Source organism: Marinoscillum luteum, assembly GCF_044005705.1.
GTDB lineage: Bacteria > Bacteroidota > Bacteroidia > Cytophagales > Cyclobacteriaceae > Marinoscillum > Marinoscillum luteum.
Map to the genome: position 1 here is coordinate 1 of NZ_JBIPKE010000008.1, position 57,671 is coordinate 57,671.

Consider the following 57,671-nt stretch of genomic DNA (forward strand, 5'->3'; position numbering starts at 1 on the left):
GATCGAGTATTTGATAATAGAAAATGCATTGAAAATGTCTGATGCTTCGACGTAGCTCAGCATGACATTTTCAATTGACGTGGCTCTGGAATTATCACACTGAGTCTGGCTTGTTATCCTGATCTCGGCATGACATTTTCACAGCAAATTGTCTTTGGGCATTGTCACTCTGAGCTCTGTCGAAGAGTAGGACAATGCCTGATATCAGACCTGAGAAATTCTGACTGGATGAGATTCCCGCCAGCGCGGAATGACGGTGCTCAATAGGTCTGAACTGCGCGAAGAGTAACGCTTGCTATGAAATCCTTAAAGCTATTTGATTAAGACTTCAAGTAGGCAGGTGTAAAAAAAAGGTCGCTCCGGACCACTCAAAGAGCCAGTCCAAAACGACCTTCTAATCTTTAGGAGGTTAACCCTGGTCAGATCGCTGCATTTCCTTTTTCGCCGGTGCGAATACGAATGCATTCCTCCAACGGAACCACAAATATTTTACCACTGCCTACCATTTCCCCGTCATTGGATTCGGTGGCTCTGGTGATGGCATCAATGGTTCTTTCTTTGAACTCGTCATTTACAGCAATCTCCAACCGGATATTTGAAACCATGGTAGGGATGACCTTCTGCCCACGGTAAATCTCTTCGGTGATTCTCCTGCCATGACCTGATACGTTGCTTACCGTGATTCTGGCAATTCCGGCCTCAATAAGTGACTCCCGGACCTGATCGAGCTGATTTTCTCTGATGATAGCAATTATTAGTTTCATAGGTTCGTTTAGCTAGGGTTAATCATTCCATATCCTTTTTCGCCATGGTAGGAGCTGTCCAGCCCTTTCATTTCGGCTTCTTCTGTTGCCCTTAGGGGAACTATCTTATTCAATACGAAGAGGATCAGTAAAGTGCCCACTCCGGCATATACCAGGGCAATAAGAATGGCCAAAGCCTGTACACCCAACTGGTCTATGACACCCCAGGTACCCCCGGACAGTCCGGCAGCATCTTCCATCCAGCTTTCGCGAATGAAGAAAACAAGCAACAATGCACCTACGATACCACCTACTCCGTGGATACCAAAGGCATCCAGGGTGTCGTCATAGCCGAGTTTATTTTTGACCATAATGGCCAGGTAGCAGATACCACTGGAGAAAATACCCAAAGCAATAGCTCCCATGGGCTGCACCACACCTGCGGCCGGTGTAATGGCCACCAACCCTGCCAGGATACCCGATGCAAATCCAAGTGCCGTGGCCTTTCCCTGATGAAATCCTTCAATTAATATCCATGCGAGGGCACCTGCCGCCGCTGCTATTTGGGTGACCGTGAGGGCCTGAGCAGTACTCAATCCACTTTCTATACTGCTGCCGGCATTGAAGCCAAACCAGCCAACCCAAAGTAAACCTACACCTATCATGGTCATCACCAGATTGTTTGGCTGCATGGGCAGGTGTGGATGTTGCTTTCGGGCGCCCAAATAGATCGCAGCCACCAGTCCGCTAATCCCTGCACTGATGTGTACCACGGTGCCTCCTGCAAAATCGATGGCTCCGTCTGCTCCCAGGTTGAACAGGTACCCGTCTGAGGCCCACACCCAGTGACAAAGGGGATTGTAGATGAGTATGCCCCACACGGCAATGAAAATGCAGTAGCCTTTGAAGGAAATACGTTCAGCAAATGCACCCGCAATGATGGCAGGAGTAATGATGGCAAATTTTCCCTGGAACATGGCAAAAACATACTCAGGAATACCGTCGGTGATGACGTCATCAATGCCTTGTAGCAGGAAATAATCTGAGCTCCAGCCAAACCAGCCCCCCAGTATGTTTGGGCCAAAAGCCATGCTGTATCCACAAATGACCCAAAGGAGGGTCATGATGCCCATGGCTGTGAAGCTGTGCATCATGGTGCCGAGTACGTTTTTGGTTCGGACCAGGCCGCCATAAAACATGGCAAGTCCGGGGATCATCAGCAATACAAGGGTGGTGGACGTCAGCATCCAGGCGGTGGCTCCAGTATCGATGGCCGCTTCATCTCCTGCAAAAGACTGATAGCCAAAAAGAAGGAACATCAAGGAATAAATCTTCTTCACAATTAAGAGTAAGGTTGATTGATAAATATTTATGCGAATTTGATAAAACTGGAATAATATTTCGTGAATTCTTTGAACAGATTTTCAATATTTTGATAAATCTCTGTGTGTAGAGCGAAAAATTGGGAAGCGATTATGTGGGCACTATTATCTGAGTTGGTATGTTCCCGAACTTTCGATGGCTTATCTCAGGAAGTGAAAATGTCTGATGCTTCGACGGAGCTCAGCATGACATTTTCAATTGACGTGGCTCTGGCATTATCACACAGAGTCTGGCATTGTTATTCTGATCTTGGCATGACATTTTCGCAGCAAAGTGTCTTTGGGCATTGTCACTCGGAGGTGGCTGTGTAACGCTGAGCCAGGCATTGTCACTCTGAACTCCGTTGAAGAGTAAGACAATGCCGCCAGCGAATCGAGAGCCCTGACTAAATGAGATTCCTGCCTGCGCAGGAATGACGGTTCTCAAGAGAGAAACCAAGTCTTTTCAAGATTGATTGAGTATTTGATAATAGCATTGAAAATGTCTGATGCTTCGACGGAGCTCAGCATGACATTTTCAATCGACGTAGCTCTGGCATTGTTATTCTGGTCTTGGCAGACATTTTCTCAGCAAAGTGTCTTTGGGCATTGTCACTCTGAGCTCCGTCGAAGAGTAAGACAATGCCGCTAACGCATCATCCCTCTATCTGTGGTTCGAGAGGCTCCATGACAGAAGGGAAGGCAATGCCATCATCGGATCGAGAGCCCCTGACTAGATAAGATTCCCACCTGCGCGGGAATGACGGTGCTCAATCGTTATACCATGACTTTTCGAGATTAACAGAGAATTAGGCGTATAAAAGACCCTATAATCCTATTGTTTTCCAGTTTATTCCTGCGTGTAGAGATAGAAAGACTGAGCGATAGACTCTGCTTCTTCCTGTCTGGACATATGAAATAGAATGGAGAAAAAGAGCACAAAATCACCTTCGTTGATCATTTCTCTGGCATACAAATGAATACTTTCATTGCCTAAAGGATTGGGCCTCTTAACAACGTAAACCAGCGTGTCTGAATCATTAATCACAGGAATAAATTCAGCTGTAAGTTTTTCAACGCCGAAACAGTTCTCTGGTCGTATGTCATTCATACATGGATTTTCACCAATAAGCTGTCGATCAAAGTCATCGATCATAAAATAAGGTGAACCAGAAAAAGGAGTACCACAGCTTCTCTGGATTGTATACTCTTCTGGAATCAATAAAGCAGCCATGAGAGCATCGATAGAGTCACTGTTGGAAAATGGAGAATAACATTCAACCCCATTAAATTTCACCCATCCCAGATTAGTCAAGCTATCTCTTAAAGACTTCTGAGCGACCTTGATACTGTCCACCTGCAGCTGATAGGCATAAGCAGCACTATCGGCGGGGCTCTTCCATGGCCCTTCTTTTCCTATGTCATCAGCAGTGAAGTTGCAGGATAACAAAAGTAAAAGTCCAATAGGGGTTAGTTTCAATGAATTCAGGATTACGTTATAACTAAGTTAAGAATAACTTAGCATCAATATCAACAAATGAATAGCAGGTATTCTCTAAATCTCTTAGATCCCGTCCATGCTTCGGGTTTACAATCCCAATTAACCCCTTTCAAGAAGAAGAACCTGCTTTCCTCACTCCCCATTTGGGATGACCAGCAAGGGGACTTTGGTCTTCAGGCTCACACGCCGTGTATTGCTACCCTTGAAAAGAGACGCTAGAAAGCCGGTTTTGTGCGGTACCATCACCAAAAGATCAGCATTGTAATGATCCACTTCCAGCGCTATGCCTTCGGCGATGGTCTCGTTGCTCACAGTGCTGTAGGTGTGCGGGATGTCTTTCAGAATGGTGTTGGCCGCATGGATCAGGTTTTCCTCATTTTCCGGGTGATCTTTTTTAGGATGAGTATCCACATGAAAGACCTCTAGCTGAGCCCGAAACTTACGGGCAATCTCCTTCATCAGGTCCAGCTGATTGTGTTGATCGAGGTAAGATGGTTCATAGGCATACAGTATTTTTTCGATGCTACTGAATGTTGCCATTCGGGGCACTACCAGTATGGGAGTTTTGAGGTGTTTAATGGCCGCTGTGGTAGTGTTTCCCAGAAGCTCATAGGAGAATACATTGCTTTCCATACCGATGACTACCAGGTCCGGGTGATGGTCTTTTACATAGTGATTGAGCCCCTCTATAGTGTCGTCCGTTTTGCTGACCCAGCTGACGGAGAGGTTATATTTCTGAGCGGTCTCGTCGCTCAGGTCCTGAAGCTGTTTTTCATTGTTTCTGACCAGCCTGTCCAGAACCTCAGGCCCCACCATACCATTGATAGCATGGGTACTCGTGTGGTAGGCATTGAACAGCACCAGGTCAGCATCTACGGCGCTGGCGAGGTTTGCTGCATACCCTAGTGCATTATTGGCTGCTGCTGAAAAATCCGTGGCAACAATTATCGTTTTCATGATTCTTTGATCTTTGGTTTTGTAAAGCAATCGCTTTTGCCCCGTTCAGCGAGTGATGAGGATCAGTCCAACAGATGATTTTTATTTAAAAAAGTATCACCACATCGCATCCTGATATCCCATGCTTACAACGATCGTCATGGTGTGATTTTTTGCTACACCCATCAGCATCAGAGGTGCCGGACTGACACCTCTCTACCACTTTCTCCCACCACATACACTAAATTTTCTAATCACTCCACTTTGCCCCACTGTACGGGCTATTGGCTGCTATTTTGTACAATTCCAGCTTAAAGTAGACCAATTCTACGTCCTGTCATCCAGTGAGTTAACCTGCTTATTCACCATATTGGTCGAAAAATCGACGATTATGGCCTAATTTCAAAGTTTTTGTAAAAAGTGGAGTAAAGTGGGGGGATGTGGTTGACTTTGTCATACTTTTTGATACATTTGTATTGGTGGTTTATATTTTTCTAGCTCTGTGAGAGCAGAGCAAACTCAGACATGGCTTTTTTTACAAGCGAGTATGAGTGCAAATTGGATACTAAGGGTAGGCTAGTCTTACCTGCGAAGATTAAGTCTAGTCTACCCGAGGTTTCCACGCACGAACTCATTATCCGAAAAGGATTTGAGCAAAATCTGATCCTGTATCCAATGTTAGAATACAAAAAGATACATGCCAAGATAGCTGCGCTCAGTGAGTTCAACGCAGAGCAGAGAAAGCTAAAACGCAACTTCTTCAGGAGTATCCAGCAGGTGGATTTGGATAGTGCAGGACGATTATTGATCCCCAAGCAGATGCTCGCTCATGCCGGACTAGACAAGGAATTGATCCTGATAGGGATGGGCAATTACATTGAAATGTGGAACCCTCAGCATTTTGAGGAGCATCAGATAGATGATTCGGAAGAGTACTCGGCGCTGGCCCAGAAATATCTGGACGAGTAAATGAGCACCTATCACACACCGGTCTTATTGGCACAGTGCATAGATGCACTCGATATCAAACCCGATGGAATCTATGTAGATGTCACCTTCGGTGGCGGGGGACATTCCAGAGAAATACTCAGCAGACTCGATACGGGGATGCTATATGCTTTTGATCAGGACGCTGACGCAAAGGCCAACGCCGAAGAATTTCGGCAAAATCGTTCTTTCACATTTGTAGAATCCAACTTCAGACACCTGAAAAGGCAGCTTCGCTTTTATGGGGTAAAGCAGGTAGATGGCATTCTGGCTGATTTGGGAGTATCCTCCCATCAGTTGGACGAAGGCCAGCGGGGATTTTCCACCCGCTTTGATGGGGCACTGGACATGCGCATGGATCAGGGAGCGGCAGTCACTGCCCGCGACATAGTCAATGACTATGAGCAGGATGACCTCATTCATATCCTCAGTGCCTATGGTGAGATCAAAAATGCCCGAACACTCGCGGCAGCCATCATCAGGGCCAGGGGCGGAAAGCCCATCACCAGAAATGAGGAGCTCAGGGAGGTAGCCCTGAAGGTAGCTCCCAGAGGAAAGGAAATGAAGTACCTGGCGCAGCTGTTTCAGGCCATCCGCATAGAGGTAAACGATGAGATGGGCGCCCTTCGGGAGTTTCTGGAACAGACCGCAGAGGTGATCAGGCCTGGAGGTAAGCTGGTGGTGATGAGCTACCACTCTTTGGAGGATCGCCCGGTCAAAAACTTTGTGAACACAGGGAATCTCAAAGGTCACGTGGAGCAGGATTTTTATGGCAATGTGATCAGACCCTTCACACCGGTGACGCGCAAGCCGATCATACCGGACGAGGAGGAGATCGAAAGAAACAAAAGAGCACGCAGTGCAAAACTGCGCATAGCAGTGCGCAGTGAAGATAAAAAATAGAAAATACCAGATGGTCTGCGCGAGCGGGCCCAAAGAATAAAAAACATGGCAACCAATACGTACAAAATACCAGGCAAATCTTCGGGCAAACAGGGGAGCTTCTTCACCCTGCTGGAGCGGTATTTACCAATGGACGAATCATTGGCGGAAGTGATCCACGTACGTTTTCTCCCACAAATTCTTTTCATCTGCGCACTCTGCATCATCTACATAGGCAGCAGACACTATGCAGAGAAAAAGATAAGAACCATCAGCAGGCTGGAAACCCAGGTAGAGGACCTGCGTGCAGATTTCACCACACTAAAGGCCGATTACAAATACGCCAGCAAACAGTCAGAAGTGGCCAAACAAGCCCGGTCGCTGGGTTTGGTAGAAAGTGATGTTTCACCTTACAAAATCATTGTCGCCGAAGAATGAGTATCAAAAAAGCCATATTGCTCCGAGTCAGGATCGCATTTATGCTGGTATTCTTGTTTTCTGCAGGGATACTTTTTCGCATTATCACCGTGCAGTATGCAGAGGGTGATAAGTGGAGAGGGTATGCCGAGACCATGGGCTTGCAGGTGATGAAAGTGAACGCTACGCGTGGCAACATTTATGCAGACGATGGCAGCCTGTTGGCAACCTCCTTGCCTTTCTATCAGGTGGCGTTCGATCCTTACCTTCCGGGAAAAGAGCTTTACAACGCACACATAGATTCTCTGTGTTACCTGCTTTCGGATTTTTATGGAGATCAGTCGCCGGCTCAGTATCGCCGCAAAATAGATGCGGCACGCAAGGAGCGGAAAAGATATATGGTGCTCAACCGGCAAGAGGTCGGGTACCAGGAGAAAAAAATGATAGAACGCTGGCCTATCTTCAGAGAAGGGCGGTTGACAGGTGGAATTATCTTCGAGAAGGTGGAAAAAAGATTTCTGCCTTTTTCGCATTTGGGATACCGCACAATTGGAACGGTCAATTCAGACAACCGTGGCGTAGTGGGATTGGAGTACAGCTTCAATAGAGAGCTGGGTGGCCAAAACGGAGAAGCACTGTTTCAAAAGATGGCCGGAGGTGGCTGGAAGCCGGTATATGATGGCTCGGAGATTCGTCCCAAAGACGGCTATGATATCCAGACTACCCTTAATGTGAACCTGCAGGATGTCACTGAGTCGGCACTCTACAAGGCACTACAGCGCCATCAGGCAGACTACGGTGCGGTGATCCTCATGGAGGTAAAAACCGGCGAGATCAAGGCGATTTCTAACCTGAGCAGAAACAGCAAAGGAGAATACTACGAGCGCTACAACTACGCCGTGGGTAGCCAGGGCGCCCGCGAGCCAGGGTCTACGTTCAAGCTGGCGAGTATGATTGCCCTTCTGGAAGACAGCGACATCAAGTTGACAGACACCATCGATACAGGCAATGGGGTGATGAAGTTCTTCAATGAGACCATGAAGGACCATAAGCCCGGAGGCTACGGCATCCTCACCGTGAAGGAAGTATTTGAGAAAAGCTCCAACATCGGTACAGCCAAGCTGATCACCAGACATTTCGGAGACAATCCCTCCAGATATACCGATTACATCAAAAATATCGGGCTGGATCAGCCGTTGGGCTTTCAGATGGTGGGTGAGGGCATTCCATACATCAAGGATCCTTCAGACAGTACCTGGAGTGGGATTTCGTTGCCCTGGATCTCTCATGGCTATGAGCTCAAGATGACTCCTCTCCAGACGTTGACTTTGTACAACGCCGTGGCCAACAATGGAAAGATGATTCAGCCCATTATCGTGAAGGCGGTGAAAAAGGCGAACAGAAACATAGAGAAGTATGAGCCCAAGGTGCTCAATGCAAAGATTTGTTCCAAAAGCACGCTGCGGGATGTGAGACTGATGCTGGAAGGGGTGGTAGAGCGAGGCACTGCTTCCAATATTTACAATGAAAAGTATAAGATCGCTGGTAAAACAGGGACTGCCAAGAAGGTGGTAAATGGTCGCTATACCAATGCCTATTATACCTCGTTTGCCGGGTACTTTCCAGCAGATGATCCAAAGTACAGCTGCATTGTGGTGATCGATGACCCCAAGGGCTATCAGATCTATGGGAGCGATGTGGCGGCTCCGGTTTTTAAGGAGATCGCAGACAATATCTACGCTCTGGAGACCGAGCTGCATCAGGAGCTGCCGGATCAGCGCACGCAGTTTGCCGGGATTTTCCCCGTGATCAGGTCTGGTAAGCAGGACGAGCTGAAAATGATCGCCAACGAATTTGGCATATCCAATCATTCCCAAACGGATGCCAGCTGGGTGACTACCGATGTGGTCAATCATTCGGTGTTTTGGGAGGACAATACACCCAAGGCCGAGCGCATCCCGGATGTGCGGGGTATGACTTTGAGGGATGCTATCTACCTGCTGGAAAATGCAGGACTGAAGGTGAGTGTGCAGGGCAGAGGCCGGGTGGCCAGGCAGTCCATTGTGCCGGGAACGAAATTTTCGAAAGGAACGAACATAAAGCTGGAGTTGAGTTAATGAAGACGCTGAAAGACATATTATACGGAGTATCCCTCACCGAGCTGCACGGCGATCGTGAGCGGGAGATCTCGTCTTTGGCGTTTGATTCCAGACGGGTAAAAATGGGTGGTCTGTTCATCGCCATTAAAGGGCTGAATGTAGACGGACACGATTACATAGAAACAGCAATAGATCTGGGTGCGGTGGCCATTCTTTGTGAAAGCTTACCCGAGAAGAGAAAGAAGTCAATAACGTACGTACAGGTGGATAATAGTGCTGCTGCGATGGGAATCGTGGCAGCCAATTTTCACGATAACCCTTCCCGGAAACTTAACCTGGTAGGGGTGACGGGTACCAACGGCAAAACCACGACTGCTACTTTGCTATTTCAGCTCTTTCAGCAGCTGGGCTACAAAGTAGGCTTGTTGTCTACCGTGGAAAATAAGATTGACCACAAAGTATTGGATGCGCAATTTACCACACCTGATAGCCTGCAGCTCAATGAGCTACTGGCTCAGATGGTGAGTCAGGGGTGCACGCATTGTTTCATGGAGGTGAGTTCTCATGCGCTGGTTCAGCATCGCACCAGTGGGCTACAGTTTGCCGGAGGCATTTTCACCAATATCTCCCATGATCACCTGGACTATCACGAAACCTTTGAGGCTTATATCAAAGCCAAGAAGATGCTTTTCGATAAGCTCCCAAAAGAGGCTTTTGCATTGGTGAATGCCGATGACAAGCGGGGGATGGTAATGCTGCAAAATACCAAAGCAGAAAAGAATACTTATTCACTGAAATCAATGGCAGACTTCCGCGCGAAGATCCTGCACAATACCCTGCAGGGGTTGGAGTTGGATGTGGATGGAATCAGTGCCTGGTTTAAACTCATCGGGGACTTCAATGCTTATAACCTGCTGGCGGTTTATGCAGCAGGAGTACTGCTGGAAGAGGAGAAGGAAGAGGTGCTGACAGCCTTGTCGCAGATAGATGGTGCTCGTGGGCGATTTGAGCAGGTTTATAATGGCAACAACATACTCGCCATTGTGGATTATGCGCATACCCCGGATGCATTGGATAATGTGCTACGGACCATTGACAAACTCCGCACAAGACAAGAGAAGGTGATCACCGTGATCGGTTGTGGTGGAAACCGCGATAAGACCAAGCGCCCGGAGATGGCACGCATTGCGGCAGAGTTTAGCAATAAGGTCATCCTCACTTCGGATAATCCACGGGACGAAGATCCGGCGGTGATCCTGGAGGAAATGATGAAAGGAGTGCCTAAGGTGGCACAGAAAAATACGATGATTATTCAGGACCGGAAAGAGGCCATACGTACGGCTTGCAATCTGGCAGAGAAAATGGACATTATACTGGTGGCTGGTAAAGGTCACGAAACCTATCAGGAGATAAAAGGAGTGAGAAATCACTTTGATGATAAAGAAATATTAAACGAAATGTTAAATGGCCAATAGACCATGTACTATTCAGCCATTGACCATTTTAAAAAAACTATTGACTAAATAAATGCTGTACTACCTGTTTGACTTTTTAGATAAACAATTTGACCTGATGGGGGCTAGCGTATTTCGCTACATCTCCTTCCGGGCGGGTATGGCTGCAGTGATTTCTTTGCTCATCACCATCGTTTTTGGCAAGCGGTTTATCAATGCGCTCAGAAACTTTCAGATGGGTGAGTCCATTCGTGACCTAGGCCTGAAAGGACAAATGGAAAAGCAGGGCACACCGACCATGGGCGGGATCATGATCATCTCCGCAATCATCATTCCTACGCTGCTTTTTGCACAGATTGGCAATGTCTATGTGCAGCTCTTGCTGATCACGGCACTCTGGATGGGGCTCATTGGTTTTACAGACGATTACCTCAAGATCAAGAAAAAGAATAAGGACGGACTAAAAGGCAATTTCAAAGTAATAGGTCAGGTAGGGCTGGGCTTGCTGGTAGGCCTGGTAATGGTGATGCATCCCGATGTGGTTATCCCCGAGCTGGGTGGTATGGGTATCGAGGATAGCAGCTCCATCGTCACCACCATTCCGTTTTTCAAGGATAATGAATTCCAGTACGACTGGTTACTGCCCTATTTTCTGGAGGATTATACCTGGCTGATTTATGTGCTGGCGGTGATTTTTATCATCACCGCAGTGTCTAATGGCGCCAATATCACCGACGGACTCGATGGGTTAGCGGCGGGTACTTCTGCCATCATCGGTCTTACGCTGGCCATTCTGGCCTACCTGTCAGGTAATGCGGTCTTTGCTGAGTACCTGAACATCGCCTTTATTCCCAACTCCGGTGAGTTGGTGATTTTCAGTGCGGCTTTTGTGGGGGGCTGTATTGGTTTTCTATGGTACAATTCATACCCCGCACAGGTATTTATGGGAGATACAGGCAGCCTGTCACTGGGGGCCATCATAGCCGTATTGGCTTTGGTCATCAGAAAGGAGCTCCTCATCCCGATATTATGCGGCATTTTCCTGATCGAAAACCTGTCGGTGATCATTCAGGTGTCTTATTTCAAATACACGCGGAAGAAATACGGAGAGGGGCGAAGGGTTTTTCTGATGTCTCCGCTACATCATCATTATCAGAAAAAAGGATGGCATGAAGCCAGAATCGTGACCCGGTTTTGGACAGTCGGCATCCTGCTGGCTATACTCACTTTGGCAACGCTTAAACTTAGATAAACCGATATGACTCTGGAACAACTCTCTCGTCTCAATGAAAAATTTCAGCAGAAAGCCTCTGGTCTGGCAGAACTGCTGCCGGGCAGCAATTTGCTGACCTTCTCTACGACCATCATCAGGACCACCAAAAAGCTGGATGTGGTGCTAAAAAAGGTGTTGAATGCCAAATCTGAAGGGAGCTTCTACACCCAGATAGAGGCCATGGAAGAGGAGATGGATGAGTTGATTTTCATGATGGACAGGTTGGATGAAGCGAACCGCAAAAGAAACATTGGCACCATCACGGATGTGGTCAAGGCAGGGTATGAGTTGGTGTCTCTTTATTCATTGTGTTGCGATCAGATATTGGAAAGAAAAACTAAAAAACAAGACGAAATTGAATGAGTAAATCTATCGCCATATTGGGAGCAGGTGAAAGCGGAATCGGTGCAGCCATACTAGGGCTGAAGCACGGATACCGCGTCTTTCTGTCCGATGCAGGAGCCATTTCTGCGGATAGAAAGCTCGTGCTGCAATCTTATGGGATAGCGTTTGAAGAAGGAGGACACAGCGAAGACATCATATTAGCTTCAGATGAGGTGATCAAAAGCCCGGGCATTCCGGATAGGGTACCCATGATTCAGGCGTTGGTGGCAAAGGGAATTCCAGTCATATCGGAGATCGAGTTTGCTTACAGATACATTCCTCAGACTGCCAAAGTCATAGCCATTACCGGTACCAATGGAAAGACCACCACTACACTACTCACTTACCACATCCTGAAGTCTGCAGGGTTGAAAGTGGCTCTGGGTGGAAATGTGGGTGTAAGCCTGGCCAAGTTGGTGGCAGAAGGCGATTACGACTATTTCGTGGTAGAGGTGAGCAGTTTCCAGCTGGATGGCATTGTGAAATTCAAACCCAATGTGGCGGTGTTGCTCAATATCACTCCCGATCACCTGGATAGATATGATTATGATTTTCAAAAGTATGTAGCCTCAAAGTTCAGGATTACAGAGAACCTCAGTCATGAGGAGTCATTCATCTACTGTGCAGACAGCGAGCCGGTGACAGAGGAAGTAGCTAAACGCAAAATAGAGGCTTGCCTTTTTGCCGTTTCAGCTACTAAAAGCCCGAAATGGGAGGCCTACATGGATGATGAGCACCTCATTTTCAATTACAGGTTTAAAGAGAAAGATAAGAAACATACCATCCCCGTATCGGAAATTTCCCTGATCGGTAAACACAACATGATCAACTCTATGTCGGCGGTACTTAGCGCCCTTACCATGGAGGTGTCCATTGAGCAGATCCTGAAAGGCCTCAAAACCTTTGTGAACGCCCCGCACCGGCTGGAGTTCTGCGGAGAGATTGACGGTGTGCGCTTTATCAATGATTCTAAAGCCACGAATGTGGATGCGGTCTATTATGCGTTGGAAGGCATTCGTCAGCCGATTGTTTGGATTGCCGGGGGGATAGACAAAGGAAATGAATATGATCAGATCGCTGGGCTGGTAGCAGACAAAGTAAAGGGATTGATTTGCCTGGGGGTCGACAACAGCAAGCTCACCGGTCGCTTTGGCAGTACGGTAGAGACCCGGGAGACGCGTAGTGTAGAGGAGGCGGTGAATTTAGGATATGAAATGGCCGCCAGTGGGGATGTGGTGTTGCTGTCGCCTGCCTGTGCCAGTTTTGATTTATTCAAAAACTATGAGGACAGAGGTGACCAGTTTCGGGTAGCGGTGAAAAATTTGAAAGAGACTAAAAGAGCAAAAGTATGAACGTGATCAAAGATTGGGCATACAAGAACTTAAAAGGCGATCCGGTGATTTGGTTCATCGTTTTTCTGCTGTCTATGCTGAGTATTTTGGTGGTGTACAGCTCCACAGGTAGCCTGGCTTACAAAATGATGGAGGGCGATACTGAGTATTACCTGTTCAAGCATTCTGCCCTGGTCATGCTGAGTTTGCTGGCCATGTGGGTGGCTCATAAAATTGACTATCGCTACTATGCGAAATTGTCCCGATTGGCCCTTTGGTTGTCATTACCCCTGCTGCTATTTACCTGGCAGTTTGGTACCAATATCAACGAAGCCTCCAGGTGGATCACCATTCCATTGATCAATCAGGCTTTTCAGCCTTCAGATTTGGCCAAACTGGCGCTGGTCATCACCCTGGCCAGTATGCTTTCCAAACGTCAGAAGAGTATTGATGATTTTCAGAAAGCCATCATCCCGATTTTGGTTTGGATAGGTCTGATATGTGCACTGATTGCCATGACCAACGTGTCTACGGCCATATTGCTTTTTGGCACCTGTATGCTGATGCTTTTCATCGGACGGGTGCCTATGAAGTACCTGGCCATACTCATGATTATCGGGGTGATCGCCGGAGGACTGGCACTTACCTTCGGACAACGAACGGGCACTGCAGTGAGCAGGGTGCAGAGCTTCTTCGATGAGGACGAAACACCCTTTCAGGCTAAGCAGGCGTACATAGCCATCGCTACCGGAGGACTCACCGGCAAAGGCCCGGGGCAGAGTGATCAAAGAAATTATCTACCTCATCCCTATTCAGATTTCGTGTTTGCCATCGTACTGGAAGAGTATGGGCTCATCGGAGGCATTACCGTGTTGTTCCTTTATCTGGCACTACTCTATCGGGGTATGAAGGCAGCGGCTGAAAGTCATCGGGCTTATGGCGGATTACTGTCGGCCGGGTTGTCATTTGCTCTGGTCATGCAGGCCATGGTCAATATGGGTGTGGCGGTAGGTTTAGGGCCTATTACAGGATTGCCCTTGCCACTGATCAGTATGGGAGGTACTTCACAGCTCTTTACAGGTCTGGCACTTGGGATCATTTTGAGTGTGAGCCGTGGTGAAATAGATGACATTGGTTCGCCACTGGCGAATAATTTTAAGGCAAAGGAAAGAATTAAAGAAGCAGCATAATCGAAAAGCAAGAGACATATCGTCAATTACCATTGCGGATCATGATAAGTGGAGGCGGCACAGGCGGACACATCTATCCTGCTATCTCCATTGCGCAGGCCTTGCAGGACATGGTGCAGGGTGTGGAGATTCTGTTTGTAGGCGCGCAGGGCAAAATGGAGATGAAGAAGGTGCCCGAAGCGGGATTTCAGATTGTGGGACTTTGGATCAGTGGCATTCAACGGAGTTTGTCTGCACAGAACCTGATGTTTCCTTTCAAAGTGATTTCCAGCTTGTTCAAAGCTTTTGGTTTGATCCGTTCATTCAAACCTCATGCGGTGATCGGCGTGGGTGGGTATGCCAGTGGGCCTTTGCTCTATGCGGCTTCCGCCAAAAAGGTACCCACACTCATTCAGGAACAAAACTCCTACGCCGGACTGACCAACAAATGGCTGGCTGGCAGGGTGAATAAGATTTGTGTGGCTCACGATGGCATGGAAAAATACTTCCCGGCGGACAAGCTGGTAGTGACAGGAAACCCCGTCAGAAAAACCATTTTGCTCAAGCCGGACTTGAAACCTTCTGCCTATGAGTTTTTTGGATTTGATGCATCCAAAAAGACCATATTGATAGTGGGTGGCAGCCTCGGTGCCCGATCCATTAACGAATTTATTTTGGCCGGATATGATCGCCTGGCGGCCTCTGGTTATCAGGTGATCTGGCAGACTGGTGGATATTATTTTGAAGAGATGAAACGGAGGGTCATCAACCCCTCTGCCAACATCCTCTTGAAGGATTTTGTACGGGAAATGCAGTATGCCTATGCAGTGGCTGACGTGGTGATTTCACGGGCCGGTGCCTTGTCCATTGCTGAGCTGATGCTCACGGGCAAGCCGAGCATCCTCGTACCCAGCCCCAATGTGGCAGAAGATCATCAAACCATCAATGCCATGGCACTGGTGGAGCGGGATGCTGCAGTGCTGGTAAAAGATAATGAAGCAGCTGAGAAGCTGATTGACACGGCATTTGCACTCATCGAGGATGAGGATAGAAAGCGTGTTTTGAGTGAAAATATTAAAGGAATGTCTCATCCGAATTCGGCTAAGGACATTGCCAACGAAATATTGAAAATGATCGCATGAAGCTGAAAGACATACAAAGCGTATATTTTATTGGGATCGGCGGCATAGGCATGAGCGCCATCGCCCGTTGGTTCAATCAGCGAGGTGTGAAAGTAGGTGGCTACGATCGGGTAGATACCAACCTTACCACGCGCCTGTCTTTGGAGGGCATGTGGGTGCATTATGAGGACAATCCCCGCAATATCCCTGCGGAGTTCATGGACAAGGAGAAAACCCTGATTATTTATACTCCTGCCGTTCCGAAAAAACACGAGGAGCTGCGATACTTCCAGAAGAAGAAGTTTATCGTGATGAAGCGCTCCGAGGCACTGGGGATCATTTCCAAAAGGCACTATACCGTAGCAGTGGGTGGCACGCACGGGAAGACTACTACCTCGTCTATGGTAGCGCACCTGCTCAATCAGTCAGAGAAGGGCTGTTCTGCTTTCATAGGTGGGATTATGACTAACTATGACTCTAACCTGATTGTGGGTGGGGAGGATGCTCCGGTGGTCGTGGAGGCCGATGAATTTGACCGGTCATTTCTATGGTTGTCTCCCAACTACACCGTGGTTACGTCGGTAGATCCTGATCATCTGGATATTTACGGAGATGAGGAACAGATGAAAGATGCTTTCGGTGAGTTTGTGAAACTCTCTGGTGAGGATGGTAGCACATTGATTCATCATGCTGCCGCAGAGAAGATCAACATGCACCTTGAAAACCTCTATTATACTTATGGAATCGATAAGGGTGATATTCAGGCAAAGGCACTCAGAGCCGTCAACGGCATGTTTGTGTTCAATTATCATGGCAATGAGGTCATCAAAGACCTGACCCTGTCAGTGCCAGGCTTTCACAATGTGGAGAATGCCGTGGCAGCGGTGCGGGTGGCGCTGGATTTGGGCATGGACCCTGAGACCATCAAGGCAGGTATTGCCAGCTATAGAGGTGTGAAGCGACGTTTTGAGTACATTATTAAGGACGAGAAACTCACTTTCATAGATGACTATGCGCATCACCCTACGGAGATCACTGCATTTCTTAAGTCTGTAAAGGCGCTGTTTCCCAGAAAGAAACTGACAGTCATCTTTCAGCCTCATTTGTTCAGCAGAACGAGAGATTTTCAGACTGGTTTTGCGGAAAGTTTGTCTCTGGCAGATGAAATAATCCTATTGGATATCTATCCGGCTAGGGAAGAACCGATCCCCGGTATAACTTCGCAGATCATATTCGATAACATCACCAAAGAGCAGAAAATTCTGTGTGAAAAATCCGAGTTGATGGAGGTGATTGCCAGCAGAAACGTGGAATTACTTTGCACCGTTGGTGCCGGAAATATTGATCAGGAAGTGCCAAAATTAAAGAGTTACTATTTAAATAAATACCAGATTGAGTCGTGAGCTAAAGACCATATTGTTCCTTTCTGTTTCGGCATTCATCATGCTGGTGATCATTGGATTTACCGGGGTGAAAAATGGCGCCAAACCGGTGAATAATGTGCTGGTGAATATCCAGGATCAGAATGGAGATTTCTTTACAGATCAGCTCGAAATTATGAGTTTGCTCAATGCCGGCAATACCGATTATGTGCTGGGTCAGTCCATTAGTATGCTGGATCTGAAGGCTTTAGAGTTGCGCGTAGAGGCGAACCCTTTTGTGAAGGAAGCACAGATCTACAGAGATGTAAAAGGGAACCTCGTCGTGAACGTGGAGCAGGCTCAACCGATCGCGAGAATTTTCAATCGGAATGGCCCGGACCAATACATTGATGCGGACGGCACCCTGCTGCCCACTAATGCACGACATACTGCGCGCGTGCCCATTCTGGAGCTCGAGCGCTCCTTTAGCTGGGTTGAAAATATTACCGAGACGGATTATGGAAAGGATATACTGAAGATGCTGAAGTATGTGGAGAAGGATGAGTTTTGGAGAGCACAGATTGCTCAGATAGTGATCGCCAGAGATGGAGAGCTTACGTTGCTCCCACAGGTGACCAAGCAGGAAATTAAATTCGGAATGCCAGATGACCTGGAAGGGAAGTTTAAAAAACTTAAGATTTTTTACAAAGAGATCTTGCCAAACAAAGGGTGGAATACCTACAGTTTGGTAAACCTCAAGTTTAAGGATCAAATCGTCTGTGAATAAAAATATGAGTCTTCGGACTGAAACTGAAAATTGCTAAAGAAATGGAAGATAAAATCATCGTCGGACTGGACATAGGTACCACCAAGATATGCGTCATCGTAGGGCGTAAAAATGAATTTGGTAAGCTGGAAGTGTTGGGCATGGGCAAGGCAGTATCTGACGGAGTGATCCGCGGTATTGTCACCAACATTGACAAGACAGTGAATGCCATTGAAAAGGCTGTGGCAGAGGCCAGTGAGCAGTCGGGTATTGATATCCGGGTGGTCAACGTTGGCATTGCCGGTCAGCACATCAAGAGCGCTGTGCATCACGGATCTATCACCCGCGATAGCGACGATGAGATCACCGTGGAGGATGTGAACAGACTTACCAATGATATGTACCGTATCGTGATTCCTCCGGGGAGCGAGATCATTCACGTGATGCCTCAGGATTACATCATCGACTATGAGGATGGTATCAAAGATCCTGTGGGAATGTCCGGGGTGAAGATGGAAGCAGACTTCCACATCATCACGGCGCAGACCAACGCCATCAATAATATCAATAAGTGCGTACGCAGAGCAGGCCTTGATATCGAAAATCTTATTCTGGAACCTTTAGCATCCAGTTTGGCAGTGTTGAGTGATGAAGAAAAAGAAGCCGGCGTTTGTCTGGTGGACATAGGTGGTGGTACTACCGATATTGCAGTATTCTATGATAACATCATACGTCACACTGCAGTCATTCCATTTGGAGGCAATATCATCACTTCAGACATCAAGCAAGGTTGTATGGTGATGGAGCATCAGGCTGAGCAGTTGAAGACCAAATTTGGACGGGCCATTTCTGAAGAGGCCAACCCGAATGAGATTGTATCTATCCCTGGATTGAGAAACAGGGCACCAAAGGAGATTTCATTGAAAAATCTGGCCCATGTGATCGAAGCTCGTATGGAAGAGATCATAGAGATGGTGCACACTGAGATTATCACTTCTGGGTTTCATAAAAAACTGGCGGCTGGTATCGTGGTGACTGGCGGTGGCTCGCAGCTCACCAATTTGCAGCAGTTGTTTGAGTATATGACTGGCTTGGATACACGCATTGGTTACCCCAATGAACACCTTGGCAAGAGCAAGGTGGACGCTGTGAAGAGCCCGATGTATGCTACCTCCGTAGGTTTGGTGCTATCAGGCTTTAGGGCTATAGACATCCGGGAGGACCGATATAATGAGAAAATCGCTAAAGGCAAGGCCTTGAAACCTCGCAATAAGCAGGGAGCTAAGTTTTTTCAGAATATTCTGGAGAAAACCAAGGGACTTTTGATCGATGATATCGATGATGAAAGGGATTATTAATAAGATAGAGTATTTGAAAATTGATAGAAGTGCTGTTCGTCATTCAGCCTTCGAATATTAAACGATAACGTCATGGCAGAAAATATGTATCAATTTGATTTACCCTCGCACCACAAATCCATCATTAAAGTGATCGGAGTAGGTGGAGGAGGAAGTAACGCCGTAAATCACATGTATAACCTTGGAATCAAGGATGTAGAGTTTGTGGTTTGTAACACTGATATTCAGGCGCTGGAGAGCAGTCCGGTACCTAATAAGCTTCAGCTGGGAGTGAACCTCACGGCTGGTCTGGGAGCAGGAGCAAATCCTGAAAAAGGTAAACATGCAGCGCTCGAGTCTACAGAAGACATTCGTGAGATGCTGTCTGAAGATACTAAAATGGTGTTCATCACTGCCGGAATGGGCGGTGGTACCGGTACAGGGGCCGCTCCGGTGATCGCACAGATCGCCAAGGAGATGGACATCCTGACCGTGGGTATTGTCACAGCGCCCTTTATGTTTGAAGGGCGTAAGAAAATTCAGGCCGCTAATGATGGTATTGCTGAGCTAAAGGCCAACTGTGATACCGTTCTGGTCATCCTCAATGACAAACTGAGGGAGATTTTTGGCAACCTGCCGATCAGAGAAGCCTTCGGTCAGGCGGATAATGTATTGACCACTGCAGCCAAAGGGATTGCTGAGATCATCACGGTGCCTGGTTATGTGAATGTGGATTTTGAGGATGTGAAAACCGTGATGAAAAATGCGGGTGCCGCAGTGATGGGCTCTGCACAGACACATGGTGAAAACAGAGGCCGACGTGCCGCTGAGGAAGCTCTCAATTCGCCACTGCTCAACAATCAGAATGTGAATGGTGCTGACAAGATCCTTCTTTCCATCATGTCTGGTGAGGACGCTGAGTTACAGATGGATGAGCTGGCAGATATCACAGATTACATGCAGGAGTTTGCGGGTGAGGATGCTGAGGTGATCTTCGGTCACGGCGTGGATGCTGACCTGGGCATGAACATACGGGTGACGGTCATTGCGACCGGATTCGGTGGTGTACAGGAGATCCAGCCTATAGCCAGAAAGCAAAACACTACACCAGCACCTGATTCCAAGCGCGTTTACGATCTGGAATCATCGCGTCAGATCAAGCTGTTTGACAGTGCCAAGGACGATGAGGAGGATGAAGACGATTTTGAAGAGAAGAAAGAAACACCCAAAAGGGATAGCTTCACATATGATTTTCTCAAAGACGAAATCAAAAAGGCCGTAGAGGAAGAAGATGAGTTGGATGATAACGATTTTGAGTTTGACCTGGGAGGCGGCTATGAAGTGTTTGATGAAAGCGACGAGGAGGAGGAAGATGAGAAGGAAGCAGACGACGATTTTTTCTCAATAGAAAGCCTGGAGCGCAATCACAGCCCTTCTAAAAAGCTGGAGTTGATGGAGCAGCGCAGAAAGCGTGAACAAATGTTGGAGGGAACCAGTAAAGAAGACCTTTCGACCCAGAACTTTAAAGAGAAGTTTGATGTACCCGCTTACGAACGTAAGAAGGTGACTTTTGCGAAAGTTCCGCATAGTTCTGAGCGCAATATTTCAAAGTTCAATCTTACTGATGATAATCAGATACTTGGAAACAATAAGTATCTCCATGACAATGTAGATTAAGGCAGTTTTCTGCACATGACGAGGGTTGCCCAATTTATTGGGCGACCTTATTTTGTATAAAACACAGGAATGCTTGATTAAAATATTTCAATTGAGCCTTCGTTTTATTAAACTTGGACTTGAGTACCTTAATATCTTAGAAAATGAAAAAAGCGTGGGCCAACTTTGTTAAGACTTTTCAGCCAAAATACAGCGTAGTGGTGAATATGTATCATGTGGTGCCAGGCACCCCGGTGAAGAAACATGCTCATAAGCATGAGTTTGGAAAGGGCGAGCTGGATGAAGCTTCTATTTTCTTCCACAAAGTAGTTAAAAGGCACTCTCAGTTGGGTTTCCCAAATACGGAGGTGCAATTGATCAAGGGTAAGAAAACGGTCGTACAGGCTAAAAACTATGGCCCTGTAGAACTCGTGAAGGGTCTCAATGTCCAGAGCGCTTGACACATAGGATAGCATAAAAGCATTTTGAAAGCTCCCGTTGGGAGCTTTTTTTGTTATCGCCCTCTTTTTAATTGGCTCCCTTTAAGTGTTCAGTTACCACACGATTGATATTCAGCCCGAGGGTCACCCCAATGAGTACAATGCAGCCGAGATAAAAATAAGTAGGAGAGCCGAGCGGTTTAGGGCTGGATAGGCGACCCACATAGGTCTGGAGAAAGATGATTTCGAGACCTATCAGGAAGATCAATATCCCCCAGTAGAGTGGTGAAGTGAGTGTTTTTTTGCTGAAAAGCAACCACGGGCTGATCATGAGTGCTACGTACAGCAGTGCTGGTAAGTGATTCTCTAAGAGGAATTTTCCGAAATTTTCCGGTTGGAGATTGGCGTAGAGAAACCCAAAGTGAATGAGATGGTTGACTGCCAGCAAGAGGATCAGAGTGATCAGATGTAGTCTTTTGAAAGCTGAACGATAGATTTTACGCAGACCAGTGGCACCGATCCAAAGGAGAATAATGGTGATGAGTACAAAGGACGTTCTTGCCGAATACCTGGCAGATAGCTGATAGAGTGCTTCTGGTGTATTATTCAGCACCCAAAAGTAGACACCTGTTTCCCAAAGAATAATCAGCATAACAAGAACGGCTATTTTCCTGAACATGCCCTTATTCCAAAATATCCCGAAACTCTGTAAGTGCAGTACTGTTTCCAATGACAGTGAGGGTGTCACCCAGTAGTAGATGTGTGTCTCCGTGTGGGATAAAGACTTCATCATCCCTGCGCAGGACCACCAGGGACCCTGAAGGGGGGAATGCCACCTCCATCACCTGTTTTCGGTGCAGTTCTTTTCGTGTGAGGAGTATTTCCTCTATCCGGTACATACCAAAACTTTCCGACAAGGAGGTAAGTGTTTCAGGTCTCACGATCATGTCTTCTACATAGCCCGCTAGCAATTCATCAATGTCTATCAGTTTTAGATCCGATTCGGTATCAACAAGTTCATGTGAAGCCGACTGTTTCCTCAGAATGATCTTACTGTGATTCAATTTGTTTTTGACATATAGTGCCAGTTGCTGGTTGAGTTTTTTGGACTCCGTAAGCATGATCACCAGGTCAGGAGTGCGGATATCCAGTTCACCGAAAATAGAAATATCCAACTCATCCACGGCCCATATATTGAGGTTTTTTTGTTCGAAATCCGGAATGATGGCTTGATTCTGAATGATCGTCAGGCATGGGATATCGTGCATTTTCATGCGTTCGGCAAGTAGTAAACTGGCCTTACTGCCACCGAAAATATAGATGCTATAGTAGAGGTCTTCTTCCTGGCTGAAGAACTTATAGGCCAGAGGTGAGAGTAGACTGGTGAAAATGGCCGCTGCCACGATGGCGGCATTGTCTGCGGCAGTGATCACCTGCAATGACAGACCTATTTGCGCGGCAGCTATGGTCAATCCCATGCGGGCGGTCAGTAATACTCCTCCGGCCAGTGCTTTCTTTAATCCAAAAACTTTAATGAGGATAAGGGCGGGTAACACCTGGGTAGCAAAAAAGCCCAGCACCAGTGTAAGTACAAAAGGAATGGATTCGCCAAATTGGCTCAGTGCCGACACATCCAGTTGCACCCCTACCATGATGAAAAATATGGGAATGAAGAAGCCATAACTCATGCCGTCCAGCTTAAATACCAATGCGGAGCGTTCTTTATTGATAAACAAGCTGAGTAGTACGCCGGCAAAAAAGGCGCCCATAGCCAGCTCTGTATCTATGAGATAGGCAATGAGCACAAAAAACAAAAGCAAAGCCACCGTGCCCCTTACTCTGATCTGGCTGGCGGCATGCTCCAGGGTGTAAAGTACCTTTTGGAAGGTGCGTACTTTGATAAGTCGGCGACCGATGACATAGGTGAGTATGAATACGATGAAGATGACGGTAAAAAGCAAGAGCTCCACCTGAAAGCCATTTTTCAGCACCCCGGAATACACCGAAATAAGGATGATACTCATGATGGTGGCAATAGCCCCTTCCATGAGCATGATCTGCCCAAATTTGCGAGTGAGCTCGCCTTCAGATTTCAGAATGGGCACCGTAATGCTCAAGGCAACAGTGGGGAAGAGCAGAATGTAAAATATCAGATCGATTTCGATAAACTGACTGATGAGCCATGCCATTGGGATGGACAAAAACAATGAGCCGAAATAGATAAATAAAGCCACGAGCAGGGAATTGCTCAGGATATCAATGATCCTGATCCGTCCCTTGGGTAAAGAGGAGATCATCTTTGGGACGTCAATCTCCAGGCCCGATAGGAAAATTAAGAATAGAAAACCTGTACCTGCCAGGAAATCCATCAAAGGCGTGGGTTCGATCAGATCCAGTACATAGGGGCCAACAATGACCCCCATCACGATTTCCACAATTACGGAAGGTACCTTGCTCACTTCCAGCCAGGAAAGTATGAGCGGAACGATCCACGCAATTATGAAAATGATAAATAAAGGCCAGTAGTTGAAGAATTCCATGTAGTATGATTGCTATTTTTTTGAAAAATAGGCAAAAAATATCATGGACATATCAAATTGGACCTACAAGTTGATGGGCCGTCGATGATATCCCCGATAGCTCAATCGATTAGCGCCCAGATTAAGCGGTGGCTAACTTTTTGTCATAGGATCCGGTACCTAGCTGGTGTAGCAAAGAGAAATGGCTCCTCAGGGCATCCAGAAAAGTTCTGTGTTGGTGATAAGGCACATCATACTCCTCTGCCGTTTGTTTCACGATGGCAGAGATGTGTCTGTAGTGCACATGGCAGATGTGTGGGAAAAGGTGATGCTCTATCTGAAAGTTCAGACCTCCTACAAACCAGGAGAAGAACACACTTTTGTTGGCGAAATTGGCCGTAGTTCTCAGCTGATGAACCGCCCAATTATTTTCTATGCTTCCGTTTTCATCGGGCACGTAGAAGTTAGTTTCGTGAATCACATGAGCAGGCTGAAAAATAAGGGCAAGGAACAATCCACTGATAAAATGCATCAGCAAAAAGCCCAAAAGCACTTGCCACCAGGGAAGCGCAATTACGATGATTGGTAGCGCCAAAAAGATGGCCAGATACCAAATCTTATTGAAAATTACTTCAGCCAAAGCTGAGGCAAACGTATAACCTTGGGGGGCTAGCAGGTCTCTCTTGTGATAGCGGATGACTTGTTCAAAGTCTTTGCTCAAAAACCAATAAATGGTCATGATCCCATACAGAAAAGGGGCATAGAAGACCTGAAACCTATAAATACTTTTACGTTCCTGCGTAGGCGAAAATCGCATGACACCTTCTTTTGCAATGTCCTCATCATGGCCATCTACATTGGTAAATGAATGATGCAATACATTATGCTGAATCTTCCAGTTGGTATGATAGGCACCAAGAAAATTTAATAAGTAGCCCAACACATTGTTGACGTGCTTGTTTTGTGAATAAGCACCATGATTGGCATCATGCATAATGGATAGGCCTATACCTGACATCCCAATACCCATCAGGGTCCACATGCCGATAACGCCCCAAAGGGAGGTTACTACGCCGGTGATCATCAGGATCATAGGGGTGAAATATAAAGCAATCATGAAAGCTGTCTTGAATTTCATTTCAAGGTTGGCGTGACGAGAGATATTGTTCTCCTTGAAGTGGGCGTTAACGCGTTTTCGTAGCTCTTTGAAGAATTCAGGACGATCCTGAGCGTTAAACTTAACCGAAGGTTGACTCATATTGAAGGGTTTAAGACCCCAAGATAACTCTTAATGCCAGTATTTAAATGAAATATTTGGTTTGTTGTTAAAAGCTGATGGCATTTATACGCTGGATTAACCCATTTGTGAGGCCAATAATCTTCGGTGATAGTTGACTTGGCCAAGGTGGTAATTGAGGTGTCCCTCCAAATGCACAAGAAAATGGAGGGTAGTCATTGGTTTTCCGAAAACTTCTATGGGGTATATATCATTTATTTCCTGGTCATTTAGTTTGCTAAGCGTAGCAGATACCACCCCAATCGTTTTTTGAATGTCCTGAAGGATTTTGGCTTTTGGTACATTCCGATCGGAAAACTCCGCTTCCCTATTCCTCACATAGCCGGTGTCTCCCAATATCGCCCCAATGAAGTGCTGGAGGTTCCCAACCAGATGCAAAGCCAGATTGCCCGCAGAGTTAGTGATGCCGGGAGCTGTTTTCCAAAGATCTGATTCTTCAGAGTAGCTGTCTATCTCTTTGATTAATATGTTAAGGTCTTTTTCAAACAGGTTAATGAGAATTTCTTTCATGTGTTTAGCCAATTGCGTTTTTTAGATCTTCTATGAGGTCTTCAATGTCTTCTATCCCTACCGAAAGTCGGATGAGGGAGTCAGTAAGTCCGGCCTCCAGTCTTTGCTCCCGAGGAATGCTCGCGTGGGTCATGCTGGCAGGATGCCCGGCCAGAGATTCCACTCCACCCAGAGACTCTGCGAGGGTGAAAACTTTTAGGTTTTCCAATACTTTGAAAGCAGCAGCCTGACTGTCGTCTGCCAGTACAAACGAGATCATTCCGCCAAATCTCTTCATTTGTTTTTTGGCTACTTCATGATTGGCATGGTCTTCAAATCCCGGCCAGTACACATGTTTCACCTTGGGGTGGTTCTTTAGGTACTTGGCTACCTGTTCCCCATTGTCACAGTGTCTGTCCATTCGCACGTGCAGGGTCTTGATGCCTCGCAATACCAAAAAACAGTCCTGTGGGCCCGGTATGGCTCCGGAGGAGTTTTGGACAAAGCCAATTAGCTCATCAATTTTGGGATCGTTGGATCCCACAAAGCCCATGACTACATCAGAGTGGCCTGCAATGTATTTGGTGACCGAGTGCATCACCATATCTGCTCCCATGTCCATGGGGTTTTGCAGGTATGGGCTGGCAAAGGTGTTATCTACCACTGTTTTTGCGCCAACAGATTTGGCGAGATTCACCACCGCACGGATATCCACGATGCTCATCATCGGATTGGTGGGGGTTTCTATCCATACCAGTCGGGTTTTTGGGCTCAGTGCTTTTTTCACCGACTCGAGATCCTGCATGTTCACAAAGGTGAACTTCAGGCCATAGCGCTCATATATTTTCGTGAAAATCCTGTAAGTGCCACCATAGAGGTCGTTGGTACTTACAATTTCGTCTCCGGGTTCCAGTGTCTTCAAGATGGCATCTGTGGCACCCATTCCTGAGCTAAAACATCTGCCAAATTGGGCATTTTCAAGGGCCGCCAGATTAGCTTCCAATGCCGTTCTTGTAGGGTTCTGCGTTCGGGCATATTCATAGCCCTTATGCTGCCCGGGAGAGGCCTGTGCGTAAGTGGAGGTCTGGTAGATGGGTGTCATGATGGCACCTGTGGTAGGGTCGGGCTCCTGGCCGGCGTGTATTGCTTTGGTTCCGAATTTCATCGCTTATCGTTAGGGTCTTTTTTGGGTACGAGTTGTTAGGCAGCAAAGTTAGAAGAATACCTGACTTCCTGAAGGGAATGTCGGGAAGTGGACGGGAAGTTTTTTTGAAATAAGAGTACTGAATGACAACTTTTGCAATGATTATTTCGTAAAGCACTTAAGTTGCAAAATAAATGACTCACTATCTTGTAAAACACTTAAATATTGTAATGTCATAATGAATTAGGTAAATGTTGGTTTACAATATTGAGTGCACCCCCGGTTTCCGGGGGTGTTTTTTTTGACCCATCCTTTTTTATACAAAACATGAAAAAATAAAACCCTACAAGACGAACTTCGTATTTGTTTTTTATACATTTAAGGAAGTAATAAAACTTAAGCGGATGAAAGGAACCAATTTGGGCGAATTTGAGGAGGTGGTATTGCTCACCATTGCCTCCCTGATGGATGAAGCCTACAGCGTAAATATCGTGGACGAAATAGAGAAGGTTACCGGCCGGGCCACTAAGTTGGGAGTGGTGCATGCCGTGCTCAAGAGGCTGGAGGATAAAGGTTATATCAGTTCAGAGCTCGGAGAACCCACCAAGGAACGAGGTGGTCGACGTAAACGATTTTTTAAGATTTCTCATTCAGGAAAAGTGTCTTTATTGAAGGCCAGAGAGCAGCGGGATCAGTTATGGAACACTATTCCAGATGTGGTATTTGAAGGATTGATATGAGCAGACAAGAGACCCCTCCCAAATGGCTCGACAGGTTGCTGGGCTGGTACTGCCGACCAGACCTGCTGGAAGATTTGCAGGGAGACCTGCACGAATATTACCATCGAAACCTGTCAAGAGGCAGGTTCAGGGCCAATTTTATTTACCTGATAGATGTCCTTAAGTTTTTCAGGCCCTACACAATAAAGAGAAACCAAACACTTCATTCTTTCAATCCATTTTTTATGCTGGGAAACTATTTCAAAACCTCAGTGCGTAGCCTGGCCAGAAACAAAGTGTTTTCGGCAATCAACATTGTGGGGCTCGCCATATCAATGTCTGTGGGCATTCTGATGATTACCTACATCAACGAGCTGCTTAGCTTTGATAAGTTTCATCAGAATGGTAACCGGATCTACAGGATCCTCACTACCTACAAGGGCATCACGAATGACGAATCCGTGGACCTGGCGTCTACTTCCATTTTTATCGGGCGGAGACTGCAGGAGGACTATACAGGGGTAGAGCAGCTGACTATTTTGAGGAGGAACTTCTCAGCGGATCTCAAAACGGGCTCGAAGATCATGAGTGCCGAAGGACTCTGGGCTTCTGAGAATTTCTTTGATGTATTTGATTTTGAGTTGGTAGCTGGCAACCCCGCCACAGTACTGCACGATCCCAAATCAATAGTGATCACAGAGTCACTGTCCAAAAAGTTATTTAAAGAGGGAGAACCCATAGGGCGAACCATAGAACTGGTGGGGCAGGAGCGCTATGGGTTTCAAAGTGGGACGATTACCGGGGTGGTGAAGGACCCACCGGCTAGTTCTCACATGCAGTTTGAGATGTTGGGTTCCCTAAGTACGCTGGAGCATTATGCAGCAGGACAAGAGGGAGAATCTTTCCTGACCAGTTATAATAGCGTCTGGATGAATTATGTCTATGTGCTTTTACCCGAAAATCAGCGCGTGGATGTGATAAAGAAACACCTGGATCAGATTGCAGCTGAAGAAGGAGAGAAGTATGATCGTTTTTTCATCTCCTATGAGCTTCAAAACCTACTGGAAATAGTGCCGGGAAGAGACCTGTCTAACCAGATAGGGCCAACGGTGAGATGGAATATGATCTATTTGCTGGTAGGCCTTACTTTGATTGTTATTTTGTCTGCCTGTTTCAATTATACCAACTTGTCTATAGCCAGATCACTAAGAAGGGCAAAGGAAGTAGGGATCAGAAAAGTGGTTGGAGCCGGACGCGCGCACATTCTTACACAATTTGTTTTTGAAGCTATTTTGGTGGCTGTGGTGGCCCTGATGATGGGCTACGGTCTGTTTCTATTAATCAAACAGGAATTTATTCATCTGTTTTTCCAAAATCAGGAGATCACACTGGACTTTCAATGGATCCATCTTGTCTACTTTATGGCCTTTGCACTCGTCATTGGTGTGGCGGCTGGTATTTTACCCTCTGTATTTCTTTCCGGCCTCAAAGCCCTGAAAGTACTTAAAGACCCTGGTAGCATGAAGCTCTTCGGTGGGGTGAGCCTGCGCAGAATGCTGATCGTGTTTCAATTTACCTTATCCATTGGTTTTATTATTGGGGCTACCATTTCCTATAAACAGTATCAGTTTGCAGTGAATTTTGATTTGGGCTTTGAGACTAAAAACATCCTGAATATTGAGCTCCAGGGCAATGACGCCAATATATTGATGAGTGAGTTTTTGAAAATACCCGAGGTGGAAGGTATCTCCATGTCAGGTATGCTCCCTGCCACTGGAGAAGTGTGGGGTGATGAGGCCAAATACAAGGACCCTATGGACTCAGTGAATATCCACGTCAACTATGTGAGTAAGGACTATTTGGGTTTGCATCAATTTGAATTCTTAGCTGGCGGCACCTTCCCACACGATCTCAAAAAGGATGAAGACCCCAAGTTTACCATTATCAATGAACGACTCATGCGGCGCTTTGGGATAGAGAGCCCTCAGGAAGCCCTCGGCGAAGTGCTGACTGTAGATGGCAGCAAGAAAGTCCAAATTGTGGGCGTAGTGAAGGACTTTCAACATCAGAGAATTACAGAAGGGCATGAACCGTTTGCTTTTTTGCAGGGCTATGAGGACTATCAGGTGCTCAATTTGAAAGTGGCAAGCGGGGATATGGTAGGGTTTATGACGAAGCTGGAAGCTGTGTGGAAGGCAGTAGATGCGGTGCATCCTTTTCGCGCAGAGTTTTACGACGATAAGATACAAAAGGCCTATACCCAATATCAGACCTACTTCAAAGTGATTGGATTTCTGGCTTTTCTGGCAATTTCTATCGCCGCACTTGGACTGCTCGGCATGGCTATTTTCACTACGGAGACACGCATGAAGGAGATTAGCATCAGAAAAGTCCTCGGCGCTACCGAACAGCACCTGATCTATATTTTATCCCGTGGGTTTGTGGTGATGTTGGTGGTTGCTTCTTTCATTGCTGTGCCCACTACCTACCTGCTCTTTGAGCACATGGTATTGAATGACCTGGCCAATCGCATTGTCGTCGGTCCGTTAGAACTTCTTTCAGGGGTAGTGGTCATTTTCGCAGTGAGTATGTTGACCATTGGGTGGCAAACAGCCAGGGCTGCGCGTACCAATCCGGCCGAGATGCTAAGGGACGAGTGATTTTTCGAGGTACTACAGAAGTTAAAATCCGCTCAGGCGGATTTTTTTGTTTGTGATGGTTATCTTTATCACCCCTTCCAGTGCACACTCTTTTAACGCCATATGAGAATATACCTTTGTGCGCTATTTGTCGCATTGATCATTTTACCCCTAAGAAGCCAGAACATTGATAGCCTAACGCATGAACTCAATCGAAGTGAGGGATCTGTGAGGATGGACTTGCTATTTCAGCTTTCTGAGGCTTATATGTATCAGGATTGGGAGATGTCCCTGCAATATGCACGTGAAGTCGCCAAACTCGTGGAGGAAGAAAAGGATACCAAACGGGCGTTTGAGTCGGCTTATGTATTATCCAGGGCACTTGAGGGGTTGGGGAATTATGCCGAGGCACTCACCTACGGAAAACTGGCTGAGGAGCTGGCCGGAAATGACGTAGACAAAGCAAACATCTTACATCATCTGGGCCATACTTATGAATCGCTCTCCGAGTTTCAGAGCGCATTGGACTACCAACTCAGGGCTATTGAGCTGAGAAAGAAAAATGGCGATTTGAAAAAGCTGGCCAATGCCTACAACTCTTTGGCGTTTGTGTACAAGGGCATGTCGCTTTACGATAGGGCCATTGTGACTCTACAAGAGAGTTTGTCGATCAGCAAGGGGCTTGGTGATGCGATGGGTGTTTCAAAGGCCACCTTCAATATAGGCCTGATGACCATGGAGATGAACCGACATGCCGAGGCGATACCCTTCTTCAAGAAGGCCATGGCTGGCCTCAATGAGGAGGACTTCCCGCATCAGTTTAGTTACTATTATAACAATATGGCCAACTGCTTTGAGAAGCAATTGCACATCAACGCCGCTTTTTATGATTCGGCGTTAATCTACGGCAAGAAGAGTCTGGCGATCAAAAAACGGCTGAATAACCTCCGTGGCATAGCCAACTCCCATAATACACTGGCAGCTACTTATGAGCGAGCGAGTGATTACAAAAACTCGTACTATCATGCCACTGAGGCCCTCAGGTTATCAGATAGCCTCGATTTCAAACCCATTAAGAGAAATGCCCTGAGCTATCTGATCACGGCGGAGTTGGGGTTAGGCAAGACGGAGTTTACCAATGACCACTTCGAAGAGTATATCGATGTGGTGGAGGAAATCAACGAAGCCTCCTACTCGCGGACACTGTCTGAAATGGCTTTCAAGTACGAAACAGATAAAAAAGAGGCGGAGAATTTGCTCCTCAGGACAGAGGCGGAGCAGCATAGGCTCGTGAATATCTTACTCATCATTTTGGCCACAGTGCTGGTGGCCGGGTTAGTGCTCCTGTTCTATTTTTTCAGGCTAAAGCAAAGGACAAACCTGAAATTAAGTGCGGATAAAAAGCTGATAGAGGAGCAGGCAGAGAAGTTGTCAGAACTCAACGACCTAAAATCGCAATTCTTTGCCAATGTAAGCCATGAACTTCGAACCCCGCTCACATTGATACAGGGGCATGCTGAAGATGCCATGAATGTGAAAAAGCTGCCTGCACAGGCTTCAGAGCCACTCAAAAAGATCAAAAGAAATGTACACCAGTTGGCAGTCATGGTGAATGATTTACTGGACCTTTCCAAAATTGAGCTGAGGCAAAAACTGGTCACAGTGAAACCAGTGGATGTAGATGGTTTGCTCAAGCGAATCTGTGGTGCTTTTTCCTCCCTTGCCGAAAGCCGACAGATTTCACTTGCTTATACCAGCAACCAGCATGAGGTCACAGCCGCAATGTTGGATGAAGCACAGTTCGAAAAAGTCATCAATAACCTCATCTACAATGCATTTAAGTTTACGCCAGCAGGAGGCTCTGTAAAAGTGATAATGACCAGGGTACTGGAAGGTATTGAGGTGACTGTTGCAGACGATGGTACAGGAATCAAACCGGAAGAATTGCCGTATGTCTTCGATCGCTTTTATCAGGCCAAAGATCAGATGTCTACCTCTTTTGGATCCGGGATGGGGCTTGCCATCTCCAAGGAGTTGATTGATATGATGGGGGGCGAGCTTTCTGTGACCAGTGACCTGGGAAAGGGCAGCACGTTTAGAATGATTTTGCAACCAACCGATGAAACTCCGGATGCTCTTGTGGGTGATAGTCACCAGCCCGAGGTAGTCTCTTCTGGAGACCCACGGCTGGATACTCTGGAAATACCTTCAGATACCTCCGTGATGGTTGTAGAGGACAATCCGGACATCAGGACTTACCTGGCCACCATTTTGAGGGATCATTTTCAGATCATGATGGCTGAGCATGGGCAGGATGCTTTGGATCAATTGGAGCGGGAGAGCCCCGACCTGATCCTGACAGATGTGATGATGCCAGTGATGAATGGTTGGGAATTTATTGAGGCTTTGCAGGAGAAACCCGCTCTGGCTAAAATCCCCATCATCGTGCTTACTGCTGTGGCTGAAAATCAGGAGCGGATCAAGGGACTCAGAATGGGAGTAGATGATTACATCCTCAAACCGTTTGAAGCCGAGGAACTCCTGATAAGAATTTCCAATGTGGTGAAAAACCTGCGCGAGCGTATCAAGTGGGCCAAAGAATTCGAAGAGGAAGATGAAAAAGTCCAGCTTGGTGACCAGCACGATCTGGTGCTCAATATCAGAGAATATGTGAAAGAGCATGTTGCTGAAAAATCCCTGAATGTACTGCAGGTGGCCATGCACCTGGGGCTGAGTGAGCGTCAGCTTTACAGGAAAACAGCAGAAGCAGTGGGTATGTCACCTTCCAAACTAATCCAGGAAATCAAACTTCAGCATGCCAGAGAGCTACTGATCAGCAATAGATTTGATAAACTTTCACAGATCGCCGGAGCGGTGGGTTTTGACTCTACTTCGCACTTTTCTAAACTTTATTTGGAAAGGTTTGGGAAAAAACCAATCGATTATTTCTCTTAGTGCTCTTTAACCCGGAGGGATGAACATCAAGCCAGCAGACAGACTTGCGCAATTTTCAGAGTATTATTTTTCAGCAAAGCTGAGGGCCATTCGTGAGCTCATCGCACAGGGGAGACCTATTGTCAACCTGGGAATCGGTAGTCCGGATCAGATGCCTCATGCCGGGGTGATCGGGGCACTTCAGGAAACGGCCCAGTCTGGCGACTCACATGGTTATCAGCCTTATCAGGGTTTACCTGCACTCGGAGATGCCATTAGGGAGTTTTATGCGCGTGCATACCAGGTGCATGTTGAAGACAAGGCAGTACTACCCCTTTTGGGCTCCAAAGAAGGAATCATGCATACATCCCTGGCTTACCTCAATCCGGGTGATCAGGTGTTGATTCCCGCTTTGGGTTATCCCACTTATACTTCCGTCACCAGAATTGTTGGGGCGGAGCCTGTCTACTTCCCTCTGATGGAAACTTCCGACTGGGCACCCGATTGGGAGTTTTTGGAGCAGTTGGATTGCTCCAAAGTGAAAATATTATGGATTAACTATCCTCACATGCCCTCTGGTACCAGAGCGGATAAGGCTTTGTTGACCCGGTACGTTGATTTCGCCCGATCACGAAACATTCTGCTCTGTCATGACAATCCTTATAGTTTCATATTGAACGACAGTCCTCTGAGTATTTTCAACGTAGAAGGGGCCGAGGAAGTGGCTATCGAACTGAATTCTTTGTCTAAATCCTTTAACATGGCCGGATGGAGAGTAGGCTGGGCCATGGGGAGCGAGAAGCTGATACAACCGGTTCTCCAGATTAAGAGCAATATGGATTCCGGGATGTTCAAGCCCGTGCAGTTGGCGGCTATAGAGGCCTTAAACCTCGATCGCAGTTGGTTTGATGGACTGAATGATCAATACCGGAAGCGGCAGCTTGTTGGATTTAGGATCATGGACTTGCTCAATTGTCAATATTCGGATCATCAGGCGGGTATGTTCGTTTGGGCCAAGGCACCCAATGGTGATGGTGAAGCATTTGTGGAGGAAATCCTGGATCGGTATGATGTCTTTATGGCGCCGGGGTTTATCTTCGGAGAAGCCGGAAGATCATATATTCGCCTGTCGCTTTGTGCTTCGGTAGAGTTGTTGGAGGAGGTTTATAATCGCATGTCATGAAAGTATTATTTGTAGGTACAGGATTAATTGGAGGCTCCTTTTCACTGGCAATGAGGGCTGGCGGCTTTTTATCTGAGGCTGGTGGCTATAGCCGCAACCCTGCCAATCTTGACCGATCCATTGCGCTGGGGATCATCGATCAAAAGTTTGACACCCTTGCGTTGGGGATTCAGTGGGCAGACTGGATCATTCTTTCCATTCCTGTGGATGTCATTAGCAAGCAGCTTCCAGGGATTCTGGATCAGCTTCGACCAGGACAGGTGGTGATAGATTTCGGGTCTACCAAAGGCAAGATATGCGAGGTAGTGGCTGACCACCCCCATAGGGCACAATTTATTGCAGCTCATCCCATTGCCGGCACAGAGTATAGCGGTCCTGATGCGGCGTTTGCCACCCTTTTCGAGGAAAAACTCATGATCATTTGTGAGGGTGATAAAACCGCAGAGAAATCCCTCGCTTCCTTCAAGAAAGTTTGTCAGGGGTTGAAGATGCGCCTGGAGCTCATGGAAGCGAAGGCCCATGATCGTCATCTGGCTTATATTTCACACCTCAGCCACATTACCTCATTTGCCCTGAGCAATGCCGTGCTCGACAAAGAAAAAGATGGCGACATCATCCTGGAACTCGCTGGTTCCGGATTTGCTTCCACCGTTCGGTTGGCCAAGAGCTCACCAGAGATGTGGGCTCCCATTTTTATGGAAAATAAAGAAATGGTGTTGGAGGCGTTGAGCAATTTCCTGCAAAAGGCTGAAGACTTCAAAAAAATGCTCGAGGAAAACGATGCTTCCGGGCTGCAGAATTTTTTGGAGTCAGGAAGGAACATTCGAAGGGTCATCAACTGAAAAATTCCATTTTTTTGGCATCCAAAACTCCCATAAATAGGGTATTTATTGGTTGATTTCTCAGCTTAATAGGTTTTGTTGAGGGTTTCTGTTTTATATTTCGATTTCACCGCTGGACGAAAGATGAAGTTACTCTGTAAAGTAATTATTGTGGTAAGCCTTTGTGCTCTATCCACGTACTTTTCATGGGCAGGCGTTTCCCAAAATGCCCTTTCTGGTCTGGACATGACCAGAGACTCTTTACGCATAGCGGAGGTAATTGTGAAGGTGGAAGGTGCTTTAAAGGCAGGTACATTATCCGCAGACAGTGCTTCCAGTTTCTTTTACCACTTAGCCAAACAATATCAGGAGGCACATGACTTCCAGCAGGCTCGCACTTATGTCAAAAGGTCCTTGTCGACATTGGATAATCGTGAGAATAATGAACTTGTGGCTGCTGACCACCTGTTACTCGCTGATATGGCGATGGAAGAGGATGATACTGCAATCGCTCTGGAGTTGTTGTTTGCTGCGCTGAAGATCTACGAAAACCTGGAAGATTCGGTCAATTATTTGCTTACCCTCCGCAAAGTTGGCGTAAACTATGACTACATCAATGACCATCCTACAGCCCTTCAATATTACGAAGAATGCATTGAGCTGGCTCAGAAATTGGGCAGGCAAGACGTGGTAGGTGCGTGTTATAACACCATTGCAAGCATCTATTGTACGGAGGGAGATGAGAAAAAGGGAATAGAGATGTATGAGAAAGCGGTTCGCATTGCTCAAGAAACAAATGATAAGGTGCTCCTTCACAAACTGTATCACAATATGGCTCTTACCTATAAAGACCTGGAGGTGTTTGGTGAGGCCATGGGATACCTGAAAAAGTCGCTGGTGATAGCCGGTGAGTTAGAAGACCCCAAGTGGTTTGGATTTAGCTATCAGGCCATGGGGCACTATTACTATGCCTTTGGGAAGTACGATTCTGCGGAGTATTTTATGAAGCAAGCACTGGCCATCGCGGAGGAGATTAATAACACGCAGATTCGTGTGAATGCCTGGGATGTGCTGGAGCAGGTATATAGCAAGACGGGGCGTTATAAGGAGGCATATGATGTTTTCAAGCTCATTAAGGCAGAAGATGATTCCATCTTCAATTTGCAGAATACCCAGTTGATAGAATCCATCAAAGCCAAATACCAGGCCGAAAAGCACGATCGGGAGTTGGCCGAGAAGAATCTCCAGTTGCAGGAGGCGGGTTACAACATGGACAGGCAGCAGAATATGCAGACCGCCCTGGTAGTGGTGGTGGCCATGCTGGTCATTATTTCATTTCTCATCTATAGAGGTTACATGCTTCGAAAAAGGGCCAATGATCTGCTTCGTCTGAAAAACAGTGAAATAGAATCACACATGGCACAGGTGGAGAACCTCAACCAGACGAAAAGCCGGTGGTTTGTGAATGTCGCCCACGAGCTGAGGACACCGCTAACATTGATTAAGGGCCCCGTGAACCGGGTCATTGCAGAGTACGACCTGCCGGATGAGGTCCGGGAGGACCTGATGATGGTAGAAAAGAATGCCAACAGCCTGGCCAATCTGGTGAATGAAATTCTCGACCTTTCCCGACTGGAGGAAGGGGAGGTGAGCCTGAATGAAAGCGTTTTCAGCCTGTGTGAACAGGTTTCCACGATTGTAAATTCCTTTGCTTCAAGGGCTGAGCAGCTGGGAGTGGCACTCAATAATCGGTGCCCCGAAGATGCCTACATCAAAGCTGACAAGGAGAAGCTCAATAAGCTGATGGTCAATTTGATTAGCAATGCGCTCAAGTTTACCCCCAATGGTGGAGCTGTGGAGGTGTTGGTGCAAATGAATAAAGGATTGGAAATTTTAGTGAAGGACACCGGGTCGGGAATCAGTCCACGGGATTTGCCCTATGTTTTTGATAGGTTTTTTCAGTCTACGGATCCTGAGCATCAGATGCAAGGGGGGACGGGTATAGGTCTGGCACTTTCTAAGGAAATAGCCGAGATGCACGGAGGGGAGTTAAAAGTGAGTAGCGAGTTGGGTGTAGGCAGTGTGTTTACCTTGTCCCTTCCAGCTCACATGATCGTCACAAAAGAAGAAGCGGAAGTGAATTTGAATGAAGAAGAGGTTCAGACTGAGGTGACAGAGGTCCTATTGTCTCTCGATAATCGCCCGAGTCTGCTACTGGTAGAGGACAACAAGGATATGAGCAGTTATGTGGCTTCCCTCCTGGTGCCTCATTTTGAAGTAGTGGAGGCGGCTAGTGCGGAAGAAGGCCTGGAGGTACTGAGGACTCAAAACATTCGTTTCATAGTATCCGATGTGATGATGTCGGGAATGGACGGTTTCTCTTTTCTTCGTGCGGTCAAGGCCGATCCACTCTGGAGGCACCTGCCTTTTATACACTTGTCAGCCCTGGCAGATGACAACCTGCGCAAGGAAGCATTACGGATCGGGATTGATGACTTTCTTACCAAGCCATTTGATCCGGAGGAGTTGATCATCCGGGTGAAAAATCTTTATGACAATTTTCTAAGTAGGATCTCCATCAACATACAGTCAGATGAGGACTCATATGATGAGCGCATCATGAAACGTTTGAAGAAAGAAGTACTAACCAATATTGAAGATGCCAACTTCAATGTGCTTCGCCTGGCCGATGGTGCAGCTATGAGTGAGCGTCAGCTATATCGCTACCTGAAAGGCGCCACGGGACTTACACCCCTTCAGTTTATTCAGGAAATCAAGCTTACCAAGGCCATAGAGCTGGCTCGAAAGAAAGTGTATTCCAGTACCAATGAATTGGCTTCCGCTGTGGGCTTCAGGCAGGCTTCCTACTTTTCTACCCTTTTTGAGCGGCGGTACGGCAAAAAGCCGAGCGCTTTTCTTAAGTCGTGACCCTGAGCTGATCGGATACGGCCTTGCGATAGGTACGGCTGATCGGAATTTTCACTTCTCCAATCAGGAGTTCCTCTTTTCCAAATTCAGAAATCTCCAGTTGATTGACCAGGAAGGATCGGTGAGTGCGGATAAATCGCTCTGGTAGTTGGTCATGAAGTTCACTGATTTTCTCTTTGGTGATGACCACTTCACCGGTTGTATGAATTTTCACATAATCAGCCAGGCTTTCGATGTAAAGGATTTCATCCAGTGCGAGTGCCCGATTTTTGCGATCTACCCGAATGATGATTTGCTCCCTTTCATTTTTCTTTTTGGTATGCTCCATCTTAGCCAGCAGGTGTTCATTGCGCTGATATCTCCTGATCAGGAGTATGAAGGCATTGAGGAAAACGATAAAGTACAGTGTGGAAGTGAGCAGGAATAAATTGGTAGAGTAAGGATTGAGGTTGGCATAAGTATAATTGGCCAGCACTATCAGTGCGATGGTCAGTACGATCATCTCCAGATAGATCGAAAAGATGAGGGTATAGGCAAAGTATAACCCAAAGAGGACGTATCTTCTGGTGAGGAGGTAGGAGGGCACCAGAAAGTAATTGAAAAAATAAGAGGTGGCCAGTGCCACAGGCAACAGGAAGGTGACGAAGTAAAAAGCTTCAATGAAGTCACCGTTGGCCTGTCCAAAAGTGATCACCAAAAATAGAGAAACGGTGCTCCAAAAAATGAGGTGTTGGATGATTCGCATACTTTCAATTTGGCTCCAAATTCGTCAATTTTGATGAAGGAAGCACTTTTTGTCGATGAAATACCGGTTTCGACATGGATTCTGCATTGGATGAACGTGGAGCATGAACCTAGCTTTGAACCATGATTTTGTTTCATCTAAACACGAAAAATTATGTTTGAATTATTTATGATGGGAGGTCCACTTTTTATGGGGATCATCACGGTTATTTTCATCGCAGCCCTGGTGGTGTCGGTGAGGTCAGCATTGTTCATCTTCGGAGGAGCGTCGGTAGCGTCAGATCAGCTCTTCAGGCAGCTGGGTTATATCAAGTCCATTGGGCTCTTTGCACTGGTGATGGGTGTGCTGGGGCAGATGATCGGGCTGTATAGTGCCTTTGCAGCACTGGAGCAAATGGAGGGAGGCGTATCTCCACAGTTGTTGGCTGGAGGGCTGAAGGTATCTTCTATTACCACCTTGTGGGGATTGCTGAGTTATGGGATCACTTTACTTATTTATCTGATCTTATCGGCTGTAGCCAGGTCCAAACAGTCTTGATAGAAATAACCCCCCGGGTGGTTCAGACCCCCCGGGGGTTATATTGAGCTTATTCTTAATTATCTGAAAGTTTGACACTTTCATAACCCACAGAACTGAGTATCACCTCGCTGGCAGGGTTGATTAGTTTCAGTCGGAAAGAGCCATCTCTGTCGGAGACTGTACCGGAGGTAGTATTCTTCTCCACAATATTTACTCCTGCAAGGGGCTGGCCATTGGGAGCATAGACCGTCCCAGTCCAGACTCCTTCCTGGAGGTTGGCATTGATTTTCATTCGATCATTAACATTTTCCACTTCATTGATGATAATGGTACCCTTCGAATTTCCGCCGTTGGCTACCCCTTCATTATTGAGCTTGAAGATCAGCGGCAGTACCATACGCACCCGTACTTTTTTGCCACGTTGCTCTCCTGGGATCCACCCGGAAGTATTGGTCATCACTCGCTCAGCTTCGGCATCACATCCGCCCCCGATACCTTTCAGTGTAGTGACTTCCGAGATGGTGCCATCCGGTTCCACAATGAACTGCACATACACCCGCCCTTCTATTCCGGCTTTCCGAGCTTGCAGCGGGTACTTCATCTCTTGCCCAAGGTATTGATAAAAGGCATCCATACCGCCAGGGTAGCGAGGTTGGCTTTCTACCATGGTAAAGACCTCACCGTCCATCTTTGATTTCTCTGCTACATAGTCAAAGTTGGTACCATCTTTCATCATGGCTATGTAGATGGTATTATTGGTTTTATCAATATTCATGGAGTGAATAAGCTCTTCATCAATATCCTGGAGTCCGGCTATATCAGACAGATTGTCTCCATCTTTTACTTCCAGTTTGATAAAGGCCAGTTGCTCCTTCATTGGCTCAAGATCCGCCTTCATATTGTCGGGGAGTTGATCAAAGGAGATGGCATTGCTCTGCTCGCCCATCTTTTTGATTTCGCCATCCAATTGTTCATTACAGGCAAAGGCGATGGCGAGAATGGCGCATAAGGCCGTGAGTGCGCCCACTTTCCAGGGCTTGAGTTGCGTTACTTTACGTTTCATTGCTTTGAGTCGTTTTAAGATTAAACCATCATGGAACGAGCTGGCCAGGCTCAAACCATTGGATTTTAGAATAGAACTGATCAGTATAGATGAGTACTGGTCCATGCTGTATGATTTCAGTGCATAGGCATCGGCCTGGTACTCATGTATTTTCTTAATTTCTTTTTGAATCCACCAGGCACTGGGCAACCACCAGAAGCAAGCCCTGAAGAGCTGGAGGAACAGAATGTCATAGCTATGCCCCAGTCTGGCGTGTGCAGACTCGTGGTTGAGCATGGGGGTAAATTCTTCCTGATCGGATGAGATGGTTTGATCCATAAAGATCCGATTGAAAAAGGTAAAACTCCCCTGAATGTTGGATGCCCGATAGACCGGAATTCCATCTACCACTTGATACTCGCTGTGTCGTTCCAGATGCAAGAGGTAGATGATTCCTCTAGCGATTTGCACCAAAAACCAGATACTAATCAGTGCATAGAACCATATGGCGAAGGAAAAGTCGTAGCTGGAAGTGGATTGAGCAGTGATCATTGCCGGGTTAAGCAGATAGGTGACCACTTCCCCAGACGGAGAGCCTTGCTGAGGAGCAAAAAGGGCAAGAATAGACGGAAAGTGCAGGAGTGGAACAATCATGGAGAGGAGGGTGGAGCCGAGCAGATAGGCCCGGAGCTTGCTGTAATCAGATTCCTCCCGCAGAAAGATGAGATAGCCCACCATGAGGATGCTATGAATGATAAATAATTCGATGAGGTAGTTGATCATGAGGATTTCTTTTTGAGTTGATCAAGGAGTTGCTCGAGTTCATTCACACTCAGATTCTCCTCCTGAGTGAAGAACGAAACCATCTGCTTATAAGAGCCACTGAAATACTTCTTTACAAAGCCCTTCATGAAAGTCTTAGTATAGGTCTCTTTGGTAATGAGAGGTGAGTATTTATGCGATTTACCGTGCGCCTCATGGCCAACGAAGCCTTTCTGCTGCAAAATTCGCACGATGGTGGAAACCGTGTTATAAGCAGGCTTTGGTTCTGGAAGATGCTCAATGATCTCTTTGACAAAGGCGGATTCCAGTTGCCACAGCACCTGCATGATCTCTTCTTCGGCTCGGGTAAGTTCTTTGATGGGTTCCTTCATAATTCTTCAAACTAAGATTATAGTTCAAAACTATATTTTTAGTTTGAAGAAAGCAATATGTTTCAACTAATTTTTTAGTTAAAACTTCTCTTTTAGGGTTTAAAGACCTCTGAACTTATTTTTTTGAGAATAGAATTGAATTGATACGGCTCCTCCAGGCTGGCATAGTGGCCGCATTTGTTGATTTCGAAAATCTTGGTGATTCCCTGCAGTCCTCGGATGTAGTTGACATTCACCGTAGGATCCTGCACACCCTGTATGACATAGACTGGTCTGGAGTCACTGGCGATGATGGCTACTTCGTCATGTAGGCTACCTTCCACCATGGCTCCGTGGTGAAAGATCGAACGGAACGAAGGATCTGTCTGTATGAAGTCATCACGGAGCAGCTCGCGACTTGCTGGTCCATAGGTGGCTACTGCCATGGTCTTGTCCAACTCATCATCTGTATAATCTGCTTTGAAGTAGGTGTTGAGTGCTTCGCACGGTAGGAAGGCCTCTTCTGCGTTGATTGGTTTTTTGAGGGGTGGAGTCCCGAAAATGACCAGACCTTTACATTGGGGGAGCTCTGGTAGTATTTCTATGGCCAAATGACCACCAAGAGAATTACCAATAAGGAGAAAAGGTTCAGTGACTTTTTCGATGATGAAATCGATCACCATTGTTCTGAGTGTATCGATAGCATAGGACTGGGAATTTTTTGGAGAGCCTCCATGTCCGGGCAAATCCATCCTAATTAAGGTATGATCAATGCTTGACGAGAAGGTCTCATTAAACACCTTGGATGAGCTCGAGTTACCATGGAGGAAGACCATTGTTCCTTTTCTTGTTCCCTTTTTAAGTTCAAAATGTAAATTCATCTACAGAATTTTTTGCCATAACCGAGTTAATTTAATAAATTCAATGTAAACCCCGAAACTCCAGTATACCCGTGTCTAAACTGAGATCGGATGGCCTATTCCACTGAAACTGAGTCTTTTCATTATAACCAGCTACAGGTACAGCAGTTGCAAAATCTGTATGTCGCTGATAGGAACCGCTTTTTGGAAGTGATTGATTTCTTTCCCCTCATGGTATCCAGTAATGATGTAGATGGCTGGAGTTTCCGAATGGTGAATCAGTCTTTTGCTGAGTATTTCGAGAGGGACAAGCAGTTTTTACTAGAGGTAGACAATGCGTACTCCACTAAACTGGTACATCCTGAAAGCCTTGCGTACATCTCACATTTCTTAAAAAACCATCCTTATGAGTCTTCGGGATCTCAGGTGATAACTTATTATCAAAATGTGAGGAAATCCCGGGATCAGGAATACGCCTGGTTTTTGACCTATAAAAAGTTTCTGGATAAAGACCATTACTTCAGCCTGTACCACACGCTCACAGAGTTGGGCCGGACCGGACGTATCCTGCGCGATTTTTTGGGAGAGGTGCCGGTTTCCATCACCAATTACCTTCGTTACCAGAGTTTGACGAATCGTGAAAAGGAGGTGCTGAAGCATGTGGCCCGGGGCACTACCAACCAGGAAATAGCGGAGAAACTGGTGATATCCAAAGATACGATCCGTACGCATCGGAATTCCATCTGGAAAAAATTAGGGATCAAACGTGTACAGGATTGCCTCATCTACGACATGTTCTTTGGAGAGTGATTGCTTTTTCATTTCTCAGATCAATCATCACTAGATCTCTCATTAAGCCACTTTTTGTAAGCCTTGGCTAAATTCTTCTTCTTAAAATACGCTCTTGAGCGTATTGATTCAAAGGTTCTATAGGGTCACCTTTGAAAGAGCCTTAGATGACCTTATGTATTTACCGATTTATAGGTATTGATCTGGTTATGAGGCTGTTGTAATTTTATTAACATGTTGAGGATGAATATGTGATTTACTCCGACCAACTGTGTGCCTAAACCAACCGCCTTATGAAACTGCTAATTTATATTCTTCGAATGGCCTTTATCTCCATTGCGCTTCTGTCTATTAGAGAGGCGAAATCACAAGCCATCTTTACTCCTTATGCGCCTGTATCGTCCATAGATAGCGTACAATTGGGGTCGGTTGCTTTCGCGGACATAGACGCTGATAGCGATCAGGACCTGTTAATCACTGGTAGCAATAATGCCGGCGATAGGGTAGCTAAGCTGTATGCAAACAACGGGAATGGTTTTTTCACGGAACAGACTGGATTACCTTTTGAAGGTGTACATATCAGCAGTCTGGCCCTTGTGGATTTTGATGGAGATAATTTTCCGGACGCTCTGATTTCAGGCGAGAATATCTCCGATGTACCAGTGACCAAGCTATACACCAATGACGGAAGTGGCTTTTTTACCGAGATGACAGGCACCTCGTTTGATGGTGTTTTCAGTGGATCTATTTCTGTGGGTGACATTGATGGGGATGATGATGTGGATGTTCTTATCACCGGATCAAACGCATCGAGTCAGCGTGTTGCAAAGTTATATACAAATGATGGTGCGGGAACTTTCAGCCTGATGGGAGGTACTCCGTTTGAGGGAGTTGCCGGTGGTGATTCTCGTTTTGCTGATGTAGATGGGGATGATGATTTGGATATTTTCATTATCGGTGACAATACAGGAGGAACTGCTATTGCCAAACTTTACACCAACAATGGAGCTGGAGCTTACACTGAGGTTACGGGCACAGTCTTTGACGGAGTGACTGATGGTTCTTTGGACTTTGCTGATATAGACGGGGATAATGATCAGGATCTATTGGTAATAGGGATGAATAATTCCAGTCAAAGAGCAACTAATGTTTATCTCAACGATGGGGCGGGCGTTTTTAGTCTGGGTAGTCATTCCTTTGAGGATTTTAGAAGCGGATCAGTAAAGTTCCTGGATTTTGAGGAAGATGGTGACTTTGATGTCGTGATTACCGGGAATTCAAGTTCCAATTTCAGAAACACTAAATTTTATGCTAATGATGGTTCCGGGACCTTCTCCGAAATTACTGAACTCAGTTTTGAAAAAGTTTCAAACGGGAGCATCGGTTTTTCGGATATTGACAATGATGGAGATCAGGACTTATTGGTAACAGGAATTAATGAGGATAACAAATCTTCCACTTCTCTGTATTCGAATACCACCTTTGCTCCGGCCCTTACAGGTTTCGTCACTACATGGCAGACAGATAACCCTGGGACCACCGCCAGTAATCAGATCATGATACCCGTTGGTGTAGGCACATACAGTTATGATATCTATTGGGAGGAAGTCGGAAATGAGGCGAACAATGGCACAGAACCTTCTGGCCAAACAGGTGATTACGTGATTACATTCCCCACTCCCGGTACCTATAGGGTTGAGATATCTGGCTTGTTTCCATGGATTTATTTTGGGAATAGTGATGATAAAGATAAAATACTAACCATCGAACAATGGGGGAATGTGGAGTGGACGAACATGACAGATGCCTTCTTTGGTTGCAGTAACCTCACTTACAATGCGTTGGATAACCCCGATCTATCGGGAGTATCCAACTTGAGTGGGATTTTCAGAGATTGTAGTTCCTTCAATGGGTCAATTGGGGATTGGGATGTAAGTACAATCACCAATTTTTCAAATGCATTTTCCGGAGCAAGCATATTCAATCAGGATATTAGCGGATGGGATGTGAGCAATGGAGCAAGCTTTAGCGCCATATTCAATGCGGCAACGCTCTTCAATCAGGATATTAGTTCCTGGGTTATCACGGGATCAAATCTTGCCAATATGTTCAAGGAGGCCTCTTCTTTCAATCAGAATATTAGTACATGGGATGTGAGTACCGCCACCAACATGCTGAACATGTTCAGGCTAGCCACTTCATTCAATCAGGACATTGGCAGTTGGGATGTGAGTGGTGTGATCAATATGCAAAGTATGTTTAACGGAGCTTCTGGCTTCGATCAGGATCTTGGGGCATGGAATGTTTCTTCAGTTTCAGATATGACAAGCATGTTGGTCGGTTCGGGATTAAGCGTTGATAATTACGATCTCACATTGATGGGCTGGTCAGGGCAGGTTCTTCAAATGGGCGTGACGCTCGGGGCAACAGGTCTTGAGTATTGTAATAGCACCGATGCACGGGCAGACATGATTTCTTCTTATGGATGGACAATCACAGGAGATGTTCAAAATTGTCCCGTATCCCCGACCAGCCCGGGTGATTCTCTGGCGTTGGTGGCTCTGTATAACAATACAGACGGCCCCAACTGGAGCAATAATAGCAACTGGCTCTCTGGTTATGTAGAAACCTGGCATGGAGTGATTGTCAGTGAAGGCAGAGTAATTGATGTAATCCTCAATGATAACGCACTTTCAGGGGTAATTCCCTCGGAAATTGGTGATCTCACGGCACTGGAATCACTTCAACTTTATAATAATTCGCTTTCAGGTAGTATCCCTGCAGAAATTGGCAACCTGTCTTCTCTCACCATACTAAGTTTACAAAACAATGCTTTATCGGGGGAAATACCTGTGGCTATTGGAGGAATTGGTTCTCTAATGGAATTGAAGCTTTTTGTTAATCAATTATCCGGAAGTATCCCTCCTGAGCTGGGAGGATTGTCCAACCTCTCTTTTTTGGGTTTGAGCAGTAATCAGTTTTCGGGAAATATTCCGGTAGAGCTGGCTGACCTTTCAGGTTTGGACATTTTGTATCTTCAGAATAACAACCTGTCAGGTACCATACCTCCGGAACTTGGCAACCTCAGCAACCTGACTACCCTCCTGTTAAATGGTAATTTGCTCACAGGCCCCATTCCCCCTGAATTAGGAAATCTCTCCAATCTCAATTATTTGTATTTGTATGAGAATGCACTTACAGGATCTATCCCCACGGAGCTCGGCAATCTCATAGGCTTACAGGATCTGCGCCTCCAAGATAATCAACTGACCGGGACGGTTCCTGCGCAGATAACCAATATCTCAGGCCCTCTGTACTTACTGATATATTCTAACGATTTGAGTGATCTTCCGGATTTGTCGGGTATGAATTCCACCACTTTTTCGATCTCAGACAACTTCTTCACCTTCGAAGACCTGGAGTCTAATGAGTCGGTCATTACTTCAAATACAGGACAAAAAGCATTTGGCAGCCAGCAGGTGTTACATACGGAAATAGGCGCAGATACATTACTCAATCCACCTCTGCCGGGAGTGGGAGCTAATGATGCCTACTACTGGGAAAGGAATGGGGAGGTACTCTCAGGAGCAACAGAGTCTACCCTCACTTTGACCAATCTGCAGTCATCAGATGCTGGTGAGTACATTTTGTATGTGACCAATACGTCATTCCCTGGCCTCACACTCTACAGTCAGCCAATGAATCTTTCCGTTGGCCCCACAGGTGACAATTGTGAGGGCGCCATTGAAGCCCAGCCGGGTACCAATACCACTTCTTCAGCCCCGCGATGGTTTTACTATTCACCTTCTGTCTCCTACGAAAAAGCACTGATTTCTTCTCTCGGTTCGGGAGAGGATACATACCTGAGGATATACTCGGCCTGTGGTGGAGACCTCCTGGCAGAGCATGATGACATAGACTACCCCACGTATCCCGAATCAGAAGCCGAGCTCATTCTTTACGATAATGATACTATCTGGATAGAATGGGTGGATCAATATTCTTCCAATGGATTTGACTGGACTATCACTACAGAAACGTTTTTAACCACGAATGCGAGTGATTCCCTTGCGCTAGTGGCACTCTACAATTCTACCGATGGCCCGAACTGGTACAACAATGACCATTGGTTATCTGGTCCGGTAGAAGCTTGGTATGGGGTGCAAACAGAATCTGGACGAGTTACCGCGCTGCAATTGTCGGGCAATAACCTCGGGGGGAATCTACCGGATGAGATTGGTGATTTGACTGCATTACAAAGACTGTATCTAAACAATAATGATATTTCTGGGGCCGTCCCAGAAAGTTTGGGTAACCTTTCTGATCTGCAAGAACTGGCATTATCCAATGCTTTACCAGAATCAATCGGGGCCTTGACCAACCTAAGGGAGTTCAATTTGGAAAATTCGCAAGTGACCACTATACCGGATGGACTGTGGAGTCTCCCAAATCTTTTCGATGTTCGGATCGTTGGAAACTCTGAACTGGCGGTCATTCTCCCAGATACTTTGGGTAGGAATGGAGTATTGGATCTATTTTGGTTGGATGGCTCATCTATTTCGGGGGAGCTCCCTTTTGGAGGAGATAACACTAGTTTGAGGGAGTTGATAATTCAGGACGCGAAAATGGAAGATGAGATTCCGTTGGGAATTACCCAGATACCCAATTTGCAGCAATTGAGTTTAGCTAGAAATAAACTTAGCGGATTCATACCAAATGAGATTGGCAATCTCACAAACCTCCTTTATTTAGATCTGGGTTCGAATCAGCTATCAGGTTCGATCCCGTTGAGTTTGACTGAGCTGACCAACCTTAGTTATCTCAGCTTGTATAACAATCAGTTATCTGGCGCAATCCCATCAGAGCTAGGGAGTATGACTTTCCTAACCGGTTTGAGATTTTCAATTAATGCACTTTCTGGGCCTATCCCTCCTGAATTGGGAAACTTATCCAATCTTACATTTTTGGATCTAGGATCAAATCAGTTAAACGGAACCGTGCCTCCTGAATTGGGCAATCTTACAAATTTGAATGTGTTCCGTGTTGGGTTTAACCAACTGGAAGGGGAAGTGCCTCCTGAATTGGCCAATCTGACACAATTGGATGAATTCAGACTTGAAAACAATAGGTTTAACTCTTTGCCTGACTTTTCGGGGCTAACTTCTTCTATTTTTTGGGTTTATAGTAACCTACTGACCTTCGAAGATCTGGCTCCAAATGTCGGAGTTCTGACTGTCTACTCTCCTCAGCAACTGGAAGTGCCGGCGTACGACACGATAGTGGCAGCTGACTCAGAATTGATCATTTACTATCCCATTGCCGGGGTAGGTAACACCTATCAATGGATTAAAAATGGTGAGCCCATAGAAGGTGCGGTGGCTGATAGTCTGGTTTTGACAAATGTATCTGGTTCAGACAATGGAATTTACATCCTGGAAGCCAGGAATGAGAGCGTACCGAATCTTACCCTGACTACCGATCCCTTTTATGTGACCATAGAGGGTACCGGAAACGAATTGACTGAAGGCCCCGAATGGTCATATGCTTATGCCTTTGGGGAAACGGGGGCCAGAAGTAATACCGCGGGAATGGAAGTAGATGCAGCGGAAAACCTGCTGGTCTATGGAAGCTCTGAAGGAACCACTGATTTTTTTGGTCAATCAATAGAAGGCACCGGAGCTTTCTTAGCCAAGTTGGATGCCAATTATAACATCCTGTGGCTTACCCACCTGGCAGGCGCCAGTGCAGGAGCGGGTATTGGTGATAAGTTTGTGCATGATAAGTTATCAGGTGCAAATTATGTCATAGGGCAGCGCGGATTGGATGAGCTGGTTATTCAGGATTCGGTGATTACCTCTTCCGTTGGATCATATAATTATTTTATTGCCAAGCTCTCCGCTTCGGGCAGTTTTTTGTGGATCGAGGAGTTTCCCGCACAAATTACCCTGGATGACCTGACCATTCTGCCAGATGGGGTGCTATTATCAGGAATATATCCGGCTGGTTCCCTCGTTGTGAACGGAGAGACCATGATTAATCAAGGTTCAGAAGATTGCTTTATGATCAAGTATGATGCAGATGGAAACAGGGTGTTTGTGCGTACCGTGGGAGGATCAGATATAGAATACCTCTGTATTACTGCTGCGGATCAGGAAGGAAATATCTACCTGGCCTCTGAGGCTACTTCTCAGGGGGTTACCATGGAGGACGGGTCACAGTTTCCCATGGCGGATGGTGACGGGAATGTATTGGTGGTGAAATATGACCATAACGGCACACGTATCTGGCAGGATTCTTACTCTGGAAGTTCGACTACAGATTATTCCAGCTGGCCTACGTCACTTACGATAGACCCCTTTGGTAACCCCGTGCTCAAAGGCTGGTTTGGGAAGAAGCATGGCTTTGGCACCGATACACTTCAGAGTCCTTTCAATTACAACAAATTTCTGCTACAGCTTTCTCCTGAGGGCACCGTCAATTGGGCAAAGGGAATAATGGAGCAGCAGTATGGTTTTGGGTATAATGAAATGGAAACAGATGCAGAGGGAAACATCTATGTCATCTCCGATCAGCGTGGCGATTTGTACATAGAGAACGCGAAGTATCCGTTGATAGGGAATCAGGACGTATACATCATGAAGTATACCCAGGATGGAGAGGTGGACTGGATCAAAAATGCTACGACAACCACCGGGTCGTCTTCTTTGGGTGTTTTGGCTGTGGTGGAGGAAGATAACCTTTATCTGGGAGGATCATTTTCAGACCCAGCCTTTGCGCTGGATGACTATACACTCTCTTCTTCCGGGATTTCTCATGGATACATTGCTTCCATAGGAGCAGCGAGTTTGATACCTGACTCCATTACTTTGGTGGCTATCTATGACGCTACAGGGGGTGCCGACTGGCTCAATAATGACAATTGGCTTTCGGGATCTGTAGACACGTGGTATGGAGTAGAGGTTCAAAATAACAAGGTGATAGGCCTTGATCTGGCTGGTAATCAACTGAATGGAGTGATACCTGCCGAAATTGGTCAGTTAGTAAATCTGAAATCTGTAAACGTTGCCAATAACCAGCTGAGCAATGTAGATGATAGCATCACTACTTTACCAAACCTCAAGGCGCTTGACCTCTCGGGTAATGATTTGGTGAAATTACCAGCTGGTCTGGAGAGCATGTTATTGGATTCATTAGCCGTCAGTCATAACCAGCTGGATTTTGGAGCGCTTGAGGTACTCAGCGGGGTGCTTTATGAGTGGTCATATGCGCCACAGGATTCTGTAGGAGTGAGGTTGGATACTGTAGTGAGTGTTGGGGAGGATCTGATTTTGATTGCCGATGGAGGTGGAACGGCCGACAGTTACACCTGGAAAAAGGATGGCGATATTTTGGTGGATCAGGTCATGGATTCCCTCAAATTATTGAATCTGACTATTGGTGATAGGGGAGTGTATACCTATGAGGTCACTAACTCATTGCTTCCGGACCTCACGTTGTATGGCAGGGAGGTTCAGCTGGAGGTGTCTTCGCTGGAGGATGATTCTTTGGCCTTACTGCAGATATATGATGCCTTGGATGGCGCCAATTGGACGAGATCGAACAATTGGAGATCAGGGGCACCTATAGCGGATTGGGTGGATGTCACCGTGAAAGACTCCCGTGTCATTGCGGTAGATCTCTCTGAAAATAATTTATCGGGTGATTTCCCTGAAATATCCAGCGGTCTGGTAGGACTGGATACCCTTGATATCAGCGGCAACCGCGTTATTTCTCTACCCGATCTTTCCGGTCTTGCTTCCCTTCGTGAGTTAGACGCCTCTCACAATCGGCTCGGATTTGCTTCGCTAGAACTTAACCAGGGCCTGAGTAGCTTACTTTATACTCCACAGGACAGCATCGGCATACGGGTCGATACACTGGGACAGCAGGGCAGTGAGTATCTCCTGACCAGAGAGATTTCAGGATCTGCCAATAGCTACACCTGGTTTAAGGAGTCACTTTCAGATGGTGGAATTACCGAGCTGGAAAACACTGGTCCCACACTGACGATCAACGTAAATGGCTTTGGTGATGAAGGAGCTTACTATGCAGAGGTGACCAGTTCGATCGTGACAGATATAACACTTGTGACTGAGCCAATTATTTTCAAAGTGTCTTCTCTGGAAAGGGATTCTACCGCTCTGGCCAATATGTACGCTAGGATGAATGGAGCTAGCTGGGTAGGAGAGGCCGCTAATTGGCCCAATGAATCGACAATTCACGACTGGTTTGGAGTGATCATAGAAAATGAACGGGTCACCGGACTAGAACTTCCCGAGAAGGGATTGACAGGCGCCTTAGGTAGGGATATTCTGGATGTAGCGGGCCTGGTTTCAGTGGATTTGAAGGACAATAGGATTACTGCTTTGCCTGATTTCTCGGCCCTGAAAAACCTTACTTCCCTGGATGTGACGGGCAATCACCTGGAATTTGATGACCTGGAGAAAAATATGGACGTATCGGGGATCGTATATGATTCCCAAAGACCCATAGGGAGCTCCGAGCAGGAGATCATTCCGCAGGGGAGTGATTATGAGGTGATGATCTCTGTAGGCGGGACGGCCAATAGTTACGAATGGACACTAACCAATCACCTGGGAGCCCATCCGGTGGAGGATGCCACAGGCACATTGCAAGTAAGTGGGATCACCTATGAGACCATGGGTGAATATTACCTGGAAGTCACCAGTAGCTTGGTGCCGAATCTCACTTTGACGAGCGGAGTGTATCAAATACTGGCCAGTGCTGACCTCACTTTCAACGCACTTGACCTCAATGGGAATCCTTTTGTGGAAGGAACCGGTTATGCGCTGCGGGTCAACGCTCCCGGAATTCCCTACGATACTTTGGGGATCGTGAGTGGAGCAGAAGCGGGATTCGTGTTTGATGATCTGCTCCTGGGCGACTACCTGATCTCTGTGGAGCCGGAAGATCTGGAAGAGTTTCTTCCTACCTATTACCCCGGCACGGATTTGTGGGTGGAGGCACAGGTATTCAAGTTGAGAAATGACAGCACTGAGGTACTCAATATGGGCCAAATTCCACCGGAGCTGCCTCCATTGCCAGAGGGAGGCGTGGTGACAGGAGATGTGGGTACCACCCTGGGAGATGAAGAAGAAGGAGGACGAGTGGAGGCCCGAAGGAAGGTTAAGCGGGCGGGTTGTTCCCTTCGCCGGTTCGTGAGGAGCGGTCGAATAGATCAGGATGGCACCTTCGTGTTGATCGCTTATGTGCAGTCCGATGATGAGGGCAGGTTTACCTTTACCGATCTGGAGAGTGGTTTGTATCGATTCAACGTGGAGTATCCGGGTATACCGATGGATCCGAATTCCTTCGTGGAGTTTGAAATAGGTGCAGATGGGATGGAGAGAAACACCTTTGTATTGGAGGCTACAATCACTGAGAATGGGATCGTAGTGAAAAGAACGAATGTTCTCGGTTTTCGCAGAAAATACTTCAAAGACCTGGAAGTATACCCCAATCCTGTGGAGGACATGCTGACCATTAACTATCGGAAACTTGTATCGCCGAATGTGGCGGCCAGGCTCATGGATATGAATGGTAACCTGATCGAAGAATTAACCCTGAAGAATGGGTCTGAGCACAGCGTTGAGGTTCAAATGAACCGGCTCCCTGCGGGTGTGTATCTCCTCAACTTTGTAGACAAGAGCTCCAATAAAGGCCATATTGTGTCTTACAGGATTATAAAACAGTAGGTGTAGCTTGTCATCTAGGGCAGCTATTGACGAATTTTCACCGTCGTAGCGCAGCAGCCGGCTCCCAGGGAGTCGGTTTTTTTCTGAAAGTCTTCAGTCACCCTAGTGGAGCAGTAACAAACACAGGCACTCTCTTTCTAAGAGAAAAATTTTTTCTACGTGCTCTGAGGCAACAACCGTTGGTGCTTTGCGTCTGCTATCAGTTTTATTTTCGGGGTACCTGATGGTCCACCAAAAAAAGACGACCTTTTAACTTGGAGACGCCGATATCTTTAACCTGTCCAACCAAAAAAAGACGGCCATGTTTCCCAAAAAGACGGCCATCTTTTCTCAAAAGATGGTTATGTTTTCCAAAAACATGGCCGTGAAATAAAAAAAGGTGGCTATGATTTATCTAATCGATGGTTATGACTTCACAGAACTCGACGATCAGGGCGCTCAGGGTCAGCTCGGAGGCCTTTGCTAAGGTTGTTCTTAGCCAGGAATAACTTGAGTATGAATCAGAAAGGACGGGCCATCTTGACACACTTAATGTAACGCTCTCTTTTTTTCTCATCGGGGAGCCTTCAGCTAAACCGGACAGGGCCACTGGGGCTGATTCTCAAATTCATGAATGTTTTTTATTACCTGGATTACCACTTCACAGCCACCTTACCAATGGATTTTCTGCCTTCCAGGTAGGTATGAGCATCTGAAAGCTGAGTGTAGGGGTACTCTTTGCCCACTGTGGGTTTGATAGCACCAGATTCTGCCAGGTCAATGACCGCCCGCAAAGAGCGCTGAAAGGCTTCAGGTTTGTGGTCAGCAATGCGGAGCATATTGATGCCAATAAGTGCGGTAGATTTAGTCACAAATCCGATTGGACTCCACCACCCAAATCCGAAAAGCAGTTTGAGCATTTTGATGATATTACCTCTGGCTTCTGTCATTTTGGAGGCTCCATAGAGTACGAGTCGTCCTCCCGGCCCCAGCAGTTTAAAGTCTTTTTTCACATAGTCTCCTCCAATGGGATTGAAGGTAGCGTCTAATTTCCGCCCGAAACCAAGTTTTTCCACTTCGGTCTGATAGTCTACTTCCCGGTAGTTGATCGGGTAGTCCACTCCAAGTTCGCGGAGGTATTCCATCTTTTCTTCAGAACCGGCGGTGCCAAAGATTACACAACCCTTTCTTTTCAACAGCTGAACAAGGGCCGTGCCCACTCCCCCTGCGGCGGCATGTATGAGTACATGATCACCCCTGTAAAGGCTCACAGTTTCTTCAGCCGCAAAGTAAGCAGTGATGTACTGTGTGGCCAGGGCGGTGGCTTCTCCCACACTGAAGCGCTCAGGTATTTTGGCTACAGCCATGGCAGGAGAGATCACATGATCTGCGTACCCACCAAACCTTGTGAATGCCAACACTCGCTCGCCTATTTCAAACCCCTCTACTCCGGCACCGATCGCTTTGATGCGCCCTACATTTTCATAGCCTATGACCGCCGGAAGCGGTGGGCAGTCCCGGTAAATACCCAGCCGGGCCATGACATCAGCAAAGTTGAGACCGAAGCCCTCAGATTCAATAAGCAATTCACCACTCTTGGGTGTAGGCGTGGCCTGTTCGCGGAGTTCAAAGGCTTCATCTGCAGCTCCGTTTTTGACAAGGGCAAAGACTCTCATGAGCGGTTAATTTTTAGATGTATTGAAATGATCATTCATTCTGGCTTCCAGTTCTGCCGTGCCGGCATAGGAAGGTGACAGTGACTGCTGTCCGGGAAACTTTTCCATCTGCAGGGTTTGTGTAGGGAAAGCGAAATTGACACCAAGCTTTTTACCCAGTTTAATGATCTCGATGAGCACTTCATGTCGGGCCTTCAGCTCCGCTGGCCAGTCCGGAACCTCAAAGAAGATATAAAACATGATATTGAGAGAGAAAGTGGCCATGTCGTTGAAATAGATATTGTAGTAGTCCTTTCGAGTGTCCGGATGATTTTCTACAATCTTTCTCAGGCCTTTCACAAAGGTTTCTATCAGTTCGGGAGGGGTGTCGTAGGTTACCGCTATCTGGGTGTAAAAGCGGCGATATTGGCGCATGCCATGATTATCTATGGTGCTGTCGGCCAGTTTGCCGTTCGGCACGTACATCAGCGAGTTTCTAAAAGTACGGATTCTGGAAGACCTGAAACCCACTTCTTCTACGCTACCATCTATTTCGCCCGAGGTGATCCAGTCACCAATCTGGAAGGGCCGGTCGATGAAGATCATCAGCGACCCGAAGAAATTTTTGATGGTATCCTGGGCAGCCAGGGCAAAGGCCAGTCCACCAATGGAGAGCCCGGTAAGTAGCGGGATGATCGGAATATCCAGGTTTTGAAGGATGAAAAGCGTACCCACCCCCACTACGAAGGTTTTGAGGGTCTTTCTGAGCAGTGGAACCAGCTGGTCGTCCAGAGTGCTTTCTGTCCGACGTGCCAGGTTTTCCAGGTACATAGCCAGTATATCCACCAGCCTGTAAAACACAATGGTACCAAAAAGGGGCAGTAGCGCCCTAAGGATGAGCATGGACCAGTGAGCCACATCCGGAGGAAACTGCAATACAGGCAAAAAGACCCGAAGTAGCAGAATGACCACAAAAATACTGATTGGTCTGGCCACGGGAAGTAAGAAGCGATCAGCCAGACGTTCGTACCCTGCATTTAGTAGCATGCGGGTAATGAGTTGCTCAAAGAGAAATGTAAATATTTTGTGAATGACGACACAGAGCATCGCGAGGATGAGCATACCCAGATACTGATACAGGTACAGGCCCATGATCTTGCGGGTACCCATTTTGGGAAGTAGTTCCAGTAGCTTATCCGTGCCGAACGGGAACACTTCATCGTGAAGTTCGTCTATTGAGCCAATGGAAGATTTGGAATACATCCATTGATTGCCTTGCTTCTCGAGGAAAATCTCTGGACGGTCTTTACTAATCACATATTGAGCCCTGTTTCTTGTACTATCCCGGTAGTTAGGGTTTCTCGGCAACTCATCCATGTTGATGTAAGTACCTTCTCCGTCCCAGATTTGCTTCAGCTTGATGGCACTCTCAATAGCATCTTCTTTTTTGATACCTGAAAGGCCAAAAGGAACTGCCGCCAGGTTTTCATCGTAATGATCCTCCTGTAAGTAATAAAGGTGAGTTCTCACTGCGGCATATGGAGAGGATAAATCCACATAAAGCGAGTCCTGAGAAAACCCCCAAAAGGAGATGAAACAAAGTCCAACAAAAAGCAGTTGTTTGCTCATATTAATCTCGTTTTTTGGGGCAAAGGTAACCGTAAAATCCTTTTACCTTTGGAGCCCTTTGTAAAAGCAAACTGAATTTATGAGTAATCCTTTTTTATCTGCATACAACACCCCTTTTGAAGTCCCACCTTTTCATTTGATCAGGAATGAACACTATATGCCTGCCCTGAAACAGGCCATTACTGAAGCCCGTGAGGAAATTGAAAACATTGCTGGCTCTACTGATCCAGCCACTTTTGAAAACACCATAGTAGCGCTGGAAAAGTCCGGAGCTCTGATGGAGCGGGTTACTTCAGTTCTGTTCAATTTGAACTCCGCTGAAACCAATGACGAGCTGCAGGGAGTAGCTCGTGAAGCCTCACCCTTGTTGTCAGAGTTTGATAATGAAGTGAAACAAAACACTCGCTTATGGGAGCGGATTAAGACGGTTTTCGAAAACCGTGAGCACCTGTCGCTTGATGGAGAACAATCGATGCTGCTGGACAAAACCTATAAAGGTTTTGTGAGAAGTGGCGCCGACCTGGATGGGGCCAAAAAAGAACGTTACAAGGAGATTTCTATCGAGCTTTCCAGGCTTTCACTTCAGTTTGGTGAAAACCTACTGGCTGAGACCAATGATTTCCTGTATTTGGTGGAAAGCAAGGACGATCTGGCCGGCTTACCAAAGGATGTCATCAGCAGAGCTGCCAGCACTGCAAAACAGAAGGGGCATGAAGGGAAATGGGCCTTTACACTTCAGGCACCCAGCTACATGCCAGTGATGGAATACGCGGACAACCGATCACTCCGGGAGAAGCTTTACAAGGCCTATATGTGCAAAGCCTTGAAAGGAAATGAACGAGACAACCAGGAGATTGTACTGCAGCTGTCCAAGCTGAGGGCCGAGAAGGCGCAGTTGCTCGGGTACGGTACCTACGCTGAGTATGTGCTGGAGGAACGAATGGCTGAATCTCCTGCCAGGGTTGAGGATTTCTTAAATGACCTGATGACGCGCGCGCTCCCCAAGGCAAAGGAAGAAGTGGAAGAGCTGCGTGCTTTCATGCAAGAGTTGGGTGCTGATCATGAGCTTCAGCGATGGGATTGGGCTTACTACTCAGAGAAGCTCAGAAAGAAGAAGTATGATCTGGACGATGAACTCACCAAGCCCTATTTTAAATTGGAAAATGTCATCTCCGGAGTGTTTCAAACCGCAGAAAGACTTTTTGATATTTCTTTCCGAAGAAATGAAGAAATCCCGGTCTATCACCCTGATGTTCAGGCTTATGAAGTGTTAGGTGGCAAGGGGACCGTCGTTGCGATCTTCTTTGCAGATTTTTTCCCGAGGGATGGTAAACGTGGAGGTGCATGGATGACCTCTTACCGCGATCAGAAGAAAGTAGGAGGGGAGAAGGTGATTCCGCATGTATCTATCGTGTGCAATTTCACGCCTTCCTCAGAGGATGTGCCTTCCTTGCTCAAGTTTGATGAGGTCACCACCCTCTTTCATGAGTTTGGACATGCGCTGCATGGTATGCTTGCAGATACTCGCTATGCCAGTTTATCAGGCACTCACGTATACTGGGATTTTGTGGAGTTGCCTTCACAGATTTTGGAAAACTGGTGTTATGAAAAAGAGTGCCTGGATCTGTTTGCCAAGCATTTTGAAAATGGAGAGCTGATACCCGCAGAATATGT

At 46.6% G+C, this 57,671-nt stretch carries 41 protein-coding genes (1 of these 41 running past the window's edge); 26 read left to right on the plus strand and 15 right to left on the minus strand.

What is annotated here, in order from left to right; all coding sequences use genetic code 11:
* Positions 1-419: 419 nt before the first annotated feature.
* Positions 420-764, minus strand: a complete 345-nt coding sequence (locus tag ACHKAR_RS00940) for a P-II family nitrogen regulator (protein WP_159584746.1) — start codon at positions 762-764, stop codon at positions 420-422.
* Positions 765-772: 8 nt separating this feature from the next.
* Positions 773-2,083, minus strand: coding sequence for an ammonium transporter (locus ACHKAR_RS00945; protein ID WP_395415792.1), 1,311 nt, complete (start codon positions 2,081-2,083; stop codon positions 773-775).
* A gap of 135 nt (positions 2,084-2,218) precedes the next feature.
* Here ACHKAR_RS00945 and ACHKAR_RS00950 point away from each other — a divergent pair, with 135 nt between their 5' ends.
* Entirely contained in the window at positions 2,219-2,437 is a 219-nt protein-coding gene (locus tag ACHKAR_RS00950) for a hypothetical protein (protein ID WP_395415793.1), read from the plus strand.
* 517 nt (positions 2,438-2,954) lie between these two features.
* On the opposite strand, the gene ACHKAR_RS00955 is transcribed toward ACHKAR_RS00950, so the two are convergent.
* The gene (locus ACHKAR_RS00955; protein ID WP_395415794.1) at positions 2,955-3,584 is read right to left on the minus strand and encodes a hypothetical protein; all 630 of its coding nucleotides are present in this window, start codon (positions 3,582-3,584) and stop codon (positions 2,955-2,957) included.
* Between the two features lie 153 nt (positions 3,585-3,737).
* Positions 3,738-4,562 carry a universal stress protein gene (locus ACHKAR_RS00960; RefSeq protein ID WP_395415795.1) on the minus strand — a complete coding sequence of 275 codons (825 nt, stop codon included), beginning with the start codon at positions 4,560-4,562 and terminating at the stop codon, positions 3,738-3,740.
* A 504-nt stretch (positions 4,563-5,066) separates the two neighbouring features.
* Between ACHKAR_RS00960 and mraZ the strand changes: the two genes are divergently transcribed.
* The 15 genes from mraZ to ACHKAR_RS01035 all read left to right on the plus strand — a co-directional run bounded on the left by mraZ (position 5,067) and on the right by ACHKAR_RS01035 (position 21,239).
* Positions 5,067-5,510 (plus strand): division/cell wall cluster transcriptional repressor MraZ, encoded by a 444-nt coding sequence (mraZ, locus tag ACHKAR_RS00965; RefSeq protein ID WP_159584739.1) that lies wholly within the window; start codon positions 5,067-5,069, stop codon positions 5,508-5,510.
* Positions 5,511-6,431: a 16S rRNA (cytosine(1402)-N(4))-methyltransferase RsmH gene (rsmH, locus tag ACHKAR_RS00970; protein WP_159584738.1), complete on the plus strand. Its 921-nt coding sequence runs from the start codon at positions 5,511-5,513 to the stop codon at positions 6,429-6,431.
* 45 nt (positions 6,432-6,476) lie between these two features.
* The gene (locus ACHKAR_RS00975) at positions 6,477-6,848 is read left to right on the plus strand and encodes an FtsL-like putative cell division protein (RefSeq protein ID WP_395415796.1); all 372 of its coding nucleotides are present in this window, start codon (positions 6,477-6,479) and stop codon (positions 6,846-6,848) included.
* The gene (locus ACHKAR_RS00980) at positions 6,845-8,944 is read left to right on the plus strand and encodes a penicillin-binding protein (protein ID WP_395415797.1); all 2,100 of its coding nucleotides are present in this window, start codon (positions 6,845-6,847) and stop codon (positions 8,942-8,944) included. Before ACHKAR_RS00975 ends, ACHKAR_RS00980 begins: the two co-directional genes overlap by 4 nt.
* Entirely contained in the window at positions 8,944-10,401 is a 1,458-nt protein-coding gene (locus ACHKAR_RS00985) for a UDP-N-acetylmuramoyl-L-alanyl-D-glutamate--2,6-diaminopimelate ligase (RefSeq protein ID WP_395415798.1), read from the plus strand. Before ACHKAR_RS00980 ends, ACHKAR_RS00985 begins: the two co-directional genes overlap by 1 nt.
* A 52-nt stretch (positions 10,402-10,453) precedes the next feature.
* Positions 10,454-11,632: a phospho-N-acetylmuramoyl-pentapeptide-transferase gene (mraY, locus tag ACHKAR_RS00990; RefSeq protein ID WP_395415799.1), complete on the plus strand. Its 1,179-nt coding sequence runs from the start codon at positions 10,454-10,456 to the stop codon at positions 11,630-11,632.
* Positions 11,633-11,638: 6 nt separating this feature from the next.
* Positions 11,639-12,016, plus strand: a complete 378-nt coding sequence (locus tag ACHKAR_RS00995) for a hypothetical protein (RefSeq protein ID WP_159584733.1) — start codon at positions 11,639-11,641, stop codon at positions 12,014-12,016.
* Positions 12,013-13,389 (plus strand): UDP-N-acetylmuramoyl-L-alanine--D-glutamate ligase, encoded by a 1,377-nt coding sequence (gene murD, locus ACHKAR_RS01000; protein WP_395415800.1) that lies wholly within the window; start codon positions 12,013-12,015, stop codon positions 13,387-13,389. Before ACHKAR_RS00995 ends, murD begins: the two co-directional genes overlap by 4 nt.
* A complete protein-coding gene (locus ACHKAR_RS01005; RefSeq protein WP_395415801.1) occupies positions 13,386-14,558 on the plus strand; it encodes an FtsW/RodA/SpoVE family cell cycle protein in 1,173 nt (390 codons plus the stop codon). Before murD ends, ACHKAR_RS01005 begins: the two co-directional genes overlap by 4 nt.
* Positions 14,559-14,599: 41 nt before the next feature.
* On the plus strand, positions 14,600-15,679 hold the full coding sequence (gene murG / locus ACHKAR_RS01010) for an undecaprenyldiphospho-muramoylpentapeptide beta-N-acetylglucosaminyltransferase (protein WP_395415802.1): 1,080 nt from the start codon (positions 14,600-14,602) through the stop codon (positions 15,677-15,679).
* Positions 15,676-17,061, plus strand: coding sequence for a UDP-N-acetylmuramate--L-alanine ligase (gene murC, locus ACHKAR_RS01015; protein WP_395415803.1), 1,386 nt, complete (start codon positions 15,676-15,678; stop codon positions 17,059-17,061). Before murG ends, murC begins: the two co-directional genes overlap by 4 nt.
* Entirely contained in the window at positions 17,051-17,806 is a 756-nt protein-coding gene (locus ACHKAR_RS01020) for a cell division protein FtsQ/DivIB (RefSeq protein ID WP_395415804.1), read from the plus strand. The genes murC and ACHKAR_RS01020 overlap by 11 nt, the downstream gene beginning before the upstream one ends.
* A gap of 41 nt (positions 17,807-17,847) precedes the next feature.
* A complete protein-coding gene (gene ftsA, locus ACHKAR_RS01025; RefSeq protein ID WP_159584727.1) occupies positions 17,848-19,143 on the plus strand; it encodes a cell division protein FtsA in 1,296 nt (431 codons plus the stop codon).
* 72 nt (positions 19,144-19,215) lie between these two features.
* Positions 19,216-20,799 carry a cell division protein FtsZ gene (gene ftsZ, locus ACHKAR_RS01030; protein WP_159584726.1) on the plus strand — a complete coding sequence of 528 codons (1,584 nt, stop codon included), beginning with the start codon at positions 19,216-19,218 and terminating at the stop codon, positions 20,797-20,799.
* Positions 20,800-20,942: 143 nt separating this feature from the next.
* Positions 20,943-21,239: a hypothetical protein gene (locus tag ACHKAR_RS01035; RefSeq protein WP_159584725.1), complete on the plus strand. Its 297-nt coding sequence runs from the start codon at positions 20,943-20,945 to the stop codon at positions 21,237-21,239.
* 67 nt (positions 21,240-21,306) lie between these two features.
* On the opposite strand, the gene ACHKAR_RS01040 is transcribed toward ACHKAR_RS01035, so the two are convergent.
* The 5 genes from ACHKAR_RS01040 to ACHKAR_RS01060 all read right to left on the minus strand — a co-directional run bounded on the left by ACHKAR_RS01040 (position 21,307) and on the right by ACHKAR_RS01060 (position 26,688).
* Positions 21,307-21,870 (minus strand): hypothetical protein, encoded by a 564-nt coding sequence (locus ACHKAR_RS01040; RefSeq protein WP_395415805.1) that lies wholly within the window; start codon positions 21,868-21,870, stop codon positions 21,307-21,309.
* Between the two features lie 31 nt (positions 21,871-21,901).
* Positions 21,902-23,758: a cation:proton antiporter domain-containing protein gene (locus ACHKAR_RS01045; RefSeq protein WP_395415806.1), complete on the minus strand. Its 1,857-nt coding sequence runs from the start codon at positions 23,756-23,758 to the stop codon at positions 21,902-21,904.
* Positions 23,759-23,879: 121 nt separating this feature from the next.
* Positions 23,880-24,995, minus strand: coding sequence for a fatty acid desaturase family protein (locus tag ACHKAR_RS01050; RefSeq protein WP_395415807.1), 1,116 nt, complete (start codon positions 24,993-24,995; stop codon positions 23,880-23,882).
* Between the two features lie 96 nt (positions 24,996-25,091).
* A complete protein-coding gene (locus tag ACHKAR_RS01055) occupies positions 25,092-25,544 on the minus strand; it encodes a DinB family protein (RefSeq protein ID WP_395415808.1) in 453 nt (150 codons plus the stop codon).
* 4 nt (positions 25,545-25,548) lie between these two features.
* Complete coding sequence (locus ACHKAR_RS01060) at positions 25,549-26,688, minus strand: cystathionine gamma-synthase (RefSeq protein ID WP_395415809.1); 1,140 nt, start codon at positions 26,686-26,688, stop codon at positions 25,549-25,551.
* 383 nt (positions 26,689-27,071) lie between these two features.
* Between ACHKAR_RS01060 and ACHKAR_RS01065 the strand changes: the two genes are divergently transcribed.
* From ACHKAR_RS01065 to ACHKAR_RS01090, 6 genes are all read left to right on the plus strand, one after another.
* The gene (locus ACHKAR_RS01065; protein ID WP_159584719.1) at positions 27,072-27,407 is read left to right on the plus strand and encodes a PadR family transcriptional regulator; all 336 of its coding nucleotides are present in this window, start codon (positions 27,072-27,074) and stop codon (positions 27,405-27,407) included.
* Positions 27,404-30,046 carry an ABC transporter permease gene (locus ACHKAR_RS01070; RefSeq protein ID WP_395415810.1) on the plus strand — a complete coding sequence of 881 codons (2,643 nt, stop codon included), beginning with the start codon at positions 27,404-27,406 and terminating at the stop codon, positions 30,044-30,046. Before ACHKAR_RS01065 ends, ACHKAR_RS01070 begins: the two co-directional genes overlap by 4 nt.
* A 102-nt stretch (positions 30,047-30,148) precedes the next feature.
* Positions 30,149-32,980, plus strand: a complete 2,832-nt coding sequence (locus ACHKAR_RS01075; RefSeq protein WP_395415811.1) for a response regulator — start codon at positions 30,149-30,151, stop codon at positions 32,978-32,980.
* A gap of 19 nt (positions 32,981-32,999) precedes the next feature.
* Positions 33,000-34,142, plus strand: a complete 1,143-nt coding sequence (locus ACHKAR_RS01080; protein ID WP_395415812.1) for a pyridoxal phosphate-dependent aminotransferase — start codon at positions 33,000-33,002, stop codon at positions 34,140-34,142.
* On the plus strand, positions 34,139-34,984 hold the full coding sequence (locus tag ACHKAR_RS01085) for a prephenate dehydrogenase (protein ID WP_395415813.1): 846 nt from the start codon (positions 34,139-34,141) through the stop codon (positions 34,982-34,984). Before ACHKAR_RS01080 ends, ACHKAR_RS01085 begins: the two co-directional genes overlap by 4 nt.
* Positions 34,985-35,107: 123 nt before the next feature.
* Positions 35,108-37,891 carry an ATP-binding protein gene (locus ACHKAR_RS01090; protein WP_395415814.1) on the plus strand — a complete coding sequence of 928 codons (2,784 nt, stop codon included), beginning with the start codon at positions 35,108-35,110 and terminating at the stop codon, positions 37,889-37,891.
* On the opposite strand, the gene ACHKAR_RS01095 is transcribed toward ACHKAR_RS01090, so the two are convergent.
* A complete protein-coding gene (locus ACHKAR_RS01095) occupies positions 37,881-38,636 on the minus strand; it encodes a LytR/AlgR family response regulator transcription factor (RefSeq protein ID WP_395415815.1) in 756 nt (251 codons plus the stop codon). The genes ACHKAR_RS01090 and ACHKAR_RS01095 overlap by 11 nt on opposite strands.
* A 153-nt stretch (positions 38,637-38,789) precedes the next feature.
* Here ACHKAR_RS01095 and ACHKAR_RS01100 point away from each other — a divergent pair, with 153 nt between their 5' ends.
* The gene (locus tag ACHKAR_RS01100; protein WP_159584712.1) at positions 38,790-39,173 is read left to right on the plus strand and encodes a MotA/TolQ/ExbB proton channel family protein; all 384 of its coding nucleotides are present in this window, start codon (positions 38,790-38,792) and stop codon (positions 39,171-39,173) included.
* Positions 39,174-39,228: 55 nt separating this feature from the next.
* Here the strand turns inward: ACHKAR_RS01100 and ACHKAR_RS01105 are convergent, their stop codons facing one another.
* The 3 genes from ACHKAR_RS01105 to ACHKAR_RS01115 all read right to left on the minus strand — a co-directional run bounded on the left by ACHKAR_RS01105 (position 39,229) and on the right by ACHKAR_RS01115 (position 42,211).
* The gene (locus ACHKAR_RS01105; protein WP_395415816.1) at positions 39,229-40,980 is read right to left on the minus strand and encodes a TonB family protein; all 1,752 of its coding nucleotides are present in this window, start codon (positions 40,978-40,980) and stop codon (positions 39,229-39,231) included.
* Complete coding sequence (locus ACHKAR_RS01110) at positions 40,977-41,339, minus strand: BlaI/MecI/CopY family transcriptional regulator (RefSeq protein WP_159585242.1); 363 nt, start codon at positions 41,337-41,339, stop codon at positions 40,977-40,979. Before ACHKAR_RS01110 ends, ACHKAR_RS01105 begins: the two co-directional genes overlap by 4 nt.
* A 104-nt stretch (positions 41,340-41,443) precedes the next feature.
* The gene (locus tag ACHKAR_RS01115) at positions 41,444-42,211 is read right to left on the minus strand and encodes an alpha/beta fold hydrolase (protein ID WP_395415817.1); all 768 of its coding nucleotides are present in this window, start codon (positions 42,209-42,211) and stop codon (positions 41,444-41,446) included.
* 90 nt (positions 42,212-42,301) lie between these two features.
* Between ACHKAR_RS01115 and ACHKAR_RS01120 the strand changes: the two genes are divergently transcribed.
* Positions 42,302-43,000 (plus strand): response regulator transcription factor, encoded by a 699-nt coding sequence (locus ACHKAR_RS01120; RefSeq protein ID WP_395415818.1) that lies wholly within the window; start codon positions 42,302-42,304, stop codon positions 42,998-43,000.
* A gap of 272 nt (positions 43,001-43,272) precedes the next feature.
* Positions 43,273-52,734 carry a BspA family leucine-rich repeat surface protein gene (locus tag ACHKAR_RS01125; RefSeq protein ID WP_395415819.1) on the plus strand — a complete coding sequence of 3,154 codons (9,462 nt, stop codon included), beginning with the start codon at positions 43,273-43,275 and terminating at the stop codon, positions 52,732-52,734.
* A gap of 632 nt (positions 52,735-53,366) precedes the next feature.
* On the opposite strand, the gene ACHKAR_RS01130 is transcribed toward ACHKAR_RS01125, so the two are convergent.
* The gene (locus ACHKAR_RS01130; protein WP_395415820.1) at positions 53,367-54,389 is read right to left on the minus strand and encodes a zinc-binding dehydrogenase; all 1,023 of its coding nucleotides are present in this window, start codon (positions 54,387-54,389) and stop codon (positions 53,367-53,369) included.
* A gap of 6 nt (positions 54,390-54,395) precedes the next feature.
* Positions 54,396-55,997 (minus strand): mechanosensitive ion channel family protein, encoded by a 1,602-nt coding sequence (locus ACHKAR_RS01135; protein WP_395415821.1) that lies wholly within the window; start codon positions 55,995-55,997, stop codon positions 54,396-54,398.
* 79 nt (positions 55,998-56,076) lie between these two features.
* On the opposite strand from ACHKAR_RS01135, the gene ACHKAR_RS01140 reads away from it, so the two are divergent.
* A protein-coding gene (locus ACHKAR_RS01140; protein WP_395415822.1) for a M3 family metallopeptidase crosses the window boundary here: on the plus strand, positions 56,077-57,671 show its 5' portion. It continues 448 nt past the right edge of the window; the window shows 1,595 of its 2,043 coding nt (coding positions 1-1,595); its start codon is at positions 56,077-56,079; its stop codon lies off the right edge, out of view.

Bases quoted from the DNA above. Each gene is read 5' to 3' on its own strand.
- ACHKAR_RS00940 (WP_159584746.1), bottom strand. From the start codon at position 764: ATGAAACTAATAATTGCTATCATCAGAGAAAATCAGCTCGATCAGGTC.
- ACHKAR_RS00950 (WP_395415793.1), top strand. From the start codon at position 2,219: ATGTGGGCACTATTATCTGAGTTGGTATGTTCCCGAACTTTCGATGGC.
- ACHKAR_RS00960 (WP_395415795.1), bottom strand. From the start codon at position 4,562: ATGAAAACGATAATTGTTGCCACGGATTTTTCAGCAGCAGCCAATAAT.
- mraZ (WP_159584739.1), top strand. From the start codon at position 5,067: ATGGCTTTTTTTACAAGCGAGTATGAGTGCAAATTGGATACTAAGGGT.
- rsmH (WP_159584738.1), top strand. From the start codon at position 5,511: ATGAGCACCTATCACACACCGGTCTTATTGGCACAGTGCATAGATGCA.
- ACHKAR_RS00975 (WP_395415796.1), top strand. From the start codon at position 6,477: ATGGCAACCAATACGTACAAAATACCAGGCAAATCTTCGGGCAAACAG.
- ACHKAR_RS00980 (WP_395415797.1), top strand. From the start codon at position 6,845: ATGAGTATCAAAAAAGCCATATTGCTCCGAGTCAGGATCGCATTTATG.
- ACHKAR_RS00985 (WP_395415798.1), top strand. From the start codon at position 8,944: ATGAAGACGCTGAAAGACATATTATACGGAGTATCCCTCACCGAGCTG.
- mraY (WP_395415799.1), top strand. From the start codon at position 10,454: ATGCTGTACTACCTGTTTGACTTTTTAGATAAACAATTTGACCTGATG.
- ACHKAR_RS00995 (WP_159584733.1), top strand. From the start codon at position 11,639: ATGACTCTGGAACAACTCTCTCGTCTCAATGAAAAATTTCAGCAGAAA.
- murD (WP_395415800.1), top strand. From the start codon at position 12,013: ATGAGTAAATCTATCGCCATATTGGGAGCAGGTGAAAGCGGAATCGGT.
- ACHKAR_RS01005 (WP_395415801.1), top strand. From the start codon at position 13,386: ATGAACGTGATCAAAGATTGGGCATACAAGAACTTAAAAGGCGATCCG.
- murG (WP_395415802.1), top strand. From the start codon at position 14,600: ATGATAAGTGGAGGCGGCACAGGCGGACACATCTATCCTGCTATCTCC.
- murC (WP_395415803.1), top strand. From the start codon at position 15,676: ATGAAGCTGAAAGACATACAAAGCGTATATTTTATTGGGATCGGCGGC.
- ftsA (WP_159584727.1), top strand. From the start codon at position 17,848: ATGGAAGATAAAATCATCGTCGGACTGGACATAGGTACCACCAAGATA.
- ftsZ (WP_159584726.1), top strand. From the start codon at position 19,216: ATGGCAGAAAATATGTATCAATTTGATTTACCCTCGCACCACAAATCC.
- ACHKAR_RS01035 (WP_159584725.1), top strand. From the start codon at position 20,943: ATGAAAAAAGCGTGGGCCAACTTTGTTAAGACTTTTCAGCCAAAATAC.
- ACHKAR_RS01040 (WP_395415805.1), bottom strand. From the start codon at position 21,870: ATGCTGATTATTCTTTGGGAAACAGGTGTCTACTTTTGGGTGCTGAAT.
- ACHKAR_RS01045 (WP_395415806.1), bottom strand. From the start codon at position 23,758: ATGGAATTCTTCAACTACTGGCCTTTATTTATCATTTTCATAATTGCG.
- ACHKAR_RS01050 (WP_395415807.1), bottom strand. From the start codon at position 24,995: ATGAGTCAACCTTCGGTTAAGTTTAACGCTCAGGATCGTCCTGAATTC.
- ACHKAR_RS01055 (WP_395415808.1), bottom strand. From the start codon at position 25,544: ATGAAAGAAATTCTCATTAACCTGTTTGAAAAAGACCTTAACATATTA.
- ACHKAR_RS01060 (WP_395415809.1), bottom strand. From the start codon at position 26,688: ATGAAATTCGGAACCAAAGCAATACACGCCGGCCAGGAGCCCGACCCT.
- ACHKAR_RS01065 (WP_159584719.1), top strand. From the start codon at position 27,072: ATGAAAGGAACCAATTTGGGCGAATTTGAGGAGGTGGTATTGCTCACC.
- ACHKAR_RS01070 (WP_395415810.1), top strand. From the start codon at position 27,404: ATGAGCAGACAAGAGACCCCTCCCAAATGGCTCGACAGGTTGCTGGGC.
- ACHKAR_RS01075 (WP_395415811.1), top strand. From the start codon at position 30,149: ATGAGAATATACCTTTGTGCGCTATTTGTCGCATTGATCATTTTACCC.
- ACHKAR_RS01080 (WP_395415812.1), top strand. From the start codon at position 33,000: ATGAACATCAAGCCAGCAGACAGACTTGCGCAATTTTCAGAGTATTAT.
- ACHKAR_RS01085 (WP_395415813.1), top strand. From the start codon at position 34,139: ATGAAAGTATTATTTGTAGGTACAGGATTAATTGGAGGCTCCTTTTCA.
- ACHKAR_RS01090 (WP_395415814.1), top strand. From the start codon at position 35,108: ATGAAGTTACTCTGTAAAGTAATTATTGTGGTAAGCCTTTGTGCTCTA.
- ACHKAR_RS01095 (WP_395415815.1), bottom strand. From the start codon at position 38,636: ATGCGAATCATCCAACACCTCATTTTTTGGAGCACCGTTTCTCTATTT.
- ACHKAR_RS01100 (WP_159584712.1), top strand. From the start codon at position 38,790: ATGTTTGAATTATTTATGATGGGAGGTCCACTTTTTATGGGGATCATC.
- ACHKAR_RS01105 (WP_395415816.1), bottom strand. From the start codon at position 40,980: ATGATCAACTACCTCATCGAATTATTTATCATTCATAGCATCCTCATG.
- ACHKAR_RS01115 (WP_395415817.1), bottom strand. From the start codon at position 42,211: ATGAATTTACATTTTGAACTTAAAAAGGGAACAAGAAAAGGAACAATG.
- ACHKAR_RS01120 (WP_395415818.1), top strand. From the start codon at position 42,302: ATGGCCTATTCCACTGAAACTGAGTCTTTTCATTATAACCAGCTACAG.
- ACHKAR_RS01125 (WP_395415819.1), top strand. From the start codon at position 43,273: ATGAAACTGCTAATTTATATTCTTCGAATGGCCTTTATCTCCATTGCG.
- ACHKAR_RS01130 (WP_395415820.1), bottom strand. From the start codon at position 54,389: ATGAGAGTCTTTGCCCTTGTCAAAAACGGAGCTGCAGATGAAGCCTTT.
- ACHKAR_RS01135 (WP_395415821.1), bottom strand. From the start codon at position 55,997: ATGAGCAAACAACTGCTTTTTGTTGGACTTTGTTTCATCTCCTTTTGG.